Origin of the sequence: Micromonospora sp. NPDC005298 (genome assembly GCF_040607375.1) — a bacterium.
Taxonomy (GTDB): Bacteria; Actinomycetota; Actinomycetes; order Mycobacteriales; family Micromonosporaceae; genus Micromonospora.
The window spans coordinates 794,920-849,154 of sequence record NZ_JBEXGP010000002.1 but is presented as its reverse complement, the minus strand read 5'-3'; the positions used below and the strand labels follow the sequence as shown (position 1 = coordinate 849,154).

The window sequence follows — 54,235 nt, the reverse complement described above, 5'->3', positions numbered from 1 at the left end:
CGACCGTTGACCGGGTCGGTCACTCGGTGATCTTGCCCAGGAACGCCGTGACGTGGCTCCTGGTGCGCTCGACCTTCTCCGCCAGGGTGAGGGTCTCGTGGATGCGCGGCCCGGCGTGCTTCCTGCCCCGCAGGTAGAGCGAGCAGGCCAGGTCGGAGCAGATGTACGCGCCCACGGAGTTGCCCTGCCGCCCCTCGGGTCCGGCCTTGCGGGCGGTCATCAGCGAGACACCGTCGCCGGTGTGCGTGGTCAGGCAGAGCGAGCACATGCTGCGCCGGACCCGCCCGGTCTGCTGCGGTGCGACGCGCAGCGCCACCCCGACCAGTCCGTGGTCGGTCTCGGTCACCAGGTAGGCCCGCTGCGGTGCGGCGGCGTCCCGCCAGCCGAGGAAGTCGAGGTCGTCCCAGGGGCGGAGGTCGAGGTCGTTGGGTACGGCCAGTCGCTTCGCCTCGCCCTGGGTGGTGTTGACGAAGGACGCGCGGATGGCAGACTCGGTAGGGGCCAACATAGGTAGTAGCCTAGTATCCCTAGGCAGAAAACTAGAAGGGTGTGGCGGATGGCACGTGCGGGGGTGACCGCCGAGCGGCTGACCCTGGCCGCGGCGGAACTGGCCGACGAGATCGGCATGGAGAACGTCACGGTCGCCGCGCTCGCCCGCCACTTCGGTGTCAAGGACGCGAGCCTGTACTTCCACATCCGTAACGGCCACGACCTGCGGGTGCGGGTGGCCCTGCTGGCGCTGGCCGAGCTCGCCGACCGGGTCGCCTCGGCGCTGGCCGGTCGCGCCGGCAAGGACGCCCTGGTGGCCTTCGCCACCGCGTACCGCGCCTACGCCAAGGAGCACCCCGGCCGGTACGCGGCCATGCAGATCGACCTCGACCCGGAGACGGCGGCCGCCAGCGCCGGCATCCGCCACGCCGAGATGACCCGGGCCATCCTGCGCGGCTACCGGCTGGCCGAGCCGGACCAGACCGACGCGGTACGGATGATGCACAGCACGTTCCACGGGTTCGTGAGCCTGGAGAGGACCGGCGGGTTCCGGCACACCCCGCGCAGCGCCGACGACTCGTGGACCCGCACCCTGGACGCCCTCGACGCCGTCCTGAGCAACTGGCCGGCATAGGCTCCGGGCGTGGACGATCTGGAACTGGCCGACTGGCGGGAGCGGGTGGCCCGGCTCTACCTCTCCGACGTCGACCTGGCCGGCTTCCGCGCCGGCCGCGACGACCTCTTCGCCACCCACCCGCAGAGCCCCATCCCCGCCGCGGAGCGTGCCGCCTTCTCCGGCGTGCGCTACTACCCGCCCAACCCCGACGCCGTGGTGCAGGCGCCACTGCGACCGGCCAGCGGGGAACTGCGGATCGACACCGGCGGCCCGGACGGCGTCGTCGCGTACCGGCGGATCGCGGTGGCCGAGACGCCCTGGGGGCCGCTGACCCTCTGGTGGATCGAGGCGTACGGGGGCGGGTTGTTCGTGCCGCTGCGCGACGCCACCTGCGGTTCCGAGTCCTACGGCGGTGGGCGCTACCTCACCGACACCGTGAAGGGCACCTTCGGCCGGGGCGTCGAGCTGCTGCCCGGCGACCGGGTACGCCTCGACGCCAACTACCTGTACAACCCGAGCTGCGCGTACGACGACCGCTGGGCCTGCCCGCTCGCGCCGCCCGAGAACCGCGTGGACGTGCCCCTGCGGGCCGGCGAACTGGCGTACCACGGCTGACGGCCGCCCCGGCGTGCAGCCGGGACGGCCGGTCGGACCGTGCGTGGTCAGGCGTTGGCGGGGCGGTTGCCCATCCCCAGCCGACCCAGCAGTTGACGGGCCTGGTCGGCGAGCTGCGCGTCGACGGTCACCGCGTACTGGCCGGCACGCAGGGAACTGGCGGAGGTGAAGTCCCGCCGCCCACCCGTCATCGCGTGCGCGACCGCGCCGAACACGGCACCCCAGATCGCGCCGATGACCAGCCCGACCAGGATCACCGCCAGCCAGTTGCCGACCGTGAAGATGCCGAACAACAGGCCGATGAACAGCCCGAACCAGGCACCGGTGCCGGCGCCGAGCAGAGCCGCCCGCCCGGTGGTCATCCGCCCCAGCACCGTCTCCACCAGGGTGAGGTTGGTGCCGATGATGGCGCTGTGCTCCACCGGGAAGCGGTTGTCGGCGAGATGGTCCACCACCCGCTGCGCGGACGGATAGTCCGGATACGAGCCGATCGTGACGGTCGGTGGGCCGGTCTGCGGCCCGTCCCCGTCACCGGCCGGCGACGACAGGCGACCGGCCGGTCCGGATGGAAACAGGTCGCCACCCTGTGTGCCGGGCCGCCAGGCGGCGGCCGGCCCCGAAGCTGACGTCATGAGCATCCTCCCTCGGTCAGCTCCCCGGGTTCCCACCCACGCCGAGCGGTAACGCGGACCGCACCGTCGAGTGCCGTTCCGGCCGGGGGAATGCGCGCGGGCCGCCCGGGTAGCCAGTCGGGTGGAGAGCGGACAGATCAGTGACTACGGGTTCCTCGCCGACGGGCGCAGCGCGGCGCTCGTGGACTCCTCGGGCTCGATCAACTGGTGGTGCCCGGGCCGGTTCGACGCCCCGTCGGTGTTCGGCCGCCTGCTCGACGACGGCGCCGGGCACTGGGCGATCCACCCGGAGGTCGACTTCACCGTCGAACGCGACTACCTCGACGACACCCTGGTGCTGCGGACCGTGTTCCACACCGCGCAGGGCGACGTCGCGCTGACCGACGCGCTCGCCTTCGAACCCGGAGCGCGGGGTCACGAGATCGGAGTGCACTCGCCGCAGGTCCTCGTCCGCAGCGTGCGGGGGCTGTCCGGTGCCGTGCCGATGCGGGTGCTCTACCGGCCCCGCTTCGAGTACGGGCGCACCAACGCGTACCTGGTCGAGCGCGACGACATGCTGGAGGCCATCGCCGGCGCCGCCCGGCTCACGCTGCGCGGCGACCTGCGGCTGGGGTGCGGCGACGGCGAGGCCGCCGCGTCGTTCACCGCCCGCGCCGACACGACGCACAACTTCTCCCTCGGGTACGCCCCGACCTACGACTCGCCCCTGCCCGAGGTGCCGGACGCCGACCAGGCCATCGCCGACACCGTCGCCGGCTGGCGGTCCTGGGCGGACCAGCACGACTACCAGGGCCTCTACGCCGAAGAGGTACGGCGCAGCCGGCTCGTGGTGCAGGGCATGACGTACGGGCCGAGCGGAGCGGTCGTGGCCTCGGTGACCACATCGCTGCCCGAGGAACTCGGCGGGGACCGCAACTACGACTACCGCTACGTCTGGGTACGCGACTTCAGTCTCACGCTGCGGGCGCTGTGGCGATCCGCGTGCATGGACGAGGTGCAGCGGCAGTTCGCCTGGTTGGGTCGGGCGATGGGCCGGGTCGACGACGAACCGGTGCCCATCATGTACGGGGTGCTCGGGGAGCGGGACCTCACCGAGCATCGCCTGGACCAGCTCGGCGGCTACCGCGACAGTCCGCCGGTGATGATCGGCAACGACGCCTGGCAGCAGCGGCAGACCGACATCTTCGGCGAGGCGATGGACGCCGCCTGGTTGATGCGCGACAAACTGGACCCGCTGGGCCCGGAGGTGCGGCACGTCCTGCGGGTGCTCGCCGACCAGGCCGTACGTGACTGGAAGCTGCCCGACGCGGGGATGTGGGAGGAGCGTGGCGTCGAACACCACCACGTGTCCTCGAAGGTGCAGTGCTGGGTGGCCCTGGACCGGGCGGTCCGCTTCGGTGACCGGCTCGGCGAGCCGCCGGACGTGGCCCGTTGGGCGGCAGCCCGCGACGAGGTGCGCGCGGAGGTGCTCGAGCGGGGGTGGAGCGACCGGCTCCAGTCGTACACCGGGATGTTCGGGTCCGACGAGCTGGACGCCTCGGTGCTGGTGATGCCGCTCGTGGGTTTCCTGCGGGCCGACGACCCGCGGATGCGCGCGACGATCCGCGCCGTGGAGCGGGGGTTGTCGCACGACGGCCTGCTGCGGCGCTGGGACGGCGACCCGGCCGGGTTCCTCATCTGCTCGTTCTGGCTGGTGTGCTGCCTGGCGCTGGCCGGTGAACGGGAGCGGGCGCACGAGCTGTTCGTAGTGGTGGCGGGGCGGGTCAACGACCTCGGCCTGTTCGCCGAGCAGATCGATCCGCTGACCGGGGAGCAGCTCGGCAACTTTCCTCAGGCGTTCTCGCACATCGGCCTGATCAACGCGGCGGGTGTGCTGACCGACGTCGAGCGGGACCCGGTGGCGCGCGGGCTCGGCATGCCCCCGGCGCACTTCAGCCCGGTACGGCCCTGACCCGCGCCCGTCCCCGCCGACCAGGTGGGGCGGGGGCGGGGATGGTGGGCGGGGTGGGGAGAATGGTGTGATGCGGTTGGTGCTCACGGCGGACACGCACGTACCGAAGCGGGCGCGGGACCTGCCCGCGCCGCTCTGGACGGCCATCGAGGCCGCGGACGTGGTGGTGCACGCCGGCGACTGGGTCGACGAGGCGCTGCTCGACGCGATGCTCGCGCGCTCGCGGCGGCTGGTCGGGGTGTACGGCAACAACGACGGTCCGGCGCTGCGCGCCCGGCTGCCCGAGGTTGCCCGGGTGGACCTCGACGGCCTGCGGGTGGCCGTGGTGCACGAGACCGGGCCGCGTACCGGCCGCGAGAAGCGGTGCGCCGCGCGTTTCCCCGACGTCGATTTGCTCGTTTTCGGGCACTCGCACATCCCGTGGGACACCGAGGCGCCGGGCGGTCTGCGCCTGCTCAACCCCGGCTCACCCACCGACCGCCGCTCCCAGCCGCACGCCACGTACCTGGAAGCCGAGATCACCGGAGCCCGCCTCACCAGCGTGCGCCTGCACCGCCTCCCGCGCCCCTGACCGCCCCCGCGGTCGTGCGCCCGCTACAGACCGGCCGGTACGGCGCGGACCGACAGGGAGCGCAGGATCGCGGGGGCGGGGGAGGTCTACCGGCCCCGGCCGGTCTCGGCCTGGAGCTCGTCGATCCGCTTGGACGCCTCGGCCTTGGTGAGGTCGTCCGGGAGGTCCTCGTCGGCCTCCCGCGCGAGGGTCTTCAGGTAGGACTCCTGCGCCGCCGTGGGCGGCTCGTCGCCGGTGACCCACTCGTCGGGGTCCTTGATCGCGCCGCGCGGGTCGACCTGCTCGTTGCTGCGGTCCGTCATCGTCATCACCCTTTCTTCGAACAGGTGTGCCAGTACCCCGATCGTCCGTGGTTCATGCCCGCCCGCCGCCGCCTACGATCACCGGATGAGTGTTGACCCCTCGACGGTGGTGGTCGTCGGCGCCGGAATCGCAGGCGTCGCCTGCGCCACGGAGTTGAGCAGCGCCGGCGTGCCGGTGCTGCTGCGGGAGCGTGGGCACGTCTGCGGCGGCCGGATGGCGAGCAAACGCTTCGCGGGGCGGCCCGCCGACATCGGCGCCGCCTACTTCACCGTCAGCGACCCGGACTTCGCCGTCGTGGTCGAGCGGTGGCGCGCCGCAGGCCTGGTCCGCGAATGGACCGACACCTTCCAGGCGTACGACCGGCAGGGGCGCCACGAGGTGCCAGGTCCGATGCGGTTCGCCGCGCCGCGCGGACTCCGCTCGCTTGTCGAACACCTGGCCGCTCCGCTGCCGCTGACCGTCGACCGGCTGGTGCTCGGCGTCGAGCCCGGACCGGTCGTGGACGGCGAGGCGTGCGCGGCCGTCGTCCTGGCCATGCCCGGCCCGCAGGCCGCCCTGCTGCTCGACCCGGCCCTCGCCGACGCCACCCGGGCCGTGCAGGCGCAGCGCTGGTCGCCGGCCCTCGCCGCCGTGCTGCGCTTCCCGAACCGGCGCTGGCCCGACTTCGCCGGCGCCTTCGTCAACGACCACCCGCTGCTCAGCCTCGTCTGCGACGACGGCGACCGGCGCGGCGACGGCGCCCCGGTGCTCGTCGCGCACACCGTCGCGGCGTTCGCCAGCGGTCACCTGGCCCAGCCCACCGGTGCCGGCACGGCGATCCACCAGGCCGTACGGGACCTGCTGGGGCTGCCCGAGCAGGCCAGCGACGTGCACGTGCACCGGTGGACGTACGCGGCGCCGACCGGCGACACCAGCGGGGACACCTTCCACCTGGACGCCGACGGCATCGGCCTGGCCGGTGACGCCTTCGGCAAGCCGCGGGTGCAGAGCGCGTGGCGTTCCGGACGGGACCTCGGCCGCGCGTTGGCCGCCCGCCTGGCCTGAGGGCCGGACGCCGGCTCAGCCGTGCCCGGCGGCGGCGACGGGCTGGGCGGAGGTGTCACGTTCGGCGGGGTCGGACGTCCGTTCGCCCTCGCGGTCGAGCAGCTGCATGACCGGGGTCGCCGTGATGCCGTGCACCACCACCGACACGAGCACCACCAGCCCGACCGTGGCCCAGAGCAGTTCCGCCTGCGGGAAGTCGGCCTTCGTGGTGGCGTACGCGAGGTAGTAGAACGAGCCCACCCCCCGGATGCCGAACAACGAGATCACCCAGTGCTCGGCGGGACGGCCCGGCGCGCCGCGCAGCGACAGCCAGCCCGTCAACGGCCGGATCAGGAACACCAGCGCCAGCCCGACCGCCGCCGCCGGCCAGGTCAACGGGGCGAGCAGGCCGCCGACGATCGCGCCGCCGAGCAGGAGCAGCAGGACCAGGGTGAGCAGTCGTTCGATCTGTTCGGCGAAGTCGTGCAGCACGGCGTGGAACTCGTGGGTCCGCTCCGCGGCCCGGATCGCCCGGGCGGCCACGAACACCGCCAGGAAGCCGTACCCGCCGGCCACCTCCACCAGGCCGTACGCCAGGAAGGTGGCGGCCAACGCGAGGAAGCCCTCGGCGTGCCGGGCCAGCCGCAGCTTGCTGGGCGCCCGGAAGAAGAGCTTGCCGAGCAGCCAGCCGATGAGCAGGCCGCCGCCGACACCGACGCCGACCTTCCACAGCACGTCCACGGTGAACCATTCCGCGAGCCAGTCGCCCGGGGCGAGACTCGTCGAGGCGATGGCGATGGCCGCGTAGACGAACGGGAACGCCAGGCCGTCGTTGAGGCCGGCCTCGGAGGTCAGGGCGAAGCGGACCTCGTCCTCGGAGTCCTCCACATCGGTCGGCTCGCCGACCTGCACGTCGGCGGCGAGCACCGGGTCGGTCGGTGCCAGCGCCGCGCCCAGCAGCAGCGCCGCCGCCGGCACCAGGCCCGCCCACCACCAGCCGAGCAACGCGACGGCCGCGATGCACAGTGGCATCGCGATGGCCAGCAGCCGCCAGGTCGACGACCAGCGGGCCCGGCTCAACGGGCGGTCGATCTTGAGTCCGGCGCCCATCAGGGCGACGATCACCCCGATCTCCGTGAGGTGGGTGGCCAGCGCCGGATGAGCCAGCGGGTCCGGTGTGGGCAGACCCACCGGCAGCAGGAAGACAAGCATGCCGAGGGCCAGGAAGGCGATGGGCATGGACAGTGGGCGGTGCTCCAGCACCCGGGGCAGGATCCCTGCGAGCAGAGCACCCACGCCCACCAGAGCGAACGCCACGTCTACCGGCTCCACCATGCCACCTTCCGCCCGCGCCCACTGGTTGCGGGCAGGTGGTGACCATGCCCCGGCGGAACTCCCGCTATGCGTACGCGGCCCGACCAACCCGAGTGGACTTCACCTCGCGCGGGTCAGGGGAGAGGTGGACAGCTCGGCGAGCAGGGCGGCCGGGTCGTCGTACACCGCCACCGCCCCGGCGCCGGCGAGCTCACCACGGCTGGTGCCGCCGCAGGTCAGGCCCACACACGGGATGTCGAGCTTGCCGGCCGCCGCCACGTCCCACACCGAGTCGCCGACGAAGACCACCCGCTCGGCGTCCAGTCCGGACTGCTCCAGCGCGGCCACCAGGATGTCCGGGGCCGGCTTGCTCTGCTCCGCGTCCGCCGAGGAGGTGACAGTGTCCACGACGTCGTCGACGCCCAGCGCCCGGCGCAACGCGCCGACCTCCGGCTCCGACGCGCTGGTGGCCAGCACCACCCGCAGACCCCGCTCGGCGCAGGCGCGCAGCAGGTCCGCCGCCCGGGGCAGTGGCGTGAGGCGTTCCCAGTACTCGGCGTACAGGGTGTCGTGGGCGTCGCGCAGCTTCGCGTCGGCGTCCCGGTCCCGTTCCGGGCCCAGCAGGTGGTCGAGGAGCTTGTCCGCGCCCATCCCGATCGACCGGTGCACGGTCGCCATCGTCACCGGCTGGTCGGTCTGGCGTAGCGCCTCCCACCAGGACACCGTGTGCAGGTAGGTGGTGTCGACGAGGGTGCCGCCCACGTCGAAGAGGACGCCGGTGAGCTGCTCGGTGGCCATGCGCGTCCTCCTACCCGCTACGCGGTCGGCTGATGCCCCGCTGTCCTCAGTGGCGCTCGGCGGCCGGAACGAGGATCTCGAACCAGACCGTGGAGCCGCGGACCGTCGGGTCGGTGCCCCAGGCGTCGCTGAGCTCCTCGATCAGCCCGAGACCGCGCCCCCGACTGCTCAACGTGTCGGTACGGGTACGGGTCACGGTGCCCCGGGTGCCGGTGTCGGCGACCGACACCAGCAGCCGCTCCGGGCTGAGGTCGATCTCCACCCGGGCGGCGGTGCCGGCGTGCAGGAGGGCGTTGGTGGTCAACTCGCTCGTGCAGAGCACCGCGGCGCCGATCACCGACTCGGGCACCTGCCACTCGGTGAGCTGGCCGGTCATCCAGTGCCGTACCCGGCTGGGGGCCGTCGGCTCCGCCGGGACCTCCATGCTCGCCGAACGGCTCGGCTTGAGCGCGTGCTCGACGGCCAGCACCGCCACGTCGTCCTCGGTGCCGCCGGGCACGGCGGCGATGGCCACCGCGCACAACGCGCGCGGATCACTGCTGGCGGCCTTCGCGACCGCGTCGACGAGGGCGTCCAGCCCGGCGGTGAGGCTCTGCCGACGGCGCTCCACCACACCGTCGCTGAACAGCAGCAGGGTGTCGCCGGGGCGGAACGCCACGGTGGCGGTGACCGGTCGTCCGCCGAGCCCGAGCGGAGGGCCGGCCGGCAGGTCCACGTACTCCGCGCGGCAACGGCCGTCCGGGTCGGTCCGGCGGATCAGCGGGGCCGGATGACCAGCGCTGGCGAGGGTCACCTCCCGACGGCCCGCGTCGACGACCCCGAACACCACGGTGACGAACAGTTCGTCGGTGCCCGCCTCCGCGCCCAGGCTGGTGACCAGCCGGTCCAGTCCGGCCAGCACCGCGTCCGGGGCCGGATCGGCCAGGGCCAGCGCCCGCAGGGCCGCGCGGACCTGCCCCATCCGTGCCGCGGCCTGCACGTCGTGCCCGGCCACGTCGCCCAGCACCACGCCGAGATCCCCGGTGGGCAGCAGGAACGCGTCGTAGAAGTCCCCGCCGGCGGCGTTGCCGTCCACCCCCGGGTCGTAGCGGGCCGCGATCCGCAGTCGGGGCAGGTCCGGCAGGTGCGCCGGCAACATGCTGCGCTGCAGCAGCTGGGCGGTGCCGTGCTGGGTCTCGAAGCGGCGGGCCCGCTCGGCCGCCTGGCCGATCAGCTCTCCCGAGGCGGCCAGCAACGCCCGCTCGGCGGCCGACCACGCGTGCGGCGCCTGGAAGCCGACCGCCAGCCCGCCGCGCACCACCGAGGTGCCCAGCGGCAGCGCCGCCATCGACCGGATCTTCTGGTCGTGGCGGTCGACCGCGGTCTCCCGCAGCGGCTGGCCGTCCCGCAGGAACGACGCGTCGCCGGCCCGGGCCACCCGCACCACCGGAGCCGACCAGTCCGCCGGCACGCGCCGCCACAGCGGTGGGAGACGCTCGTCGGCCTCGTCCATCAGCTCGCCGCGTACCCGGCGCACCGTCCGCCAACCGCCGCCGCCCTCGTCGACCGCGAACGAGACCTGGTCGGCGTCGAAGGTGTTGATCGTGTGTCGCAACGCCACCCGGGCCACGTCGTCGAGGGTGAGTGTGCCGGCGAGCGCGGCGGCGACCTCGCTGAGGCTCTGCAACTGCTCGGTGACGTGGGTGGTCTCGGCGGCCACGGTCAACATGCCGACGATCCGCCCGGCGCTGTCGCGCACCGGCGAGTAGCCCCGGGTGAAGACCGCCTGCTCCGCAACGGCGGAGTGCTCCCGTACCAGGGAGACGGTCGACTCCTTCTCCAGGAACGGCACGCCCTGCCGGTAGGTCCGCTCGATCACCTCACCGACGCCGGGCAGCGCCCAGACCTCCGCGTACACCTCGGCGGCCGGGCGGCCGAGGGCGCCGGGATGCTTGTTGCCCAGCAGCTCGGCGTACCCGGCGTTGTAGAGCAGCACGAGATCGTCCCCGTACGCCAGGGCCATCGGCATCGGCGAGGAGAGGATCAGCTCGACCACCGCCCTGACCGACGGGTCCCACGCCTCGGGTGGGCCGAGCGGGGTACCGGCCCAGTCGTGGGTGAGCACGCCGGCGTCCGCCCCCGACCCGGTGGGTGCGCCGGGGACCGGAGTTGCTGGCGTGGGGACTCGCCCGACCGTTCCTGGCATGTCCGCAGCCTATCGGGCCGTCCGACAACGACATCCGATCATGGCGGCGGGTCGCTGTCGGGGTCGTCGCGGTGACTGTTCGGGCAGTTCAGGGCCTGTCTCCGGCGGCTTGTCGGAAAAAACTCCGCGAGCCGCGCGGACTGCCGCACCCCCGGCCGGGTATGCGCCCGGCGCAGTCCATGCGACAGGAGGGACGTCATGCTGAAAACCCTCGCGGTCCGGCAGGCCGACATCGGCGATGCCATCGCCGACACCTGGAGGTCGGTGCTGCTCTTCATCCCGAAGGCAGTGGCCTTCATCGTCATCCTCGTGGTCGGCTGGCTCATCGCCAGAGCCGTCCTCAAAATCGTGGATACGGTGCTAGAACGGGTGCGCTTCGACGAAGCGGTCGAACGCGGAGGCATCAAACGGGCCCTGGAGAGAACGAAGTACGACGCCAGCGACATTCTGGCCAGACTGGCGTACTACGCGGTACTGCTGTTCACGCTGCAGTTCGCCTTCGGAGTCTGGGGTCCCAACGCGATCAGTGACCTGATCAGGGGCGTGGTGGCCTGGCTGCCGCGGGCGTTCGTCGCGATCGTCATCGTGGTGGTGGCGGCCGCTATCGCCAACGCCGTCCGGGATCTGGTCACCGGGGCGCTGGGCGGGCTCTCGTACGGCAAGGTCCTGGCCGACCTGACGGCGATCTTCATCATCGCCCTCGGCGTGATCGCCGCGCTGAACCAGGTCGGTATCGCTACCACGGTGACCACTCCGGTGCTGATCGCGGTGCTCGCCACGGTGGCCGGCATCCTGATCGTCGGCGTCGGCGGTGGTCTGGTGAAGCCGATGCAGAACCGCTGGGACGGCTGGCTGGACCGGGCGGCCCGGGAAGCCCGGGCGGTGCAGCAGCAGCGTCAGGCCACGGCGGCCGGGCGCAGCGACATGGAGCGGCAGATGGCCGACCGCGGCGGCGACCGCACCCAGGCCATGCCCCGGGTCGACGAGGCCCAGCAGTACCGCTCGTAGCGGCCGGGTCGTACCGGGAAGAGGGTGTCCGCGTCCGCGTGGGCACCCTCTTGCGCGCGCCGGGTCAGGCTCCGTCGAGTGAGCGGGCCAGCGCGCAGACGGCGAGCAGCCGGGCCAGCGGCCACTCCGGTTCGCTCCAGTCGATCGGGCCGTGCGGCGGGGTCCACCCGTGCTCCAGGGCCGCCTCGCGCAGGCCCTCGGCGTAGCCCGCGAGGGACGCGGCCGTGAGGGGCTGGCGGTCGCCGTCGAGGCTGTCCCGTACGGCCGCGGCGTGCTGGTCGACGAGGGCGAGCAGGCCGGGGCGTGTGGCGGCCGCGGCGAGCCCGACGGTACCCACGGAGACGGTGAGGGCGGCCAGGCTGGACCGCGCCGAGTCGACGGCGGTACGGGGGGCGACCCGGGTGAACGGCACACGCATGGTGACCGAGGCTAACCGACAGGTCACCGCGGCGGCCTCGGCCGCTCGGCGAATGTCGGCCACGCCACCGGACGGTCCCGGCTGGCCGCGAGGGTTGATCCGGCACAGACGGGGCAGCAGGAGAACCACGGCACACACCAGAGCACGGAGGCACCGATGGGACAGCGAGCGGACGCGCCGGACGAGCGGCACCGCAGGCCGGACGGGGTGAGCGACGAGACCGTCGCCGCGCTGGGCAAGCTCAGCGAGGCACTGGAGTGCGTGGAGCGGGCCCGCGGGCACCTGTACTCGTTGCACCAGCTGATCGGGCACGCCGACCTGATGCTCGACGACGCCGTGCAGCAGTTCCGCGCGGCCGGGCACCAGCAGCTCGCCGAGCGGATCGCCACCGAGCTGGTGGGCCGCAACGTCATCGCCGGGCGGTGGACGTTCCAGATCGTCGAGGACTTCGACGACGGCTACCACGCGCTGTTCCGCGAGCTGGACCGGCAGGCCCGGGACGAGCTGGTGGGTGGGCGGCGGCACCTCTACGAGGCGGAGATGAAGGAGCGCCGTCGCAGTCAGGGCAGGCCGGGGCACGAGGCCCGGCCTGCCGCCGACGGTTAGTCGGTCGCGCTGGCGGGACGCCGCCGGGCCGCGTCGTCGGCCATGATCACGGTGGCCACCATCAGCGCGACGCAGAGGCTGAACAGCCAGGACTCGTCGGAGACGAGCCGAGCCGCGACCGGTGCCTGGAGCGCGGCGAGCAGGAAGCCGAGCCAGGCGAGCCGGCGCTGACGCGTGGAGAGGATTCCGGAGCCTTGATGCATTCCGAAATTCTTACGCGAACAAGCCGGCTTGCCGTCCTCCGATCGGTCGATTCTGGATGAGCTGTCCGTTTTCTCGACCGTCCGGACACCACTTCTTGTCGCAGCGTGCCGGCGGTCGGCGTCGAGGGTAAGGTGCGCCTACGGCAGGATGCTGTCCCGTGTCCACTCCGCCCGTGCCACCCCGCGCGTCACTGCTGCTGCTGGCCTACCTCGCGTTCGTCAGTCTCGGTCTGCCCGACGGCCTGCTCGGCGTCGGCTGGCCCTCGATCCGGGCGGACCTCGACGTGCCGACCAAGGCGGTCGGGCTGCTGCTCACCGCCGGCACCGTCGGCTACCTGACCTCCAGCGTGCTGGCCGGGTTCACGCTCGCCCGCGTCGGGGTGGGCGCGCTGCTGGCCGGCAGCACCCTGCTGGCGAGCCTGGCGCTGACCGGCTACACGCTGAGCCCGGCACTCGCCGTCATCGTGGGCTGCGCGCTGCTGCTCGGGCTCGGCTCCGGCGCGATCGACTCCGGGCTCAACGCGTACGCCGCCGGAGCGTTCGGCGCGCGACACATGAACTGGATGCACGCGTTCTTCGGCCTGGGGGTGGCGATCGGCCCGCTGATCATGACCGGGGCGTTGAGCGCGGGGCTGGCCTGGCGGTGGGGGTACGGCATCGTGGCCGCCGCCCAACTCGCCCTCGCCACCGCGTTCGCGCTCACCGTGCGTGCCTGGCGTCGCGCTCCCGCCGAGCCGGGCGTCGCGTCCGCACCGGCCACGCCTGTGGTGCGGGTGCCGGTACGCGCGACGCTGCGACTGCCGGCGGTCTGGTCGGGGACGGTCGGCTTCGCGCTGTACGTGGCGATCGAGGTGTCCGCGGGGCTGTGGGCGTTCCTGCTGCTCACCGAGGGGCGCGGGCTCAGCGCGGCGGTCGCCGGCGGCTGCGTGTCCGCGTACTGGGGGAGCCTCTTCGTGGGCCGGGTGGTCCAGGGTGTGGTGGCCGAGCGGCTGGGCACCCGGCTCGTGCTGCGCGTCAGCCTCGCCGGCATGGTCGTCGGCGCGGCGCTGATCGCCGTACCCGGACCGGCGGCCCTGGCCGTCGTCGGCCTGGTCGTGGTCGGCTTCGCCGCCGCGCCGGTGTTCCCGCTGCTCACCCTCACCACCGCCGACAGGGTCGGTACGGCCCACGCCGACCGGGCCATCGGCCTGCAGATCGGCGCCGCCGGCCTGGGCGCCGCGCTCGTCCCCGGTGGCCTCGGCGTCCTGATCGACGCCCTGTCGGTGCAGGTCCTCGGGCCGGCCCTGGTGGTGCTGGCGGTGGCGCTGTTCGTGCTGTACGAGCTGGGCGCCCGCCGGCCCACCCGGCCGGTCGGACGCCCCGAGCCCGAGTCGGCTCAGCCGTTGTCCGGGCCGGTACGGCCGGTGGTGGAGGGACGGTAGGCGCGCTCCGGGTCGGTCGGCTCCCGACCGGCGCCCCGGGCCTGCCCGGACCGGTCCGCCGCCGCCGGCCCGTGCCCGAAGGCGGCCTCCTCACCGGCGTCGTTGCCGGTCACGTCGTCGGCCTGCCCGTCGAGGCTGGAACCCGACACGGCGCGTTCCAACTCCTCCAGTGGGAGCCGTTCCTCGTCCCGCCACACCCTGATGTTGTCGTCGGTCATGTCCTCAGCCGTACCCGGGCGCGATGATCGCAAACGGCGCCGCGCGGCCGGGCTCGGACACGGCGACGGCCGCCGGAAACTCCGGCGGCCGTCGCGTGGGTCGTACCCGGGATCACGGCTGCGGGCGGTCCACCGACCCGCGCCAGGCGCCGGTCTCCTGACCGCGCCGCTCGATGAAGGTCTTGAACCGCTCCAGGTCGCCCTTGGCCCGCCGGTCGACGATGCCGAGCTTGTCGCCGGCCTGCTCGACCACGCCGTGCGGCTCGAACTCGAGCTGGAGGGTGACCCGGGTCTTGTCCGTGTCCAGGCGGTGGAACGTCACCACACCGGCCTGCTGCGTACCGCCGGTGGAACGCCAGGCCACCCGCTCGTCGGGCAGCTGCTCGGTGATCTCGGCGTCGAACTCCCGCTTCACCCCGGCGATGTCCACGGTCCAGTGGGTCATCGTCTCGGAGAGCTGCCGGACCTCCGACACACCCTCCATGAACTGGGGGAACTCCTCGAACTGCGTCCACTGGTCGTAGGCGGTGCGGACGGGTACGGCAACGTCAACGTGTTCGGTTACGCCACTCATCAGGGAACCTCCTTCGGCCGGTGAGCGATCGGATCGGGGGCGATCCTTCTCACCAGCGGGTTGTCTCGTTCTTGTGGCCGAGCGCGGCCCACACCTCGGAGACCGTCTGGTACTCGGTGCCCTCGGGCAACCGCTCCAGGGCGGCCAGGATGTCGTCCGGTGCCTCGTTCTCACGGGCGCTGGCGATGAGGACGAGGCGGTCGCCCGGCAGGGCGCTCATCGAGATGAACCGGCCGAGCCGGCTGCGTTGCTCGACATCCGCGGAACTCATCCCCTGTGGGGTGCCGGTGCGCAGGTCGCCGGCCGGGGCGGTCGTCGTCTCCGGCTGGTCCTCGCCCGCCGGTTCCGGCACCCGCGACTCGTCGACCCGAGAGCCGCCGGTCCCCGGCCCCTGTACGAGGCCGCTGACCTCCTGGCTCATCTGCTCGTCGATCCTCGGTCCGTGCTTGCTGTTGCCACGCTCCATGTCTTCTGCGCTACCCGACACCGGGGCCGGTAAACCGGCACCCCACCACGAACCGGCCCCCGGAACGGACATCCGGGGCGACGGGGGTTCAGTCGTCGGCGGGTTTGCGGGGCGGCAGCACCGGCTCCTCCGGGTCGGGGTCACCGGCCTGCAACTGCCGTCCCCGCTGCACCTCGGCGTTGATCTGCACGCCCAGCATGAGCGCCGAGTTCGACAGGTAGAGCCAGACGAGGAACGCGATGGCCGCGCCCAGACTGCCGTAGGTGGCGTCGTACGAGGCGAAGTTGGCCACGTACAGGCCGAAGCCGAAGGAGGCGAGCGCCCAGGCGAACAGGGCCACCCCGCCGCCCGGGGTGAGCCAGCGGAACCGGGGCTGGCGCACGTTCGGGGCGATCCAGAACAGCAGCGACAGCAGCACCATCATGATCATGGCGAGGACCGGCCACTTCGCCAAACTCCACACCCTGCGGGCCAGGCCGCCGGCGTTGACCAGGTCGCCGACCGCGTCGGTGACCGGGCCGCTGACGATCAACCCCAGAGCGACCACCGCGAGGAGCACCAGCGTGATCGCGGCCAGGCCGATCTGCAACGGTCGCAGCTTCCACACCGCCCGACCCTCGGTGACCCCGTAGATGGCGTTCGAGGCCCGGGTGAACGCGCCGATGAAACCCGACGCCGACCACAGCGCGCCGAGCAGACCGAAGCTCAGCAGCAGCTTGGGGTTGCTCTGCTCGACCACCACCGAGCGGATCACCCCGACCACGCCACCCTCGTCGTCGGTCAGCACCGACCCGGCGCCCACCTGGTTGGCCAGGTCGACAACCGTGTCCAGGGTCCGCTCACCGGAGGACACCAGGCCGACCAGGGCCACCACCACGATCGCGGACGGGAAGAGCGCCAGGACCCCGTAGTACGTCAACGCGGCGGCCCAGTCCGAGCAGTTGTCGGTGACGAAGTTCCGCACACTGCGCACCAGCACACCACGCCAGGTCCGCCAGTTCAGTTGGCGCACCCGCCGGGGCAGCCGTGCGCCGGCGGTGCCGCCGCCGAGCGTCGTACCCGACTCCGTGGTCGTCATGCCCGCTCCCTGTGCGCCCGGCGGCCGGATGACCGGTCGTCCGGTCGGGCCTGGCCCGGCCGGTACCCCCGCCGGGAAATCGACAAACCCACCCAGCGGTTTACCCGCACGCACCAGGGGAACGACAGGGGGAATCTGACCGACACGGAGGAGGAACGAGATGCCCGGGCGCGAGGACATGCCCAGCACGCTGCGACGCTCCCCGGACAAGGCGCAGCGCACCTGGGAGAAGACGCACGACTCGGCGGTGGAGACCTACGGCGAGGGCGAGCGGTCGCACCGCACCGCCTTCGCCGCCGTGAAGCACGAGTTCGAGAAGGTGGGCGACCACTGGGAGCCCAAGGGCCGAAAGGGCCCCAGCGACGCGCAGGCGGCCGGCGGCGGCCCGGAACGGCGTGCCGCCACCGCCGGCGGCGTGGACGCCAACGCCACCAAGGACCACCTCATGTCGGTGGCCCGCAGACTGGACGTGCCCGGCCGGTCCAGCATGACCAAGCCGGAGCTGGTCAAGGCCATCGAGAAGGCCAACGACCGCGCCACCCGCAAGGCCCGCGGCGACTGACCTCCCACGACGGTACGCACGGGCGGACGCGGCTCACCCGCGCCCGCCCGTGCCCCGTCACCAGTGCCCGCCGGCCGGCGCCTCGATGTGCACCGCCTTCGTGGCGGTGAACTCGTCGAGCAGCTCCGGGCCGTACCCGAAGCCCTGCCCGCTGGCGCCGCGCGGATGGGCGGCACCGCCCGGCGCCCCGCCGAACACCGAGTTGACCTTCACCGTCCCGACCGGCAGCTCCCGCCACGCCCGCTGCGCGTGGCTCATCGAGGCGGTGAGCACCGTGGCGGCCAGCCCGTACGGGGAGTCCGCCGCGCAGCGCAGCGCCTCCTCGTACGAGTCGACGACCACCACCGGGGCCACCGGCCCGAACGTCTCCTCCCGCACCAGCGGCATGTCGTGCCGGCAGTCGGTGACCACGGTGGCCGGGTAGAACGCCCCCGGACCGTCCGGGATCTCCCCGCCGACGCGTACCCGCGCGCCGGCGGCCACGGCGGCGGCGACCTGCCCGTGCACGTGGTCCCGGTGCCGCCTGTCGACGAGCGGACCCAGCTCGGTGTCCGGGTCCCGCCCCGGACCCGTACGCAGCGCGCCCGCCCGACGGGCCAGCGCCGCCACGAAGTCCTCGGCCACCTCCCGGTGCACGTAGATCCGCTCCACCGCGACGCAGATCTGCCCGGCGTTCGCGAACGCGCCGAGCGCCGCCTGCTGCGCCGCCCACTCCGGATCCACACCCGCGTCGACGACCAGCGGGTCGCTGCCACCGTTCTCCAGCAGCACCTTCGCCCCGGTGCGGGCCGCCGCCGCGGCGATGGCCCGCCCGGTCGCCGTGGAGCCCACGTGCGCCACCACGTCGACCTCCTGGGCGGCCAACGCCGCACCGACCTGCGGCCCACCGGTGAGCAGCGACAGCACCCCGGCCGGCAGCGCCTCGTCCAGCGCCCTCGCCAGCAGCCACCCCGTCGCCGGGGTCCGTTCGCTGGGCTTGTAGAGCACCACGTTGCCGGTGACCAGGGCCGCGCCGAGCAACCCGCAGGAGACCGCCACCGGGTCGTTCCACGGGGTGATCGCGGCCACCACGCCACGCGGTTGGGGAGTCATGAAGTCCAGCGCGTCGTCGGCACCGTGCAACGTCCGACCGCCGCGCAGCGGGGCCAGTTCCGCGTACTGTCGCAGCGTGCCGATGCCCGCCTCGACGCCGCCGCGGGCGTCCGCCAGGGGTTTGCCCATCTCCGCCGTGACCGCCGCCGCCAGCTCGTCGGTGGCCGCCGCCACCGCGTCCGCGGCCCGGTGCAGCGCCGCCGCCCGCTCGGCCGGCGCGGTCGCCGCCCACTGTGCCGCCGCGCCGCGCGCCGCCTGCGCCGCCTTGCCCACCTCGTCGGCCGTGGCCACCGGCACCGTGCTGACCGGCGAACCGTCCGCCGGGTCGTGCACGACCAGCTCACCGTCGTCGCCGCCCGCACCCCACACCCCGCCCACCAGCTGCGCAACCGTGTACATGCGGCGCTGGATGCCCCGGCCCGGGCGAGGCAAACGCGTTTCGCCCGGTTGCGCGCCGGGTAGCCGGATCGGATGACTACCACCGGCGCGCAGAGCGCGGACGCCGTCGTCGTCGGGGCGGGTCACAACGGCCTCGTCGCGGCCAACCTGCTGGCCGACGCCGGATGGGACGTGGTCGTGCTGGAGGCCACCGCCGTGCCCGGCGGCGCCGTCCGCTCCGGCGAGGTGACCGCGCCCGGCTACCTCAGCGACCTCTACAGCTCCTTCTACCCCCTGGGGTACGCCTCGCCGGTGCTGCGCGGGCTCGACCTGGACCGGCACGGCCTGTCCTGGCGGCACGCCCCGGACGTGCTGGCGCACCTGCTGCCCGACGGGCGGGCCGCGGTGGTCAACCGGGATCCGGACGTCACCGCCGCCTCGCTGGAGCAGTTCGCCCCCGGTGACGGCAAGCGCTGGCTCAACGCGTACGCCGACTGGCTGGACGTGTCCGAGCCGATGCTGGACACCATCACCAGCCCGTTCCCGCCGGTACGCGGCGGCCTGGGTCTGCTGCGCCGGCTGCGGATCGCCGGCGCGCTGCGGCTGGCCCGGCGGCTCGTGGTGCCGGTGCGCAAACTCGGCGACGAACTCTTCGACGGCCCCGGCGGGCCGGCGCTGCTGGCCGGCTGCGCCCTGCACACCGACCTGTCCCCGGAGGAGGCCGGCTCCGGGGTGTACGGGTGGCTGCTGGCCATGCTCGGCCAGCAGGTCGGCTGGCCGGTGCCGGACGGCGGCGCGCAGCGGATCACCGACGCGCTCGTCGCCCGCCTCCAGGAGCGCGGCGGGACGATCCTCTACGGCGCACACGTCGACCGGGTGCTCACCGCCCGTGGTCGGGCGATGGGTGTCCGCACCGTCGGCGGGACGCTGTGGCGGGCGCGCCGGGCCGTGCTGGCCGACGTACCGGCCCCCGCGCTCTACCTCGACCTGGTGGGCGCGGCGGCGCTGCCGTCCCGGCTGGTCGAGGACCTGGCCCACTTCCGGTGGGACGGCTCGACACTCAAGGTGGACTGGGCGCTCTCCGCGCCGGTGCCGTGGACCAACCGGCAGGTCGCCGGTGCGGGCACCGTGCACCTCGGCGCGGACCTGAACGGGCTCACCCACTACGCCGGCGAGCTGGCCCGGGGCGAGCTGCCGCGCGACCCGTTCCTGCTGGTGGGGCAGATGTCGGTGGCCGACCCGAGCCACTCACCGCCGGGCACCGAGTCGCTGTGGGCGTACACCCACCTGCCGTTCCGGCGGGACTGGCGGGCCGACGACATCGCCGGGCACGTGCAGCGGATGGAGGACGTGCTGGAGGCGGCGGCCCCGGGCTTCCGGCGACTCGTCGTGGGCCGGCACGTCGCCGGTCCGGCCGAGCTGGAGAAGGAGAACCCGAGCCTGGTCGGTGGCGCGCTCGGCGGTGGCACCGCCGCCGCGTACCAGCAGCTGTTCCTGCGTCCGATCCCCGGCCTGGGCCGGGCGGACACCCCGGTGGACCGGCTCTTCCTGGCCAGTTCGTCGGCGCACCCCGGGGGCGGGGTGCACGGTGCGCCGGGCGCGAACGCGGCCCGCGCGGCACTGGCCCGCGACCGAGCACTCACCGGCCGCGCCTACGCCGCCGCCGTCACAAAGGCCCACCAGGCGCTCTACCCCACCTGACCCCCGGGGTCCCACCCCCTGATCACCCGCGAACACCGGGGGAGGGGAGGGGCTGGTGGGTGTCAGGGGGTGATGTTGCGGTGTTTGTTGCGGAGGCGGAACGGCATCAGCGCACTCTCGATCTTGGTGGCGGTCGTCATCTTGGACTCACCGTCGCGCCGCTCCTCGAAGCGGATCGGCACCTCCAGGATGGTGTGCCCCAGCTTGGTCGCCAGGTAGTGCATCTCCACCTGGAAGCTGTAGCCGTTGGACTGCACCCGGTCCAGGCCGATGTTCCGCAGGGCGTCCGCCCGCCAGATCTTGAAGCCGGCCGTCAGGTCCCGAATCCGTACCCGCAGCAGGGTGTGCACGTAGAGGTTCGCCCAGCCGCTGAGCGCCCGGCGGTACAGCGGCCAGTTCTCGTCCAGCTCGCCACCGGGCACGTACCGGGAACCGATCACCACGCCCGCCTGGGTGGAGAGCAGGGCGCCCAGCATCCCCGGCAGCGCCTCCGGCGGGTGCGACAGGTCGGCGTCCATCTGGGCCACGTACTCGGCACCACCGTCGAGGGCACGCCCGATCCCATCCACGTAGGCCCGGCCCAGGCCCTCCTTGCCGGCCCGGTGCACCACCTCGATCCGGTCCGGGTGCTCGATGGCCAGCTTGTCGGCCACCTCGCCGGTGCCGTCGGGGGAGTTGTCGTCAGCGACGAGGATGCGCAGCCCCGGCAGCGGCAGCGCGAGCAGCCGCTCGACAAGCGCCGGGAGGTTGCCCGCCTCGTTGTAGGTGGGCACCACGACGGTCAGGCGCGCGTCCCGCCACGGCGACGGCAGCTGCACGGGCTCGATCATGTCGGACATCCTCGGTTTGCGGACAGGGCTACCTGAGAGGGTATCCAGTTGTCCCGCCCGAGTGGAAAACGCTCCCCTTCCGGGCGTTGCGGGCGAGGTCATCCCAATGACGGCGAGTGCCCCGGGTGCGCGTCAGCGCAGGCGTCGGGCCACGGCGGTGAGGGCCAGCGCCACGCCGGCGAGCGCGACACCCGACAGCGCCGGCTTGTGGGTGCCGACCCACAGCGCCGCGGAACGGTCGCGCGCCAGGTCGGGCCGCCGACGTTCAGTTCCCGGGGGCCGTGGTCGGCGGCCCACACGATCGCGCGGGCGGCCACCTCCGGCGCGAAGATCGGCGGCACCGGCTGCGGATGCCGGGGCAGCCGGGTACGGACCCAGGAGAACTGTGGCGTGTTCACGGCGGGCAGCTGCACCATCGACAGCTTCACCCCGGGGCAGTCGTGCAGCAGCTCGGCCCGCAGGGAGTCGTTGAACCCCTGGACGGCGTGCTTGCTCGCGCAGTACGCCGACTGCAACGGGATCCCCCGGTACGCCAGCGCGGAGCCCACCTGCACGATGGCGCCCCGGCCGTGCGCGCGCATGTGTCGCAGCGCGGCCAGGGTGCCGTGCACCGTGCCCAGGTAGGTGACCTCGGTGACCCGCCGGAACTCGCTCGCCGGGATCTCCCACGCCGGTGCGAACACCGACACCATGGCGTTGTTGATCCACACGTCGATGGCGCCCCAGTGGTGCACCACGTCGTCGGCGGCCTGCTGCACCGCGCCCGCGTCCGCCACGTCGACCCGGTAGACGCGCACGTCCGCGGCGCCGCGCAGCCGGCAGTCCCGTTCGGCGGCGCTCAGGCCGGCCTCGCCGCGGGCCAGCAGCGCCAACCGTGCGCCCCGGCCGCGTACGCCTGGGCCACCGCCCGGCCCACGCCGGCGCTCGCGCCGGTCACCACCACGGTCCGCGTCACGGTCACCCCTTCTGGCGGGTGGCGATGTCGGAGAGCCGGTTCAGCGTCTCCCGGTTACGCAGGTGCAGCACCAGGTCGTTCGCCTTGTTGCGGACCCAGCGCAGCGGGCCGGCCGCGAAGTCCTCCCCGAGCCTGACCCGGGTGGCGCCGTCGCCCACCGGTTCCAGGGTGAACGCCACGATCGCCTCACCGGCCGGCCACAGACCGGCCCGCAGCACCAGCCGGTGCGGTGGTTCGCAGACCAGCACCGTCGAGGCGTCCTGCAAGGAGAACGGCCACGGACCGGCCCGGTGGTGCAGCTGGCTGCCCACCCGCGGCCACGCGTCGTCGACGTCGCGCATGTGTGCCGTGCCGACCACCCAGTCGCTGTACGTCCACCCGTCGGCGAGCACGTCGAACACCTGCTGCGGGGGGGCTTCGATCACTTTCTCCACAATCGCCACTGGACTCCCATACCCGCGCGGCGGGGGTGCTAACGACCTGCGGGTTAGCTTCTCCGGGGCGGCGGGTAAGGCCGACGCGGGCACCGCCAGCGGTGGTGGCCCACCGCGTCCACGGCGACGTTTACTCCTCGGGGCGCAGGGAACCCGCCGGCTGTGCGACAGGACCAGGAGGATCCGTATCAGCGCAGGTCAGCCCGGGTGTTCGCCGGTGCTGACCAGGGCTGGTCCGGGCCCGTGGCGAGCCCTCGCGGGGTCCTGTACGACGCCGTGCTGCTGGACCGGGACGGCACCCTGATCGAGGACGTGCCGTACAACGGTGATCCGGAGAAGGTGCGGCCGGTGCCGGGCGCTCGGGCGGCGCTGGACCGGTTGCGTGCCGCCGGCCTGCGACTGGCGGTGGTGACCAACCAGTCGGGTCTGGCCCGCGGCTACTTCACCGAGGCGCAGATGCGGGCGGTGCACGTGCGCGTCGAGGAGCTGCTGGGGCGCTTCGACGCGTGGTTGGTCTGCCCGCACGACGACGCCGACGGGTGTGACTGCCGCAAACCGGCGCCCGGGTTGGTGCACGCCGCCGCCCGCGAGTTGGACACCAGCCCGTCGCGGTGTGTCCTGGTCGGCGACATCGGCCGGGACGTGGTCGCCGCGCTCGCGGCCGGCGCGGCGGGGGTGCTGGTGCCCACACCGGTGACCCGGCCCGAGGAGGTCGCCGCCGCCGGCTGGGTGGCCACCGACCTGCCCTCGGCGGTCCACGAGATCCTGCGCCGACAGGAGGCGGTACGGCCCGCGTCGGCCCGCGAGCGGGTGGGGACGGCGGTGGTGGTGCGCTCGGACTCGGCCGGGGACGTGCTGGTCACCGGGCCGGCGATCCGTGCGGTGGCGGCCGGCGCGCAGCGGGTCGTGCTGCTGTGCGGGCCGCGGGGACGAGCCGCCGCCGAGCTGCTGCCCGGCGTCGACGAGATCATCGAGCACCCGCTGCCGTGGATCGACCCCACTCCGGCGCCGGTCGACCCGGCCGCCGTGCGCGACCTGACCGCGCGCCTCGCCGCCGTCGGCGCGGACCAGGCCGTGGTGTTCACCTCGTTCCACCAGTCGGCCCTGCCCCTGGCGTTGCTGCTGCGGATGGCCGGTATCGGCCGGATCGCGGCGATCAGCGACGACTACCCGGGGTCCCTGCTGGACGTACGACACCGGGTGCCGGTGGGCGTCCCCGAGCCCGAACGCGCGCTGTCGCTCGCCGCCGCCGCCGGGCACCGGCTGCCCGACGACGACGAACCCGTGCTCCGGCTCCGGCCGGACGCCCTGCCTCCGCGCCCGGCCGGTCTCGGCGACCCCGGGTACGTGGTGCTGCATCCCGGCTCGGCCGCGTCGAGCCGGGCCTGCCCGCCCGAGCTGGCGACCCGGATCGCCGGCGCGTTGACCGCCGCCGGGCACCGGGTGCTGGTCACCGGCGGACCCGACGAGCGCGCGGTCACCGCCCGCGTGGCGGCGGCCGGCGGCGTCGACCTGGGTGGCCGCACCGACCTGGCCGGACTGGCCGCGATCGTGGCGGACGCCGGCGCGGTGGTGGTCGGCAACACCGGCCCCGCGCACCTCGCCGCCGCCGCCGGGGTGCCGGTGGTGAGCCTGTTCGCGCCGACCGTCCCGTTCGGACAGTGGGGGCCGTACCGGGTGCCGGCCGTCCGGCTCGGGGACGCCGCCGCGCCCTGCCGGGACACCCGGGCCGCCAGCTGCCCGGTCCCCGGACATCCGTGCCTGAGCGACGTCGAGCCCGCCGAGGTCCTCGATGCGCTGCGGGTGCTCGCCGTTCCCGGTGGTGGCGGCCGATGAACGTCCTGCTCTGGCACGTGCACGGCTCGTGGACCACGTCGTTCGTGCACGGCCGTCACCGCTACCTGATCCCCACCACACCCGACCGTGGTCCGTACGGCCTCGGCCGGGCACGCACCTACCCGTGGCCGGACACCGCCGTGGAGGTCACCCCCGACGAGCTGCCCGGCACCGACGTCGACCTGGTCATCCTGCAACGGCCCGAGGAGATCGACCTCGCCGAGAAGTGGCTGGGCCGCCGCCCGGGCCGGGACGTCCCGGCCATCTACGTCGAGCACAACACCCCCAAGGGTGACGTGCCGAACACGCGCCATCCGATGGCCGACCGCGACGACCTGCTCGTCGCCCACGTCACCGGGTTCAACCAGATCTTCTGGGACACCGGCGCCACCCGCACCACGGTCGTCGACCACGGCATCGTCGCCCCCACCGTCTCGTACACCGGCGAACTGGACCGGCTCGCCGTGGTGATCAACGAACCGGTGCGCCGGGGTCGGGTCACCGGCACCGACCTGCTGCCCCGCTTCGCCGAGATCGCCCCGCTTGACGTGTTCGGGATGGGCGTCGCCGGCCTCGCCGACCACCTGGGTCTGCCCGCCGACCGGCTCACCAGCCACGACGACGTACCCCAGGACCGGATGCACGCCGAGCTGGCCCGGCGGCGCGCGTACCTGCACCTGTGCCGCTGGACCTCGCTGGGGCTCAGCCTCATCGAGGCCATGGCGATCGGCATGCCGGTCGTCGCGCTCGCCACCACCGAGGCGGTGATGGCCGTCCCCCCGCAGGCGGGGGCCCTCGCCACCCGGACGGACACCCTGCTCGACGCCGCCCGCCGGTTCATCGCCGAACCGGAGGCCGCGCGCCAGGCCGGCGCGGTGGCACGGACCGCCGCGCGGGACAGATACGGCCTCGACCGTTTCCTCGCTGACTGGGACCGGCTGCTGGAGGAGGAAGTATGCGGATCGCGATGATCTCGGAGCACGCCAGCCCGCTCGCCATCCTCGGAGGCGAGGACGCCGGCGGCCAGAACACGCACGTCGCGGAGCTGTCCGCCGCGCTCTCCGCAGCCGGCCACGAGGTACGGGTCTACACCCGCCGCGACGCGCTCGACCTGCCGGTGACGGTCCGCAGCCCGGACGGGTACGACGTGGTGCACGTACCCGCCGGCCCGGCCGAGCCGGTGGCCAAGGACGCGTTGCTGCCGCACATGCGGGAGTTCAGCCGCTGGCTGGTCGAGCGGTGGCGCGGCGGCGACTGGACGCCCGAGGTGATCCACGCGCACTTCTGGATGAGTGGCCTGGCCGCGTTGACCGCTGGACGGCAGACCGGGGTGCCGGTGGTGCAGACGTACCACGCGCTGGGCACCGTGAAGCGCCGCCACCAGGGCGTGCAGGACACCAGCCCGGCACGGCGGATCGCCTACGAGCGGGAGCTGGGCCGCTCGGTGGACCGGGTGGTCGCGCAGTGCCGCGACGAGGTGGGCGAGCTGGTCCGGATGGGGGTGCCCCGGTCCCGGATGACGGTGGTGCCCTCCGGCGTCAACCTCGGCACGTTCGCACCACTCGGGCCGGCCGCCGACCGTGAGCCCGGCCGGCCCCGGATCCTGACCGTGGGCCGGTTGGTCGAACGCAAGGGATTCCAGACCGTCGTCCGCGCGATGGCGCTGGTGCCCGACGCCGAGTGCGTGGTGGTCGGTGGCCCGCCCGAGGGGCTGCTGGAGACCGACCCGTACGCCCGCCGGCTGCGGGCCCTGGCCGAGACGTGCGGGGTGGCCGACCGGGTGCACCTGGTCGGAGCGGTGCCCCGCGAGGAGATGGGTCGCTGGTACCGCTCGGCGGACCTGCTCGTCGCCGCGCCCTGGTACGAGCCGTTCGGCCTGACCCCGCTGGAGGCGATGGCCTGCGGGGTGCCGGTCGTCGGCACCGCCGTGGGCGGCATCCGGGACACCGTGGTCGACGGGTCGACGGGGGACCTGGTGCCGGCGCGGGACCCGCGGGCGCTCGCCACCGCGATCCAGGGGCTGCTCGACGACCGGATCCGGCGCTTCGCGTACGCCACGGCGGCGCGGGAGCGGGCCCGCTCGCGGTACTCCTGGGCGGCGACGGCGGAGCGGCTCGCGGAGGTCTACGGCGAGGTGGCCGCGGTGCGCCGCCCGACCCGGGTGGTGGCCTGATGCCGACGGGCAGCCTGCTGGACACCCACCTGACGAACCTGGCGGCGGCACTGGTGCCGTACCGGCTCTGCGAGCCGCAGTTGGCGCGCTGGGGCGCCGAACTGGCCCACCGGCTGGTGGCCGGCGGCCGGTTGCTGGTGGCCGGCAACGGTGGCAGCGCCGCCGAGGCCCAGCACCTGACCGCCGAGCTGGTGGGCAAGCTGCACCACGACCGGCAGCCGTTGTCGGCCATTGCCCTGCACGCCGAGACGAGCGCGGTCACCGCCATCGCCAACGACTACGGCTACACCGACGTGTACGCCAGGCAGGTCCGCGCGCACGGCCGGCCGGGCGACGTCCTGCTGCTGCTGAGCACCAGCGGCGCCAGCGAGAACCTGCTCGCCGCCGCGCGGGCGGGCCGCGACGCCGGCCTCACCACCTGGGCGCTCACCGGGCCGACGCCGAACGCGCTCGCCCAGGCGTGCGACGAGGTGCTCGCCGTGTCGTCGGCCGACACCCAGGTCGTCCAGGAGCTGCACCTCGTCACGAGCCATCTGATCTGCGAGTACCTCGAACAGGAACTGCCCCCGTCGGCGTCCACCGGGTCGTCGTCCCCGGTGCGGGCCGGGGTCGAGGTGATGCTCGACGGCGGGGCCGGACAGCAGGTCGACGCGTGAGGATGAGGAGGAAAGCGTGAGGGGACCCGTGGTGGTGGTCGGGGACACCCTGCTCGACCGGGACGTGGAAGGGGTGGTGAACCGGCTCTGCCCGGACTCACCGGTGCCGGTGCTCGACGAGACGGTGGCCACCGACCGGCCCGGTGGCGCCGGTCTGGCGGCGGTGTTCGCCGCCGCGCAGGGCGCCGAGGTGGTGTTGGTGACGGCGCTCGCCGACGACGCCGGCGGCGCGCGCCTGAGTGCCCTGCTCGCCGCCGCCGGTGTGCGGGTGTACCCGCTGCCCCTGTCCGGGGCGACGCCGGAGAAGATCCGGCTGCGGGCCCGCGGCCGGGTGCTGCTGCGTCACGACCGTGGCGGGGTGCCCGGTGAGCCGGGCCCGCCCTCCGAGGAGGTGTTGCGGGTGATCGCGGCGGCGTCGGCGGTGCTGGTCAGCGACTACGGCCGGGGGGTGGCCCGGCAGCCCGCGCTGCGTGACGCTCTGGCCGCCACCCGCGCGCCCGTGGTGTGGGACCCGCATCCGCGTGGCCCGGCCGCGGTGCCCGGCGTACACCTGGCCACCCCGAACGAGTCCGAGGTGCGGGAGTTGGTGCCGGCGCTGCCCGGGACGTCCCGGCTGGCCGCCGCGTCCCGGGGCGCGCAGGGGTTGCGCCGGCGTTGGCGGGCCGGGGCGGTGGCGGTGACGCTGGGCGGGGACGGCGCGCTGCTCTGCCACGCCGGGTCGACGCCGCTGGTGGTGCCCACCCCGGGCAGCGCCGAGGGGGACACCTGCGGCGCCGGCGACCGGTTCGCGGCGGCCGCCAGCCTCGCGCTGGCCCGGGGCGCACTGGTCTCCGAGGCGGTGCAGGCGGCGGTCGCGGAGGCGTCCGCGTACGTGGCCGGCGGGGGAGTGGCCACCGCCCTGCCGTCACCGGCGGGCACCCGCAGCCAACGGGTACGGGCCGGTGTGCCGGGCCCCGGCGGTGAGCGGGTGGGCGTCGCACCGGTCGCCGCGCTGCTGGCCGAGGTACGTGCCGCGGGCGGCACGGTGGTGGCCACCGGCGGCTGCTTCGACCTGCTGCACGCCGGGCACGTGGCGACCCTGCAGGCCGCCCGGCAGCTCGGCGACTGCCTCATCGTGTGCGTGAACTCCGACGCCAGCGTGACCGGGCTCAAGGGGCCGGACCGACCGGTCATGTCCGAGGGGGACCGCGCGCGGCTCCTCGCGGCGCTGAGCTGCGTCGACGCGGTCATGGTCTTCGACGAGCCGACCCCGGAGGCGGCGTTGTCCTGGCTGCGGCCGGACATCTGGGTCAAGGGCGGGGACTACGCCACCGGGGGCGGGGACGCCGCGAGTATGCCCGAGGCGGAGGTCCTGCGCCGGTGGGGCGGCAACACCGTGGTGGTGCCCTACCTGGACGGTCGGTCCACGACCGACATGATCGCCCGTTCGGCCGCGCCGGTGTCGACGCCGGAGCGGGTCCGATGACCGCCACGGGCCCGAGCGTCCTGGTCACCGGCGGCTCCAGCGGGCTCGGCGCGGCGGTGGTCGCCGCGGTGGCCGCAGCCGGTGGTCGACCGCTCGTGCTGGACCGGCAACCACCCGTCGACGGCGTGTCCTGGACTGAGTGCGACCTGGCCGACACCCGGGCCGCCGAGGCCGCCACCCGGCACCTCGCCGAGCAGGCCGGTGGCCTGGACGCGGTGGTCACCGCCGCCGGCATGGACGTGCCGGGTCGGCTCGCCGACGTGCCGGGGGAGACCTGGGACCGGATCGTGGCCGTCGACCTGCTCGCGACCGCGGCGGTGATCCGGGCCGCGCTGCCGTTCCTGTTGACGTCCCGGGGCCGGGTCGTCACGGTCGCCTCCACCCTGGGCGTGAAGGCGGTCAGCGACGCCACCGCGTACTGCGCGGCGAAGTTCGGCGTGGTGGGCTTCACCCGCGCCCTGGCCGCCGAACTCGCCGGCCAGGTCGGCGTGACCCTACTCATTCCGGGCGGGATGCGGACGGCGTTCTTCGACGAGCGGGACCCGCAGTACAAGCCGGGGCCGGACGCTATCCTCAACGACCCCGCCGACACCGCCGCCGCCGTCATGTTCGCGCTCAACCAGCCGGCCGGGTGCGCGGTACGGGAACTGGTGGTCTGCGCCGAGCAGGAGACGTCGTACCCGTGATCCTGGTCCTGCGGGCCCTGGGCGTCGGCGACCTCGTGACCGCCGTGCCCGCGCTGCGGGCGTTGCGGGCCGCGTACCCCGCTCGGGAGCTGGCGCTCGCCGCGCCGGCCTGGTTGGCGCCGCTGGTCGACCTGGTCGGCGGTGTCGACCGGCTGGTGGACACCGACGGTCTGGACCGGCCGGTGCGGAGCGGGTCGGCACCCCGGGTCGCCGTCAACCTGCACGGGCGCGGCCCCGGATCACACCGGTTGCTGGCCGCGACCCGGCCCGGGCGGCTGCTCGCCTTCGCCAACCGGGAGGCCGGCTTCTCCGCCGGCCCGCTGTGGGTCGAGCGGGAACACGAGGTGGAGCGGTGGTGCCGGTTGCTGTCCTGGTACGACATCCCGGCCGACCGTACCGATCTCGGCCTGCGTCGGCCCGAGCCGAACGGCCTGCCCACGGGAGCCACCCTGGTGCACCCGGGCAGCAAGATCCCCGCGAAGCGCTGGCCCCCGGAGCGGTTCGCCGCGCTGGCCCGCGCCCTCACCGACCAGGGGCACCGGGTGCTGCTCACCGGTTCGGCCGACGAGCGGGCACTGGCGCTGCGGGTGGCCGACGCCGCCGCGCTGCCGTCCGACGCCGTGCTGGCCGGCCGGACCGACGTCGGCGCGCTCGCCGCGCTGGTGGCCCACGCCCGGCTGGTGGTCAGCGGGGACACCGGCGTGGCCCACCTCGCCACCGGGTACGGCACCGCGTCGGTGGTGCTGTTCGGGCCGGTGCCGCCGGCGCTCTGGGGGCCGCCACCGGACCGTCCCCGGCACCGGGTGCTCTGGGTCGGCGAGGCGGATTGGCCCAGCTGGGACGGGGTGGGAAGCCACCCGACGTTGGCGGCCCTGCGCCTCGACGAGGTGCTGGCCGCCGTGGCCGAGGTGGAACGGGTGGTGCGGGTCTCCGGTGCGATTGCGGCGTAGCGATCCGGGCCGGCCGGGTTACCGGCGTCGCCGGCGCGGCAAGGGTTGGCTCTTTCTCGACCCGGCCGGTGACCCGGTCCGAGACCCGGACGTCCTGGCCCGGCTGCGGGAGCTGGTCATCCCGCCGGCCTGGCAGGACGTGTGGATAGCGCCGCACCCCAACGGGCACATCCAGGCGACCGGCATCGACGCGGCGGGCCGCAAGCAGTACCTCTACCACCCCCGGTGGCGGGAGAAGCAGGACGAGGCGAAGTTCGACCGCATGCTGGAGGTGGCGCGGCGGCTGCCGGCGCTGCGCGAGCGGGTGGGTCGGGACCTGGACGGTCGCGGTTTGAGCCGGGACCGGGTGCTGGCCACGGTGGCCCGGCTGCTGGACATGGGGATGTTCCGGGTCGGCAGCGACCAGTACGCGGCCGGCGACGACCCGACGTTCGGGGTGTCCACCCTGCGCCCCGAGCACGCCCGGTCCCGGGGCGGCTGCGTGGTCTTCGAGTTTCCCGCCAAGGGTGGCATCGAGCAGGTGCGCCGGATCGAGGACCCGGAGCTGTGCCAGGTGCTGGTCGACCTGCGACGTCGCCGCCGGCGGGCGGACCGGCTGTTCGGCTACTGGGACGGCCGGGAGTGGCGCGACGTGCGCAGCGACGAGGTCAACGGCTACCTGCGCGACGCCAGTGGTGGGGAGATGACGGCGAAGGACTTCCGCACCTGGCACGCCACAGTGCTCGCCGCGACCGAGTTGGCGACGGTCGGCCCGGGTCGTTCGGTGACCGCGCGCCGCAGGGCGGTGGCGGCCGTCATGCGCGAGGTGGCGGAGCTGCTCGGCAACACCCCCACGGTGGCCCGGACGTCCTACGTGGACCCTCGGGTGGTCGACCTCTACCACGACGGTGTGGTGGTGCCGGTCGACCCGGGCGCGCCGCGCGAGGAGGCCGAACGGGTCGTGTTGGCGGTGCTGGAGGAGGCCTGAGCGGTCCGCCGGGCCACCGGGCGGGCCGCCCGCCGCGAACGGCGGCGGGCGCCACGCCACGGCCCCCCGTTAGCGGCCCATCGTGTGACGGTCGGCCGCTGCGCTGTCAGTCTGCCGGAGACGAGTTGACGGTGGATGCCGGGCGGTTGACGATCCGTGCCGGATCCGAGGTGGACTCCCGGTACGCCTGCGGGCTGGCGCCGTACGCCGCCCGGAACACCCGGCTGAAGTGGGCCTTGTCGGGAAAGCCCCACCGCGCGGCGATGGCCTGCACGGGCTGGGTGCGCAGGGCCGGGTCGGCCAGGTCGCGCCGGCACCGGGCCAACCGCGCGTCGCGGATGTACGACGCCACCGTCGTCTCCTGGGCCTCGAACAGCCGGTGCAGTGAGCGCAACGAGACGTGGTGGGCGTCGGCGACGACCCGTGGGCTGAGCGTCGGGTCCCCGACGTGGCGGTGGATGTACCCCTGTACCTGGGTGACCAGCGCCCGGCGGCGTACCTCGGTCGGCACCGCGTCCTCGGCGACCAGGTGGCGGCCGAGCATGGTGGTGGCCAGGTCCAGTCCGACCGCGCCGAGTCGGCCGGCGTCGGCGGCATGGTACTGCTCGGGGTGCCCGGTGACCTGGAGCAGGAACTGTGCCAGCAGTGCCCCGATGCCCTCCCGGCCGGACATCCTTCCGCCGAAGAGCGCGGCCATCCGGTGCGGCGGCAGTGGCAGGGCGGCGTGCGGGATCTTCGTGGTGATCGAGGCAGCGCGAGCCCGCTCGGGCTCGGTCGCGTGGTGGCCGACGTCGTGCGGCCGGGAGGCGTTGTAGAAGGTGAACTCACCGGCCCGGATCTCGCTGTGACGGCCGTCCTGGCTCGACGTTCCGACGCCGTCGGTGGTGAGGGCGAGCATGTACACCTCCGGGTCCGACTGACGGATCAGCTTGGCGGTCCGGGTGGCCTGCAGTGACGGGTAGTGGTATTTGACCAGATGGATCGGGCCGAGCTCGACGAAGGTGGCGTGGGCGGCGAAGTCGTCGTCGTGCGCGGACGAGATCCGCATCGGCGCCGAGGTACGCGCGACCAGGTCCAGCCACAGTCCGAATCGGTCGGCGGGCGGCAGGACTGTGGTGTCCACGATCTCCCGGTGCAGCATCGGCGCCCCTCAGGATCGTCGTCGGTAAACGAGTGCCTCGATGCCGTCGAGGATCCGGTCGAGGCCGAAGGTGAACTCGTCGTCGGGGTCGTCGTCCTGGTTGAGGACGCCGGAGGCCAGCACCCGGTGCAGTGCCGGGAAGCGCGTCGGATCGATGAGCCGGGCCACGGTACGACCGTACGCGGGCATCATCTCGCCGGGTTCGACGCCGGCTGCGCGGCTGCCCTCGGCGATCTGGGCGGTCAGCGTGGCCTCGTTGCGGACGTAGCCGGTGACCAGCAGGATCACCGACATCTTCTCGCCGTCGGCGAGCCGGGTGTCGTCGAGGCAGCGCAGTCCGTCCTCCAGCCAGCCGAGCTGCTGGGGGGTGATCGGCGGACCGGTGATCGGCACGTGTAGCAGCCAGGTGCGTGCGCGCAGCACGTCGCGTTCGGCCCGGGCCCAGCGGGTCAGGCCGGCCCGCCAGTCGTCGCCGGGGGCGGCCGGGCCGGGCGGTGGACCGTAGCCCGTGTCGACCATGAGCAGGAGCAGTTCGTCCTTCGAGCCGACGTGGCGGTAGAGGGCCATGGTGGCGGCGCCCAGCTCCTTGGCGACCCGGCTCATCGAGACGGCTGCCAGCCCGTCGGTGTCGGCGACCCGGACGGCGGCGTCCACGATGGCGGGCACGGTCAGCCCGGGGCGGGGCCCCTTGGGTGGCCGCTCGCGTAGCCCCCAGGCGCTCTCGATGGCCGCCGGGAGCGCCGGCCCACTGTCGTCCTTCTTCGCCGTCACATGTCCTCCTTGCCTCGCCATCCTAGTTCTGCGTATGGTCTACGCATAACAGCGTACGCCATACGCAGAAGGGATCTGATCATGACGACGACGATCACACCGGCACCGAGGGCCGGCCGGCGGGAGTGGATCGGGTTCACGGTGCTGATGCTTCCGCTGCTCCTGGTCTCGATGGACGTGTCGGTGCTCTACTTCGCCGTCCCGTTCATCAGCGAGGAGCTGCGTCCCACCGGCACCCAGCAGCTCTGGATCTTCGACATCTACGGGTTCGTGCTGGCCGGTCTGCTGATCACGATGGGTGCTCTGGGCGACCGGATCGGCCGGCGTCGACTGCTGCTGCTCGGCGCCACCGCGTTCGGCGCGGCGTCCCTGCTGGCCGCGTACGCCCACAGCGCCGAGACCCTGATCGCCGCGCGGGCCGTACTCGGCATCGGCGGGGCCACCCTGATGCCCTCCACCCTCGCCCTGGTGCGCAACATGTTCCACGACAGCCGGCAGCGCGGCACCGCGATCGGCATCTGGACCGCCACGCTCACCGGTGGCATCGCGATCGGGCCGGTGCTCAGCGGCGTCCTGCTGGAGCACTTCTGGTGGGGCTCGATCTTCCTCATCAACATCCCTGCGATGCTGATGCTGCTCCTGCTCGCGCCGGTCCTGGTTCCCGAGTTCCGCAACCCGGACGCCGGGCCGTTCGACCTGGTGAGCGCGGTGCTGTCGCTCGGAGCGCTGCTGCCGGTGATCTACGGCGTCAAGGAGATGGCCCGCGACGGCGTCGACGTGCCTCGGGTGCTGGCCGTCGTCGCCGGCCTGCTGGTCGCGGCGCTGTTCCTGCACCGGCAACGGACCCGGGCGTACCCGATGATCGACCTGGCCCTGTTCCGCCGTCACGGCTTCGGCGGGTCCCTCGCGGTCAACCTGCTGGCGATGTTCGCGCTCGTCGGCTTCGCCATCTTCACCACCCAGCACCTCCAACTGGTGCTCGGCCTGAGCCCGCTCCGGGCGGCACTGTGGAGCCTCGTGCCGTCACTCGCGGTCGGCGGCGTCGCACCCGCCGCCGCCGCGCTCGCCCAGCGCGTCGAGCGGGCGTACCTGATCGGAGCGGGTTTCGGGATCGCGGCGCTCGGCTTCGTGGTGCTGACCCGGGTCACCCCCGACTCGGCCCTGTGGTTGCTGCTGGCGGGCGCCAGTGTCTACGCGGGCGGCCTGGTGATGGTGATGTTACTCGTCACCGAACTGGTCGTCGGCGCGGCGCCGCCGGAGCAGGCCGGCGTCGCCTCCGCGCTGACCGAGTCCAGCAGCGAGCTGGGTGGCGCGCTGGGAATGGCGATCCTGGGCAGCGTGGGAGCGGCGGTCTACCGGCGCGAGGTCCTCGACGGCCTGCCCGCCGACCTGCCCGAGGGCGCCCGGGACACGGCACGGGAGACGTTGGGCGGCGCACTCGCCGTGGCCAAGGGGCTGCCGGGGGAGCTGGGTGACACGGTGCTGCACGCCGCCCGGCACGCGTTCACCGACGGGCTGCACCTGGCCGCGTACGCGGCCATGGCGGCGATGCTGCTCGGCGCGGCCACCGCGCTGGTGGCGCTGCGCGGCGTGCGGCCGGCCGACCCCGCGACGGTGACCGCCACCGAGCCGGCCGGTACGCCGATGTCGTCCGTCAGTCGATGAGCACGTGCGCCAGGCGGTCCCGGAAGCGCCGCTCGGAGTCGCTGACCGTCTCGCCGCCCAGCCCCAGCAACCCACCACTGGACGCGGCGCCCACCACCTGCTCGGCGATCTTGACCAGCCAGTGCTTGTACGCGCCGGCCTCACCCTCGTCGACCCGGGCGGCCAGCAGCGCGGCGGCCTCACCGGCCCGCAGCAGCACGTCGTCGATCATGGCGCGCGGGTCGGCGGGAGCGATGACCGGCAGCTCCTCGCCGGTCTCCGGGTCGCCGACCCGGGTCACGATCTCGCCGGCCACGGCCGCGACCAGCCGACTGGCCGACTCCCGTCCGGCGGCGATGGTCTCCAGCCCGGCCGCGGTCTCCGCCATGGTCCGGCGGGTGCCGTCGGACTCGGCGGCGCTCGCGGCGGTCAACACCGACTGCGGCAGACCGACGAGCAGCCCCCACTCCCCGTCGGAGAAACCAAAACCGGTGTACGCCGGCTGCTCGATCACGGCAACGCCCCTTCCGCCCTGCTCTGTGTGGTCAATCGGTGCCCGGGTCAGGCTAGTCCAGCGTCAGCAGGCCCTGTTCGGATACCACGCGCACGGACAACGTCTTGTACCCGACCTCGTCGAACAGAACCGTCATCTTGTCGTCCTCGTAGCCGAGCACCATGCCGTGCCCCCACTCCGGGTGGCGGACCTGGCTGTGCACCGGGAACGGCCCGACCGCGCCCTGGTCGGCGACGCTCGTGCCGTTGTGGCAGTTGTCGCAGTGCGCGCAGACCTTGGTCATCTGCTCGCCGAAGTAGGCAAGCAGGGTCTGCCCCCGGCAGGCGGTGGTCTCGGCGAACGCCCGCATCATGTCGGTCCGCGAACGGGTGACCGTCTGCTGCCGTTCCGCCTCGGCCAGTGCCGCTGCCGCGGCGTCGGCCGGTTTGGGGGAGTAGCGGGGGGCGCCGATGCGCTGCGAGGCGCGCGGCTCGGCGGCGCCGACCTGCTCCAACAACGACAGGTACTGGCCCAGCTTGCGCGGCCCGAGCCCGGTGGCCTCGCGCAGCTCGGTCTTCGTGGCCGGCTTGCGGCGCAGCAGCGCGGCGAGGTCACGCAGCTCGGTCTCGTCGGGCAGGCCACCGCTGAAGAACCGTTGCAGACCCACGTCCTCGGCCTGCCAGAGCAGCAGCACCCGGGCCGGCTCACCGTCGCGGCCGGCCCGGCCGATCTCCTGGAAGTAGCTGTCCGGCGAGTCGGGCAGCGCCATGTGCACCACCCAGGCGATGTTCGGCTTGTCGATACCCATGCCGAACGCCGAGGTCGCCACCATGATCGGCACCTGGTCGGCGAGGAACGCCTCGTGCAGCTCGGCGCGCGGGCCGGCCGCCATCCCACCGTGGTAGAACTGCGCCGGGTAACCGGCGTCGGTCAACCGGCTGGCCAACTCCTCGGCCGCACGGCGGGTCGGCACGTAGATGATCCCCGGCCGGCCCTCGTCGCGCAGCAGGGTCATCAGGCGTCGCCACCGGTAGTCCTCGGTGGGGCAGTGCGCGACCTCCAGGAACAGGTTCGGTCGGTCCAGACCGGACACCACCAGCTCCGGGTCGCGCAGGCGCAGCCGGGCGACGATGTCGTCGCGGACCGGCGGGGAGGCGGTGGCGGTCAGCGCGACCACCGGCGGCCGGCCGATGCCCTCGATGAGGTGCCCCAGCGCCAGGTAGTCGGGGCGGAAGTCGTGCCCCCAGGCCGAGATGCAGTGCGCCTCGTCGATCGCCACCAGCGCCGGCTTCAGCGACTTCACCTCGGCCATCCGGTCGGGGTTGCTCAACTGCTCCGGAGTGATGAACAGGAACTCGGCCCGACCGTCGCGGATCTCGGCGATCGCCTCGGCCTGCTGGGCGGCCGACTCGTTCGAGCTGATCCGCACCGCCCGCAGCTCGGGGCGCTGCCGCTCGTTGAGGGCCGCGATCTGGTCCTGTTGCAGGGCCAGCAGCGGGGAGATCACCACTGTGGGGCCGGGGATCAGGCTCGCCGGGATCTGGTAGATCGCCGACTTGCCGGCGCCGGTGGGCAGCACCACCAGGGCGTCGCGTCGCTTCATGACCGCGCGCATGGCGGCGAGCTGGTTGGGCCGCAGCGCGTTCCAGCCGAACAGGCTGCGCGCGGCGCGGCGCAACGACATCGAATGCGTGGACAGTTTCATCGAGGGCCGGAGGTACCCGGGCCCATGACCGCCGAAACACCTTCGGACGGTCATGGGCTCGCGGATCGTCGGCTCAGCGCAGGCGGGGCAGGACCTCCCGCTGGTACAGGTCGAACAGGCCCTGGTAGTGGGGGCCGGTGTTGGCCACGTACACCTCGTCGAAGCCGGCCTTGGCGTACTTGTCGATCATCTCCAGGTGCGCCTCGGCACTGTTGCCGCAGACGAACGCCTCCTTCATCATCTCCGGCCTGACCAGCTCGCCGGCCTGCTCGAAGTGCCGCGGCGAGGGGAGTACCTGGGACAGTTCACCCGGCACCCCGGCGTTCGGCCACCGCTCGTACGCGATCCGCACGCCCTCCTCCTCGCTGGCCGCGTACGCCGCCTTGAAGCCGGCCTGGCACGGCTTGTCGCCGCCACCGTTCTCCCGGAAACGCTTGACCATCTCGCCGTCCGGCATGGTGCTCACGTAGCCGTCACCGATGCGCGCCGCCAGGTCGATGGCCTTGGGACCGAAGCCGGACACGTAGATCTGCGGGGGCGTGTCGGGAAGCGTGTAGATCCGGGCGTGCTCGACCGTGTAGTGCGTGCCGTGGTGGTTGACGAAACCGCCCTTCCACAGCTCGCGCATCACCTCGACGGCCTCCTGGAGCATCTCCAACCGGACGTCGGCCTGCGGCCACGCGTCGCCGAAGATGTGTTCGTTGAGCGCCTCGCCGGTGCCGACGCCGAGCACGAACCGGCCGCCGTGCAGCACCGCGCTCGTCGCCGCCGCCTGTGCGATCACCGCCGGATGGATCCGCACCGTGGGGCAGGTCACCGCGGTGGTCACCGGCAGCGAGCTGACCTGGCTGAGCGCGCCGATCATCGACCAGACGAAGGGGCTCTGCCCCTGGGCGTCCACCCACGGGTGGTAGTGGTCGGAGATCCACAGCGCCTCGAAGCCGGCCCGTTCGGCGCCGCGCGCCTGCTCCAGCAGCTCGTCCGGCGTGTACTCCTCACTGGACAGAATTAACCGATCTTCATGGTGTCCCCTCCGGCGCGCGTACCTGCTGACGGGGAAGCGGTACCCCGGCGGCACCGGGTCACACCGGTCGGCCGCGCCGGCGCCGGGTGGTCAGCGTCGGCCGAACATCGCCCGGATCGCGGCGAGCAGCAGCAGGGCGCCGACGACCAGCCCGAGCAGGCGTACGCCGGGGATGTCGGCCGGGCTCGTGGCGTCGGCCAGCAGGGCGGGATCCATCCCCGAACTCTCCCCGGGACCGCGCCGTCGGGCAACTGTAAGGTTTATTGACTATTCAATCGCTCGGTGTGACCATGGCAGCACCGCCTGCCCGGGCGGTGCGCCGAGGGCGCGGGAGATGGGGTACGGGGGCCGCATGAGCGAGCGCAACCAGCGGGTCGGCGCGAACGCGTCGACGCCGGGAACGGACGCCCAGCACCGCGAGGGGATCGCGTGACCGCGCCAGCGGAAGACCTGTCGGCGCTCGCCGCCGCCGTCCTGCAACCCGGGTTCGTCGGCACCACCCCACCGCCGTGGGTGTGCCGCTGGCTCGGCGAGGGGCTCGGCTCGGTGGTCCTGTTCGCCCGCAACATCGTCGACCCCGCCCAGGTGGCGGCCCTCACGGCCACGCTGCGCGCCGAACGCCCGGACGTCATCGTGGCGATCGACGAGGAGGCCGGCGACGTCACCCGGATCGAGTCCGGCCGGGGCAGCTCCCGGCCCGGCAACTTCGCGCTCGGCGCGGTCGACGACCCGGCGCTGACCGAGGCGGTCGCCCGCGACCTCGGCACCGAGCTGGCCGTCGCCGGGATCACCCTCGACTACGCCCCCGACGCGGACGTCAACTCCAACCCCGGCAACCCGGTGATCGGGGTGCGCTCCTTCGGCGCCGACCCGGCACTCGTCGCCCGGCACACCGCAGCCTGGGTCCACGGGCTCCAGGCCGGCGGCGTCGCCGCCTGCGCCAAACACTTCCCCGGGCACGGCGACACCCGGGTCGACTCCCACCACGACCTGCCCCGCATCACCGCCGACGGGGACCGGCTCGACGCCTGCGAGCTGGCCCCGTTCCGGGCCGCCGTGGCCGCCGGGGTGCAGGCGGTGATGACCGGGCACCTGCTCGTCCCCGCCCTGGACCCGGAGCTGCCGGCCACGCTGAGCCAGCGCATCCTGGGCGGGCTGCTCCGCGACGAGATGGGCTTCTCCGGTGTGATCGTGACCGACGCGGTGGAGATGCGCGCCGTCGCCGACCGGTACGGCTTCGCCGGAGCGGCCGTGCGCGCTCTCGCCGCCGGCGCCGACGCCATCTGCGTCGGGGGCGAACGCGCCGGCGAGCGGGACGCCCGCGAACTGCGCGACGCCATCGTGGCCGCCGTGGTCTCCGGGGAACTGCCCGAGGAACGCCTCGCCGAGGCCGCCAAGCGGGTCGGCCAGCTCGCCGCCTGGACGGTCGCCGCGCGCAGCGCCCGGTCGACCGCGGCCCGCGACGCCACCGACGTCGGGCTCGTCGCCGCCCGACGCGCCGTGCGGGTCAGCACCCCGAGCCCGGGGCCCGCCGTGCTGCCGCTGACCCGCCCGGCGTACCTGGTCGAGTTCGAGCCGCCGCGCAACATCGCCATCGGCGCCGAGACACCGTGGGGCATCGGGGAGCCGCTGGCCGAGCTGCTGCCCGGCACCGAGGCCGTCCGCTACGCCGAACCGGATGTGCCGGCCGACCCGGGCGCGGCGGCGGGTGAGCGTCCCCTGGTGCTCGTGGTCCGCGACCTGCACCGGCACGAGTGGATGCGCGACGCCGTACGACGGGCGCTCGCGTCCCGCCCGGACGCGGTCGTCGTCGAGCTGGGCGTGCCCGAGCTGGTCACCGGCGCCGTGCACCTCGCCACCCACGGTGCCACCCGGGCCAGTGGGCGGGCCGCCGCCGAGGCGCTGACCGGCCGGTTCTAGGCCTGCTCGACGACCAGGTCCGCGTACTCGGGGTGCCTGTCGACGAACGCCGCCACGAACCGGCACTGCGGCACCAGCCGACCACCCCGGGCGCGGATCTCGTCAAGAGTGCCCCGGACCAGCGCGCTTGCCACGCCCCGGCCCTGGAAGCCCGGGTCCACCTCGGTGTGGGTGAGGACCAGCGCCTCCCCCCGGGGCACGTACGCGACGAAACCGGCAAGCGCGTCGTCGACCAGGATCTCGAAGCGGTTCTTGGCGGGGTTGTCCTCGACCAGGGTGCTCACCTGGCCATTCTCCCCTGCCGGTCGAGCACCGCGTCGAGTTCGGCGAGCAACCGGTCCACCTCGTCGGCGGTGTTGTAGTGGTAGATGCTGGCCCGCACCGCGCCGCCGCTGTCGCGCAGGCCCATCAGCCGGAAGTACTCGTAGGCGTAGTAGTCGCCGGCCGAGAGGCAGAACCCGGCCGCGCCCAACGCCTCCTGGGTCGACGCCGGTGACATCCCGGCGACCCGGAACGACACGGTCGGGCAGCGGCGGGCCGGCGAGCCGTAGACGGTGACGGCGGGCCGCTGGGCCAGCCCGGCGAGCAGCCGCTCCAGCAGCGCCTCCTCGTGCGCCTGGGCGGCGGCCAGCCCGGCACGCAGTCGCGTCCGCCGGTCGCCGACCGCGTCCGGGTCCAGCCCGGCCAGGTGATCCACGGCCGCCCTCACGCCGGCCAGCAGCGGGAAGCTCGGCGTGCCGTACTCGAACCGGTCCGGCACCGCGTCGGAGGACGGCAGCAGCTTCGCCGGGCGCAGCGCGGCCCAGTGGGCCGGGTCGGCCACCATCGCCGCCAGGTGCGGCCCGGACCACTTGTAGGCGCTGGTCACCAGCACGTCGGCGCCGAGCGAGGCCAGGTCGGTAGGCCCGTGCGGCACCGAGTGGACCCCGTCGACGCAGACCAGCGCCCCGACCGCGTGCGCGATCTTGGCGATCGCCGGCACGTCCGGCACGGTGCCGATGGCGTTGCTGCCGGCGGTCACCGCGACCAGCCGGGTCCGCTCACCGACCAGGTCCGCGTACTGGGCAGCGGGCAGCTCGCCGGTGTCCGGGTCGACCTCGGCCCAGCGCACCGTCGCGCCGGCCGCCTCGGCCGCCTGCACCCACGGCCGCACGTTGGCGTCGTGGTCGAGCCGCGACACCACCACCTCGTCGCCCGGGCGCCAGGTCGCGCCGAGGGTACGGGCCAGGGTGTACGTCAGCGCGGTGGCACTCGGACCGAGGACCACCCCGGCGGGGTCGGCGTCGAGCAGGTCGGCCACCGCCGAGCGGGCCTCGGCGACCAGCTCCAACGACCGGCGACCCGGCAGGAAGGCGGCACTGCGGTTGCCGACCGCGCTGCGCATGGCGTCGGCGACCGCGTCGATCACACCGGCCGCGGTCTGGGTGCCCCCGGCACCGTCGAAATGGACGAAGCCCTCGGTCAGGGCGGGGTAGGCGGCCCGGGTGCGGGCGATGTCGAAGGGCATGTCCCGGACCCTAGCCGGGGTGCGCCGAGTCGTCGCCGCCGGCTGGCGTCGCCGACGTCTCGTACTCTTGGCGAGGTGACGAACCGACCCGCCACCACGCCCCGTCCCCCCGTCCGCCGCGCCGCCGGTCTGTTCGCCGGTCTGGCGCTCGGCCTCGCCGTGCTCGCCGGTTGCAGCTCCCAGGGCGCCTCCACCGACTGCGGGCTGGACGCCTGCACGGTCACCTTCGAGCGGGGTGTCGACGCGAGCGCCACCATCCTCGGCGTCGAGGCCAAGCTGGTCGGCGCCGAGGGCGACCAGGTGACCATCGAGGTCGCCGGCGAGCAGTTGACCCTCACCACCGGGCAGCAGGCCACCGAGGCCGGCGGCTTCGCGGTGACCCTGGACAGCGTCACCGACCAGCAGGTCAAGATCCGCGTATCGCGCAATCCGGGCAACTGACCGCCCCGGGCGGCGGTGGCCGACGTTTGGGAATCTTCCGAATCGGAGATTGTGGCGCCATGTCACTCACCCGTAACGCCGAAGCCACCGCCTCCCGAACGGCGGACAGCCGGTGGCTGGAACTACTCGCCCGGGCCGGCTTCATCGGCTACGGCATCGTGCACCTGCTCTTCGCCTGGTTGGCGTTGCAGATCGCGTTCGGCACGTCGTCCGACGACGGCGACCAGTCCGGCGCGCTGCGTACCCTCTCCGCACAGCCCCTCGGTAAGTTCCTGGTGATCGCCGTCGCGGTCGGCCTGCTCGCCATGGCGATCTGGCAGGGCCTCGAGGCGGCGGTCGGGCACCGCGCCGAGCGCGGCAAGGAACGGGTCATGGAACGGGTCGCCTCGGCCGGCCGGACCATCGTCTACCTCTACTTCGCCTGGACCGCGTTCAAGGTCTTCTCCGACGCCTCGTCGAACAGCGCCGACCAGCAGGAGGCGCTGACCGGCAAGCTGATGACCTCCACCGGCGGTCGCTGGCTGGTCGGCCTGGCCGGGCTGGTGCTCGCCGCGATCGGCATCGGCCTGGTGATCTACGGCATCCGCAAGAAGTTCGAGAAGCACCTGAAGACCGGTGAGATGAGCCCGAAGACCCGCCAGCTGGCCCGCCGCCTCGGCATCGCCGGGTACGCCGCCAAGGGCGTCGCGTACGGCATCGCCGGTCTGCTGGTCATCGTGGCGGCGGTGAACTACGACCCGGAGAAGGCCCGTGGTCTGGACGCCGCGCTGCACACGCTCCAGGAGCAGTCGTACGGCACGTTCCTGCTGACCCTTGTCGCCCTGGGCATCGCCGCCTTCGGCGTCTACTGCTTCCTCCAGTCCCGGTACCGCAAGGTCTGAACTGGTCGATCCCGGGGACGTCGGGCACTCTTGGGCCTTTGCCCGAAGCGCCGACACCCTGGTCGAAGGGAAGCACCGAACCCGTGCAGAGTTACCTCACGACGGCCGTCGCCGCGCTCGCCGCGGCGGCGGTCGCTCTCTTTCTGGTCGAGGTCGTCCACCGGCTCACCCGGCGGTTCGGCCGCCGGTCGCAGCTGCTGACCGAGCTGACCGACCACGCGCACCGCCCGTTCCAGGTCGCCGGGACGGTCCTGGCCGTGCAGATCGCCGCCCGGTTCAGCACCGGCTACGCCGTCGGCGAGCACTGGCGGCAGCTGCTGCTGCACCTGCTCGTCCTCGGCGTGATCGCCACCACCGCCTGGCTGGTCGCCTCGCTGCTGGTGGTCGTGGAGGACATGGCGCTGGCCCGGTTCCGCGTGGACGTGCCGGACAACCGGCACGCCCGGCGCGTACGCACCCAGGTGGTGATGCTGCGCCGGCTCACCATCGCGGTGATCGTCATCCTGACCGTCGGCGTGATGCTGATGACCTTCCCGAGCGTGCGGGGCATCGGCGCCGGCGTGCTCACCTCCGCCGGTGTGGTCGGTGTGGTGGCCGCCCTCGCCGCGCAGAGCCTGCTCGGCAACGTCTTCGCCGGCCTCCAGCTCGCCTTCAGCGACGCCGTCCGCCTCGACGACGTCGTGGTCGTCGAGGGGGAGTGGGGCCGCATCGAGGAGCTGACCCTCAGCTACGTGGTGGTGCAGATCTGGGACGACCGGCGGCTGATCCTGCCCACGTCGTACTTCACCAGCAAGCCGTTCCAGAACTGGACGCGCACCGAGGCGGCGGTGCTCGGTACCGCCGAGTTTGACGTCGACTGGGCGGTGCCGGTGCAGGCCATGCGGGAGGAGCTGCGCCGCCTCGTGGAGGGCACCGAGCTGTGGGACGGGCGGGTCTGCGTCCTACAGGTCACCGACGCCACCGGCGGGACGGTCGGGGTGCGCGCGCTGGTCAGCGCCGCCGACGCGGGAAGCCTGTGGGACCTGCGCTGCCTCGTGCGCGAGCACCTGGTGGCCTGGATCCGCGACAACCGGCCCACCGCGATGCCCCGGATGCGGACCGAACTGGGCGACGCCAGCAGCAACCTGCCCTGGCAGTGGGTGCAGCCCCGCCGCCCGGTCCGGCGCCCGGCCGGCACCGAGGCACCCGACGACGCGCGCGTCTTCGGCGGCAGCGACGACGGCGACGCCCGCAGCGAGGCCTTCGTGGGCCCCGAGGAGACCGCCCCCGCCTCCGCCCGCCCCTGACCGCGTCCCGTCCCTCCCGATCGGCGCCACCTCGAAGCTGGGGTGGGGTCTGCGAGGTTTGGTCGGGCGTGGGTGGGGGATGTGCTGCCGGACGTCTCTGCCGCATCCCCGGGGATTCGGGCGGCGCGGCGAGCGGACGACCGGGACGGACACCTGCTCGCGGCGCTTTAGGATTGACGGGCGGCGACTCCGGGCATACAGCGCGGTGATGAGGAAAGGAGGACAGCATGGCTGACGTGGCGAACGCCCGCACACCCCGCAACGGGAGCGAGCCCTCCACCGCCGAGCTGGTGCAGCGAGCCACCGAGCAGGTCTCCCGCCTCGTACGGGACGAACTGGCGCTGGCCCGGGCGGAGTTGACCGAGAAGGGCAAGCACGCCGGCATCGGGATCGGCCTGTTCGGCGGCGGCGGCGCGATGGCGTTCTACGGCCTCGGGGCGCTTGTCGTGACGGCGATCCTGCTGCTCGACCTGGTGCTGCCCGCCTGGGCCGCCGCGCTGATCGTGGCGGTGGCGCTCTTCCTGGTCGCCGGCATCCTCGCCCTGGTGGGCAAGAAGCAGGTCAGCCGTGCGGTCCCACCGGTTCCGGCGGCCACGGTGCGCAGCCTGCGGGCCGACGTGGACACTGTCGCCGCCGCGGTGAAGGACAGGGGACGGGCATGACGGGCAACGGGACCGGCGACACGGAGGCGCTCCGCGAGGAGATCCGTCGTACCCGGGTCGAGTTGGGCGAGACGATGGAGGCGTTGGCCGCCAAGGCCGACGTCAAGGCGCGTCTGAAGGAGTCCGCCGGGCAGGCACGGGAGCGGGTGCGCGAGCAGGCGGCGCAGACCGTGGCCCGGGTCCGGGGGCAGGCCGTACGCCACGCCGAGGACGTGCGGGCGCAGGCGTACGACAAGGGGGAACTGGTCCGGCGCAATCCGGTGCCGTGGGCGACGGTCGCCGCCGGCGCGGTGGCCGCCGTGGTGTTGCTGATGATCGTGCGGGGGAGGCGTAGGTGAGCAAGAGCATCGGCAGGGTCGCGTACCGGCCGGCCGGCATCCTGTTGGGTATCGCCGCGGGTACGGTGGCGGGCGCGATCTTCCGGCAGGTCTGGAAGGTCACCGCGGGCGACGGTGAGGCGCCGAACGCCACCGACGAGGATCGCGGGTGGGGCGAGATCCTGGCCGCCGCGGCGCTTCAGGGGGCCATCTTCGCGGTGGTCCGGGCCGCCGTGGACCGGGGTGGAGCGGTGGGCGTACGTCGGATGACCGGCCACTGGCCGGACTGACCCCACGCATCGACATCGGCCCCCTTCCCGTATCGACGGGAAGGGGGCCTTTCGCATGGCGGAGCACGACGCCCAGCGATCTCGGACATCCGTCAGGTCACATGTCGGAGAAATTCGTCGGAGAGGTCGTGCAGAGTTTTTGCGTACGTGATTTGCTGTTCCACGCTGTTGCGAGATGGCGTGGGTCGAGAGAAGCCCCGGTCGTGGGGCCGCCTCAGACGCCGCTGCTCGAAAACGGCCAATCGGCCGCACGGCGTGCACGGCCGCCAGTTTTAGAAGGAGATACACATGGCGCAGGGAACCGTGAAGTGGTTCAACGCTGACAAGGGCTTCGGCTTCATCACCGTCGACGGCGGGGGTGCTGACGTGTTCGTCCACTTCTCGGCCATCCAGACCAGCGGCTACCGCACGCTGGAGGAGAACCAGCGGGTGGAGTTCGAGATCGCTCAGGGTCAGAAGGGCCCGCAGGCTGAGCAGGTCCGTCCCATCTGAGTGGTGCGGCCGGCCCCCGCCGGCCAGTGGGACGATCCGGCCAGGGGTCGTTGTACAGCCCCGTATCCCTCCCGGGATACGGGGCTGTTCCACGTCTCGGGCCGGACGGTCAGCGTCGGCGGCGCGACCGCAGGCCGAACCAGATCGCCACGAGACCGACAAGTGCCACGATCGGGCCGAGTATCGTCCAGATCCGTTCGTCGGTCATCACACTGCCACTGACGTAGCCGAGGCCCTGCACCGTCCACACCGCACCGACCACGACCGCCAGCAGGCCGAGGCTGAGCGTGAGCCAACCCCTCATCGCGTCACCACCGGTCGTGCACCTGCGGGCGGATCAGCTCGTCGTAGACCTCGCGGACCCCGTCCAGCTGCTCGGCGGTGAGCGGCGCCTGGGTCGCGGTGGCCGCGTTGCGCCGCGCCTGGTCGGCGTCGCGGGCGCCGGGGATGACGACTGTCACTCCGGGCTGGTCCAGCACCCAGCGCAGGGCGAACTGCGCCATCGTGCGGTCCGCGTCGACCAGCGGCGCGAGTCGGCGTACGGCGGCCAGGCCGCGCTCGAAGTCGACGCCGGAGAACGTCTCGCCGACGTCGAAGGCCGCGCCGTTGCGGTTGAAGTTGCGGTGGTCGTCGGCGGGGAACTCGGTGTGCTCGTCGTACCGGCCGGAGAGCAGGCCGCTGGCCAGTGGCACCCGGGCGATGATGCCGACCCCGGCCGCCGAGGCCGCCGGCAGGACCTGCTCCAGCGGCTTGTGGCGTACCGCGTTCAGGATGATCTGGACGCTCGCCACTCCCGGCCGGGCGATGGCGGTGAGGGCCTGGTCGCAGGTCTCGACGCTGACGCCGTACCCGGCGATGGCCTTCTCGGCGACGAGGGTGTCCAGGGCGTCGAAGACCTCGTCGGACGCGAAGACGGCTGTCGGCGGGCAGTGCAGCTGGACCAGGTCCAGTGTGTCCACTCCCAGGTTGCTCCGGGACCGGTCGGTCCACTGCCGGAAGTTCGCCAGGGTGTACGCCTCGGCCCGCTGTTCGACGCGGCGGCCCATCTTGGTGGCGACGGTCAGGCCGGCGTCGGGGCGGGAGCGCAGGAAGCGGCCGATGAGCTGCTCGCTGCGGCCGTCGCCGTACACGTCGGCGGTGTCCAGGAAGGTGACTCCGGCGTCCACGGCGGCGCTGAGCACGGCCATCGCGTCGGTCTCGCTGACGGTGCCCCAGTCGGCGCCGAGCTGCCAGGCGCCCAGGCCGACCACTCCGACGGTCCGGCCGAGCCGGTTGAAGCTGCGCTGTTCCATGCCCCCGAGCCTAGTGAGCGGGTTGCCGGGCTGCCACGCGAGTCGTATCTTAAACAAGACGAACGTACGGTTTGGGAGGCGACGATGTGGGATCCGACGACGTACCTGCGCTACGCGGACGAGCGTTCCCGTCCGTTCCACGACCTGGTGGCCCGGATCCCGGCCGAACGACCCCGCGCCGTGGTCGACCTCGGCTGCGGCCCCGGGCAGCTCACCGCCACCCTCGCCGCGCGCTGGCCGTCGAGCCGGGTGGTCGGCCTCGACTCCTCGCCCGAGATGATCGACCGCGCCGCCGCCCTGGCCGCCCCGGTCGACTTCGCCGTCGCCGACGTGCACGACTGGCGACCGACCGGCGACGAGGACGTCGTGGTCGCCAACGCCGTCCTGCAGTGGGTCCCCGACCACCGGGAGCTGCTGCGCCGCTGGGCCGCCGAACTGCCCGCCGGCGCCTGGCTGGCCATGCAGGTCCCCGGCAACTTCGACGCCCCCTCACACCTGGCGCTGCGCGAGGTCGCCGGCCGTCCCGCCTGGCGGGCCGACCTGGCCGCCCTGCTGCGCGCCGACCCGGTCGACGACCCCGCCGACTACGCCGCGCTGCTGACCGCCGCCGGCTGCGCCGTGGACGCCTGGGAGACTACCTACGTGCACCTGCTGCCGGCCCAGCCCGCCGCCGACCACCCGGTGCTGGCCTGGATGGAGGGCACCGCCCTGCGTCCGGTCCGCGCCGCGCTGGACGCCGCCGCCTGGTCCGCCTTCCGCGCCGAGCTGGGGGTACGCCTCACCGCCGCGTACCCGGTCCGGCAGGGTCGGGTGTACTTCCCGTTCCGCCGTGTCTTCGTCGTCGCGCAGACCGGCGACCGTGCCGAGGAGAATTCGTGACCGACCTGTCCACCTTCATCGCCGGCCTGCCCAAGGTCGAGTTGCACGTACACCACGTCGGCTCCGCCTCGCCCCGGATCGTCTCCGAGCTGGCGGCCCGGCACGAGGGCCACACACCGGTGCCGGCGGACCCGGCGGCGCTCGCCGACTACTTCGAGTTCCGCGACTTCGCGCACTTCGTCGAGGTCTACCTGAGCGTCGTCGACCTCATCCGTGACCCCGAGGACGTCTGGCTGCTCACCCACGAGGTCGCCCGGGAGCTGGCCCGCCAGCAGGTCCGGTACGCGGAGCTGACCATCACCCCGTACTCGCACGTACGACGGGGCATCCCCGCACCGGCGTTCTGCGAGGCGATCGAGGACGCCCGCAAGCGCGCCCTGGCCGACTTCGGCCTGGACCTGCGGTGGTGCTTCGACATCCCCGGCGAGGCCGGCCTGCCCGCCGCCGAGGAGACCCTGCGGATCGCGCTCGACCAGCGCCCCGACGGGCTGATCAGCTTCGGACTGGGTGGCCCGGAGATCGGCGTACCCCGACCGCAGTTCCGGCCCTACTTCGACCAGGCCCGCGCGGCCGGGCTCCGCTCGGTGCCGCACGCGGGGGAGACCACCGGCCCGCAGACCGTCTGGGACGCGCTGCACGAGCTGGGGGCCGAGCGGATCGGCCACGGCATCTCCGCCGCGCAGGACCCGGAACTGCTCGCGTACCTGGCGGAGCGGCAGATCGGGATGGAGGTCTGCCCGACGTCCAACGTGCGGACCCGGGCCGTGGCCAACCTCGACGAGCACCCGCTGCCCCGGCTCGTGGAGGCCGGCCTGCTGGTCACCATCAACTCCGACGACCCGCCGATGTTCGGCACCACCCTCAACGACGAGTACGCGGTGGCGGCCCGGCTGCTCGGGTTGGGGCCGCAGGGGCTTGCCGGGCTGGCCCGCAACGCGGTGACCGCGTCGTTCCTCGACCCGGCCGGCAAGCAGCGGATCGCCGCCGAGATCGACGCGTACCTCGCCTCCGCCGGCTGAACGGGGAGCAGGGCGCGCGGCGGGAGCGTGGGTGTGGGGGGACCTGTGGCTCCCGCCGCGCGCGCGGCTCCACCGACCGGTGGGTACACGGTGCGGTGGTCGGTGGAACTGGTGGGTTCGTGCGTCGATCCTGTCAGCCCCCGGCGGATCCACCGTGCCCGTTAACCGCGATCTAAGGAAGACTTGCGCCGGGGCACAGCCCCGGGCTCAGTCGTCGGTGGGACGCTGCCGGGGCCACCGACGCCCGCTGGCCTTCTGCTCCCGGGCGTCGCGCGCCATCCGGCCCACCAGACCGAAACGGCTGACCTGCCGGGGCGTCGCCTCCGGGTCGGCGAGCAGCATCACCACGCTCGCCCCGCCCAGCCGCGCCCGGTCGATGCTCACCGACCCGTTGGCCTGCAACGCCACCCGCTTGGCGATGTCCAGCCCGAGGCCGGTCGAGCCCTGGTCGCTGGCACCCCGGCGCAGCGCCCGGTCCGGGTTGGTGATGCCAGGGCCGGCGTCGTCGATCCGGATCGCCACGTAGCCGTCGCGCCGGGACACCGCCACCTCGAACGCGGTGCCCTGCGGGGTGTAACGGAAGACGTTGCCGATCACCGCGTCCAGCGCGGCGGCCAACTCGGCGCGGGGCACCGGCGCCGGGATGCGCAGCTGCGCGCCGGTCACCCGCTGCGGCCGGTTCTGGTCGCCGGCGAGCGCCGCCCAGAACACCATCCGGTCCCGGACCACCTCGCTGACGTCGCACATCGCCGGCCCGGCCTCGTGCGCCACCGCCTTGCGCGTCGTCTTGATCAGCACGTCGATCTCACCCTCCAGGGTGACGATTGCCTGCCGGATCCGCCGGATCCCGCGCCGGCGGTCCAGCTCGGCCTCGGAGAACGACCCCACGCTCGTGTCGTCGGACTCCAACGCCTCAGCATCCAGCCGCAGCACGGTCAACGGGGTACGCAGCCGGTGCGACAGGTCGGCCACCAACTCCCGCTCGTCGGTGCGCGCCGCGTCCAGCCGGTCCGCCATCCGGTTGAACGCGTACCCGGCCTCGGCCAGCTCCCGCGGGCCGGTCGGCTCCACGCGTACCCCGAGGTCGCCGTCGCCGATCGAGAGGGCGGCCTTCACCAGGCCCCGGGTCGCGTCCACCGCGCGGGCGGCGACCCGGTCGACCACCAGCACCGCCGCGCCGGCCATCGCCGCGCCCACCGCGAACAGCAGCAGCCACCGGCCGCCACCGCCCTCGTCCAGCGTCGAGTCGGGCACGAACACCTCGACCACCGCCGTCCGGTCGCCCAGCACCACCGGGTCGAGCCGGACGATCCCGCCGTCGACGTCGGCGACCATCGAACGACGGTCGGCGCGGGCCCGGTCCAGGTCACTGTCACCGGCCCGTCCGGCGGACTCGTCCAACCCCAACCCGTGCACCACCGGCCGGGTCGGCGCGCCCTCGGCGCTGGCCACCACCGCCCGCTCGACCACCGCCGGGTCGGTGCTCACCGCCAGCGCGCCGGTCACCAGCGCACTACGACGGGCCGCCTCCGCGATGGCCTCCTCGCGGCTCTGCTCCCGCAGACTCAGCCCGAGGGGGATCAGGAACGCGAGCGCGACGAGACTGCACATGCCGGCCGTGAGCAGGGCCAGCGCGGACCTCAGTCCGGCGCCACCAGCCGGAACCCGACCCCCCGCACGGTGCGCAGGTAGCGCGGCTTCGCCGCGGACTCGCCCATCTTTCGGCGGAGCCAGTACAGGTGAACGTCGATGGTCTGATCCTCGCCGACCGATGGCTGACGCCATACCTCCTCCAAGAGTTCCCGGCGGGACACTACCCGCCCGGGTCGTGCGGCGAGATACGCCAACAGGTCGAATTCCTTGCGGGTCAGCGCCAGCTCCTCCCCGTCGAGCTGCGCGCTGCGCTCACCCACGTCCACCCGCAACCCGCCCACGGTGTGCACCGCGGGCTGCACCGTCCGGCTGGCCCTCCCGGCCCGCCGCAGCACTGTGGTGATCCGGGCGTCCAGGTGCGCGCCGGTGAACGGCTTGACCATGTAGTCGTCGGCGCCGGCGCGCAGCAGCTTCACCACCGACTGCTCGTCGTCACGGGCGGTGGCGATGATGATCGGGACGTCGGTGATGCCGCGCAGCATCCGGAGCGCGTCCGAGCCGTCCAGGTCGGGCAGACCGAGATCCAACACCACCAGGTCGGGTGTCTCCGCGGCGACACGACGCAGGGCGTCCAACGCCGTACCCACGGCGTGCACGGCGTGCCCCCGGTCGGTGAGGGACCGCAGCATCGCGCCGCGTACGACGTGATCGTCTTCGACCAGGAGCACGGAGGCCACGACAAGACCGTACTTGGCCTGGCAAGTCGACCGCGTTGCGACGTACCTGGCAAGCGGGCAAGCTGGTACGACGATGTCGTTCACCCTGTTCGTCGATGCCCGTCTGGCGCTCGCCCGGGACAGCCTCGCCGGTCTCTCCACCGGCGACGCGCTCGGCGCGCGGTTCCTCCTGCCGGGCTCGGCGTCCCCCGATCTCGGCGCGGACGCGCTGCCCCCGGCGCCCTGGGAGTGGACCGACGACACCGAGATGGCCTGCTCGGTCCTCGCCGAACTGGCCGCCGGCGGCGGCATCGACCGGGACCGGCTGGCGCTGGCGTTCGCCCGGCGGTGTTCTCCGCACCGGGGCTACGGCGCGGGCGCCATGACGATCCTGCGGCTGATCCGCGCCGGCACGCCATGGCCGCTGGCGGCCGCGTCCGCGTTCGACGGCGAGGGCTCCTGCGGCAACGGGGCGGCGATGCGGGTGGGCCCGCTCGGCGCGTACTTCGCCGACTCGACCACCCGCGCGGCGGCGCAGGCCCGCTCCTCGGCGGAGGTGACCCACGCGCACCCGGAGGGCATCGCCGGGGCGGTCGCGGTGGCGGTCGCCGCCGCCCTGGCCGCCCGTGCCCGACTCGACGGGCACCGACCGGCCCCCGAGCGGCTGCTCGCCGGGATCGCCGCCGCCGTCGATCCCGGTACCGAGGTGCAGCGCGGCGTCACCCGGGCGGCCGGACTGCTCGGTCGGCCACTGCCCCGGGTGGTGGCGGCGCTGGGCAACGGCTCGCGAGTGACCGCCCAGGACACCGTCGGCTTCACCCTCTGGGTGGCCGCCACGCACCTCGACGACTACCCGGCCGCGATCCGGACGTGCGTACGCGCCGGCGGGGATGTGGACACCACGGCCGCCATCGCGGGGGCGGTGGTCGCGGCGTACACCGGAGTCGGGACGCCGGGTGGGGTGCCCGAGTCGTGGCTGGCCGCCCGCGAGCCGCTGCCTTCGTGGGTGCCCGGACCGCACGCCTGACCGCCGACCCGCCTCGGCCCCGACGCCGGCCGGTCCGCGCGCCGCGCCCCCTTTGCTCTGCACCCCTACGCGCGCCAGCCACGGTCCGTAACCGGTGCGTGGGCGGGTGCAGAGCAAAGGCGGTGCGGGAGGTGGGGTCCGCTCCGGTCCCTGGCGGAGTCCGTCAGCCGGTGCGGACCGGAGTACCGACCGCGGCCGACTCCGCCGCGGACGCCGTCGGCGCCGCGGCGACCTGCGCCCGGTCCACCTCAGCGGGCGCGGTCGCGTCGTCCTGCGCGCCGGTCACCTCGGCCAGCGCCGCCTCCTCGGCCGGGTCGCGCCGCCGCCACCGGCTCACCAGCCAGCCGATCGCCGCGCCGCCCCCCAGACCCGCGAGCAGTCCGGCGCCCAGCATCGCGTCGGCGTTGCCCGGCTCCTCGCCGGAGCCGCCCGCCGCGTCCCCCGCCGTCCCGGCACCGGCGTCCGGGTCGGCGTTCGTGCCGGCTCCGTCCGCCGCACCCACCGCCGGAGCACCGTGACCGCCGTGGCCTGCCGGTCCGGCCGCGCCCGCCGCCGCCGGCAGCAGGGTCAGCGTCGGGGCCGGGTGCGCCTTGTCGGCGTCCGCCCACCTGACGACCGTGCCGTCGGCGTACGTCTGGACCACCTCGAAGGTGAGCGTGTCGGCCTGCGGCAGCGGTCCCATGGACAGCGCCAGCCGGGCCGGGCCGGGTGCGCCCTGGCCCACCCGGACCCAGGTCACCGCCGTGGTGACCGTGCTCACCCCGGAGGAGTGGATGCCGGCCACCGGCTTGTCCAGGGTGCGGGAGCTGATCCGGGGCGCCCAGCCGTCGACCGACATCGGGTAGACCTCGGCGACCGGCGCGTCGGCCGGCAACCGGACCTCGACCTGCCGGGTCGTCGTACCGGCCCGCTCCTCCGGCACGGCGAACTCCAACCGCACCGCGTCGCCCTGCCGGGCCTCGGTCGGGGTGGTCGTCACGTCCGCCGCGTACGCCGCCGCCGGCCAGAGCAGCAGCCCGACGGCCGCCAGCGCGGTCACCGCCACGATCCGCCGCCGCCGGCCACCGCCGTCCGTGCTCGCCATCTCGTGCCCCCATCCGTGTCCGCGCGACCGGCACCGGTTCCGGCCACACCCTGTAGTTCGGCTGCGAGGCGTGAAAGGTTCAACGAGGAGTGTTAATAGGGGGCCCTTGCTCTACCGGAGGCGTTAATAAGGTGCCCCTCCTTACCCGATAGCATCGGCAGGAGCCGAGGATCGGCACCGTTTCGTACCGCTTGGAGGAGTCACCGTGTCCGCACCCCGTACCCCCGCCGTGGCCGACCCCGTCGTCGTCGCCGCCGGGACCACGGCGGCCGACGCGGTGGCCGCGGCCGGACTGCCCGCGAACGGCCCCAAGGCGATCGTCGTGGTCCGCGACCCGCAGGGTCAGCTGCGCGACCTGGACTGGTCGCCGACCGAGGAGACCGTCGTCGAGCCGGTCAGCCTGGACTCGCCGGACGGTCTCAACGTGCTTCGGCACTCCACCGCGCACGTGCTCGCCCAAGCCGTGCAGGACGTCTTCCCCGAGGCCAAGCTGGGCATCGGCCCGCCCATCGAGAACGGCTTCTACTACGACTTCGACGTCGACAAGCCGTTCCAGCCCGACGATCTCAGCAAGCTCGAGAAGCGCATGCAGGAGATCATCAAGTCCGGGCAGCGGTTCCGCCGGCGCCGCTTCGGCAACCTCGACGAGGCGCGCGCCGAGCTGGCCGACGAGCCGTTCAAGCTGGAGCTGATCGAGGTCAAGGGCGAGGGCCTGGACACCGACGAGGTGATGGAGGTCGGCGGCGGCGAGCTGACCATCTACGACAACCTCGACGCCAAGGAGGACAAGGTCTGCTGGTCGGACCTGTGCCGGGGCCCGCACCTGCCGACCACCCGACTGATCGGCGCGTTCAAGCTGATGCGCTCGGCCGCCGCG

The 54,235-nt window shown here is 73.6% G+C and carries 61 protein-coding genes (2 of these 61 running past the window's edge); 32 read left to right on the top strand and 29 right to left on the bottom strand.

Going from position 1 to position 54,235, the window contains the following annotated elements; translation table 11 throughout:
* On the top strand, positions 1–10 hold the 3' end of the coding sequence (locus ABZS77_RS08720) for a GNAT family N-acetyltransferase (RefSeq protein ID WP_354819372.1). Its footprint begins 524 nt before the window's first position; 10 of the gene's 534 nt are visible here — the last part of the coding sequence; the start codon falls outside the window, past its left edge; its stop codon occupies positions 8–10.
* A gap of 9 nt (positions 11–19) precedes the next feature.
* Here the strand turns inward: ABZS77_RS08720 and ABZS77_RS08715 are convergent, their stop codons facing one another.
* A complete protein-coding gene (locus tag ABZS77_RS08715) occupies positions 20–508 on the bottom strand; it encodes an FBP domain-containing protein (RefSeq protein WP_354819369.1) in 489 nt (162 codons plus the stop codon).
* A 48-nt stretch (positions 509–556) separates the two neighbouring features.
* On the opposite strand from ABZS77_RS08715, the gene ABZS77_RS08710 reads away from it, so the two are divergent.
* Both ABZS77_RS08710 and ABZS77_RS08705 read left to right on the top strand, forming a co-directional pair.
* Positions 557–1,123, top strand: coding sequence for a WHG domain-containing protein (locus ABZS77_RS08710; protein ID WP_354819366.1), 567 nt, complete (start codon positions 557–559; stop codon positions 1,121–1,123).
* A gap of 9 nt (positions 1,124–1,132) precedes the next feature.
* Complete coding sequence (locus ABZS77_RS08705; protein WP_354819363.1) at positions 1,133–1,720, top strand: DUF1684 domain-containing protein; 588 nt, start codon at positions 1,133–1,135, stop codon at positions 1,718–1,720.
* 47 nt (positions 1,721–1,767) lie between these two features.
* Here the strand turns inward: ABZS77_RS08705 and ABZS77_RS08700 are convergent, their stop codons facing one another.
* Positions 1,768–2,352, bottom strand: coding sequence for a general stress protein (locus tag ABZS77_RS08700; RefSeq protein WP_354819360.1), 585 nt, complete (start codon positions 2,350–2,352; stop codon positions 1,768–1,770).
* 121 nt (positions 2,353–2,473) lie between these two features.
* Between ABZS77_RS08700 and ABZS77_RS08695 the strand changes: the two genes are divergently transcribed.
* Positions 2,474–4,303: a glycoside hydrolase family 15 protein gene (locus tag ABZS77_RS08695; RefSeq protein WP_354819357.1), complete on the top strand. Its 1,830-nt coding sequence runs from the start codon at positions 2,474–2,476 to the stop codon at positions 4,301–4,303.
* A 70-nt stretch (positions 4,304–4,373) separates the two neighbouring features.
* Positions 4,374–4,874 (top strand): metallophosphoesterase, encoded by a 501-nt coding sequence (locus ABZS77_RS08690; RefSeq protein ID WP_354819354.1) that lies wholly within the window; start codon positions 4,374–4,376, stop codon positions 4,872–4,874.
* Between the two features lie 86 nt (positions 4,875–4,960).
* Here the strand turns inward: ABZS77_RS08690 and ABZS77_RS08685 are convergent, their stop codons facing one another.
* Entirely contained in the window at positions 4,961–5,176 is a 216-nt protein-coding gene (locus ABZS77_RS08685) for a DUF3072 domain-containing protein (RefSeq protein ID WP_354819351.1), read from the bottom strand.
* Between the two features lie 106 nt (positions 5,177–5,282).
* Here ABZS77_RS08685 and ABZS77_RS08680 point away from each other — a divergent pair, with 106 nt between their 5' ends.
* Positions 5,283–6,221, top strand: coding sequence for an FAD-dependent oxidoreductase (locus tag ABZS77_RS08680; protein WP_354819601.1), 939 nt, complete (start codon positions 5,283–5,285; stop codon positions 6,219–6,221).
* A gap of 15 nt (positions 6,222–6,236) precedes the next feature.
* On the opposite strand, the gene ABZS77_RS08675 is transcribed toward ABZS77_RS08680, so the two are convergent.
* The 3 genes from ABZS77_RS08675 to ABZS77_RS08665 form a co-directional block, all read right to left on the bottom strand.
* The gene (locus tag ABZS77_RS08675) at positions 6,237–7,532 is read right to left on the bottom strand and encodes a cation:proton antiporter (protein WP_354819598.1); all 1,296 of its coding nucleotides are present in this window, start codon (positions 7,530–7,532) and stop codon (positions 6,237–6,239) included.
* Between the two features lie 102 nt (positions 7,533–7,634).
* Complete coding sequence (locus ABZS77_RS08670) at positions 7,635–8,312, bottom strand: HAD family hydrolase (protein ID WP_354819348.1); 678 nt, start codon at positions 8,310–8,312, stop codon at positions 7,635–7,637.
* A 46-nt stretch (positions 8,313–8,358) separates the two neighbouring features.
* Positions 8,359–10,497: a SpoIIE family protein phosphatase gene (locus ABZS77_RS08665; RefSeq protein WP_354819345.1), complete on the bottom strand. Its 2,139-nt coding sequence runs from the start codon at positions 10,495–10,497 to the stop codon at positions 8,359–8,361.
* A 198-nt stretch (positions 10,498–10,695) separates the two neighbouring features.
* Here ABZS77_RS08665 and ABZS77_RS08660 point away from each other — a divergent pair, with 198 nt between their 5' ends.
* Entirely contained in the window at positions 10,696–11,505 is an 810-nt protein-coding gene (locus ABZS77_RS08660; protein WP_354819342.1) for a hypothetical protein, read from the top strand.
* Between the two features lie 64 nt (positions 11,506–11,569).
* Here ABZS77_RS08660 and ABZS77_RS08655 read toward each other — a convergent pair whose 3' ends face one another.
* On the bottom strand, positions 11,570–11,923 hold the full coding sequence (locus tag ABZS77_RS08655; RefSeq protein ID WP_354819339.1) for a DUF6401 family natural product biosynthesis protein: 354 nt from the start codon (positions 11,921–11,923) through the stop codon (positions 11,570–11,572).
* A gap of 156 nt (positions 11,924–12,079) precedes the next feature.
* Between ABZS77_RS08655 and ABZS77_RS08650 the strand changes: the two genes are divergently transcribed.
* A complete protein-coding gene (locus ABZS77_RS08650; protein ID WP_354819336.1) occupies positions 12,080–12,529 on the top strand; it encodes a hypothetical protein in 450 nt (149 codons plus the stop codon).
* Here ABZS77_RS08650 and ABZS77_RS08645 read toward each other — a convergent pair.
* The gene (locus ABZS77_RS08645; RefSeq protein WP_354819333.1) at positions 12,526–12,732 is read right to left on the bottom strand and encodes a hypothetical protein; all 207 of its coding nucleotides are present in this window, start codon (positions 12,730–12,732) and stop codon (positions 12,526–12,528) included. The two genes, ABZS77_RS08650 and ABZS77_RS08645, sit on opposite strands and share 4 nt — an antisense overlap.
* 158 nt (positions 12,733–12,890) lie before the next feature.
* Between ABZS77_RS08645 and ABZS77_RS08640 the strand changes: the two genes are divergently transcribed.
* The gene (locus ABZS77_RS08640) at positions 12,891–14,153 is read left to right on the top strand and encodes an MFS transporter (protein ID WP_354819330.1); all 1,263 of its coding nucleotides are present in this window, start codon (positions 12,891–12,893) and stop codon (positions 14,151–14,153) included.
* Here ABZS77_RS08640 and ABZS77_RS08635 read toward each other — a convergent pair.
* The 4 genes from ABZS77_RS08635 to ABZS77_RS08620 form a co-directional block, all read right to left on the bottom strand.
* Positions 14,108–14,371 (bottom strand): hypothetical protein, encoded by a 264-nt coding sequence (locus ABZS77_RS08635; RefSeq protein WP_354819327.1) that lies wholly within the window; start codon positions 14,369–14,371, stop codon positions 14,108–14,110. The genes ABZS77_RS08640 and ABZS77_RS08635 overlap by 46 nt on opposite strands.
* 112 nt (positions 14,372–14,483) lie before the next feature.
* Positions 14,484–14,945, bottom strand: a complete 462-nt coding sequence (locus ABZS77_RS08630) for an SRPBCC family protein (protein WP_354819324.1) — start codon at positions 14,943–14,945, stop codon at positions 14,484–14,486.
* 49 nt (positions 14,946–14,994) lie between these two features.
* Entirely contained in the window at positions 14,995–15,411 is a 417-nt protein-coding gene (locus tag ABZS77_RS08625) for a DUF2795 domain-containing protein (RefSeq protein WP_354819322.1), read from the bottom strand.
* Positions 15,412–15,499: 88 nt separating this feature from the next.
* Entirely contained in the window at positions 15,500–16,489 is a 990-nt protein-coding gene (locus tag ABZS77_RS08620; RefSeq protein WP_354819319.1) for a YihY/virulence factor BrkB family protein, read from the bottom strand.
* A 160-nt stretch (positions 16,490–16,649) separates the two neighbouring features.
* On the opposite strand from ABZS77_RS08620, the gene ABZS77_RS08615 reads away from it, so the two are divergent.
* Positions 16,650–17,051, top strand: coding sequence for a ChaB family protein (locus ABZS77_RS08615; protein WP_354819317.1), 402 nt, complete (start codon positions 16,650–16,652; stop codon positions 17,049–17,051).
* A gap of 57 nt (positions 17,052–17,108) precedes the next feature.
* Here ABZS77_RS08615 and ABZS77_RS08610 read toward each other — a convergent pair whose 3' ends face one another.
* A complete protein-coding gene (locus ABZS77_RS08610) occupies positions 17,109–18,542 on the bottom strand; it encodes an aldehyde dehydrogenase family protein (RefSeq protein ID WP_354819314.1) in 1,434 nt (477 codons plus the stop codon).
* A gap of 72 nt (positions 18,543–18,614) precedes the next feature.
* Between ABZS77_RS08610 and ABZS77_RS08605 the strand changes: the two genes are divergently transcribed.
* A complete protein-coding gene (locus ABZS77_RS08605) occupies positions 18,615–20,222 on the top strand; it encodes an NAD(P)/FAD-dependent oxidoreductase (protein ID WP_354819311.1) in 1,608 nt (535 codons plus the stop codon).
* Positions 20,223–20,284: 62 nt separating this feature from the next.
* On the opposite strand, the gene ABZS77_RS08600 is transcribed toward ABZS77_RS08605, so the two are convergent.
* The 3 genes from ABZS77_RS08600 to ABZS77_RS08590 form a co-directional block, all read right to left on the bottom strand.
* A complete protein-coding gene (locus tag ABZS77_RS08600; RefSeq protein ID WP_354819308.1) occupies positions 20,285–21,052 on the bottom strand; it encodes a polyprenol monophosphomannose synthase in 768 nt (255 codons plus the stop codon).
* Between the two features lie 98 nt (positions 21,053–21,150).
* A complete protein-coding gene (locus ABZS77_RS08595) occupies positions 21,151–21,924 on the bottom strand; it encodes an SDR family oxidoreductase (RefSeq protein ID WP_354819306.1) in 774 nt (257 codons plus the stop codon).
* An 85-nt stretch (positions 21,925–22,009) separates the two neighbouring features.
* A complete protein-coding gene (locus tag ABZS77_RS08590; protein WP_354819303.1) occupies positions 22,010–22,450 on the bottom strand; it encodes an SRPBCC family protein in 441 nt (146 codons plus the stop codon).
* Positions 22,451–22,603: 153 nt separating this feature from the next.
* Here ABZS77_RS08590 and ABZS77_RS08585 point away from each other — a divergent pair, with 153 nt between their 5' ends.
* From ABZS77_RS08585 to ABZS77_RS08550, 8 genes are read left to right on the top strand one after another with little or no spacing between them, the layout of a single operon-like run.
* Complete coding sequence (locus tag ABZS77_RS08585) at positions 22,604–24,277, top strand: HAD-IIIA family hydrolase (protein ID WP_354819300.1); 1,674 nt, start codon at positions 22,604–22,606, stop codon at positions 24,275–24,277.
* Complete coding sequence (locus ABZS77_RS08580) at positions 24,274–25,248, top strand: glycosyltransferase (protein WP_354819297.1); 975 nt, start codon at positions 24,274–24,276, stop codon at positions 25,246–25,248. The genes ABZS77_RS08585 and ABZS77_RS08580 overlap by 4 nt, the downstream gene beginning before the upstream one ends.
* On the top strand, positions 25,233–26,450 hold the full coding sequence (locus ABZS77_RS08575) for a glycosyltransferase (protein WP_354819294.1): 1,218 nt from the start codon (positions 25,233–25,235) through the stop codon (positions 26,448–26,450). The genes ABZS77_RS08580 and ABZS77_RS08575 overlap by 16 nt, the downstream gene beginning before the upstream one ends.
* Positions 26,447–27,106 (top strand): SIS domain-containing protein, encoded by a 660-nt coding sequence (locus ABZS77_RS08570; RefSeq protein ID WP_354819595.1) that lies wholly within the window; start codon positions 26,447–26,449, stop codon positions 27,104–27,106. The genes ABZS77_RS08575 and ABZS77_RS08570 overlap by 4 nt, the downstream gene beginning before the upstream one ends.
* A 16-nt stretch (positions 27,107–27,122) precedes the next feature.
* The gene (locus tag ABZS77_RS08565; protein ID WP_354819291.1) at positions 27,123–28,571 is read left to right on the top strand and encodes a PfkB family carbohydrate kinase; all 1,449 of its coding nucleotides are present in this window, start codon (positions 27,123–27,125) and stop codon (positions 28,569–28,571) included.
* Positions 28,568–29,257, top strand: a complete 690-nt coding sequence (locus ABZS77_RS08560; protein WP_354819288.1) for an SDR family oxidoreductase — start codon at positions 28,568–28,570, stop codon at positions 29,255–29,257. The genes ABZS77_RS08565 and ABZS77_RS08560 overlap by 4 nt, the downstream gene beginning before the upstream one ends.
* Positions 29,254–30,207 (top strand): glycosyltransferase family 9 protein, encoded by a 954-nt coding sequence (locus ABZS77_RS08555; protein WP_354819285.1) that lies wholly within the window; start codon positions 29,254–29,256, stop codon positions 30,205–30,207. Before ABZS77_RS08560 ends, ABZS77_RS08555 begins: the two co-directional genes overlap by 4 nt.
* Complete coding sequence (locus tag ABZS77_RS08550; protein WP_354819282.1) at positions 30,191–31,174, top strand: DNA topoisomerase IB; 984 nt, start codon at positions 30,191–30,193, stop codon at positions 31,172–31,174. The genes ABZS77_RS08555 and ABZS77_RS08550 overlap by 17 nt, the downstream gene beginning before the upstream one ends.
* A gap of 106 nt (positions 31,175–31,280) precedes the next feature.
* Here ABZS77_RS08550 and ABZS77_RS08545 read toward each other — a convergent pair whose 3' ends face one another.
* Together ABZS77_RS08545 and ABZS77_RS08540 are read right to left on the bottom strand one after the other, a co-directional pair.
* Positions 31,281–32,315: a helix-turn-helix domain-containing protein gene (locus tag ABZS77_RS08545; RefSeq protein ID WP_354819279.1), complete on the bottom strand. Its 1,035-nt coding sequence runs from the start codon at positions 32,313–32,315 to the stop codon at positions 31,281–31,283.
* 9 nt (positions 32,316–32,324) lie between these two features.
* Entirely contained in the window at positions 32,325–33,086 is a 762-nt protein-coding gene (locus ABZS77_RS08540) for a TetR/AcrR family transcriptional regulator (RefSeq protein ID WP_354819276.1), read from the bottom strand.
* Between the two features lie 81 nt (positions 33,087–33,167).
* On the opposite strand from ABZS77_RS08540, the gene ABZS77_RS08535 reads away from it, so the two are divergent.
* Positions 33,168–34,751, top strand: a complete 1,584-nt coding sequence (locus tag ABZS77_RS08535) for an MFS transporter (protein WP_354819273.1) — start codon at positions 33,168–33,170, stop codon at positions 34,749–34,751.
* Here ABZS77_RS08535 and ABZS77_RS08530 read toward each other — a convergent pair.
* From ABZS77_RS08530 to ABZS77_RS08515, 4 genes are all read right to left on the bottom strand, one after another.
* On the bottom strand, positions 34,741–35,244 hold the full coding sequence (locus tag ABZS77_RS08530; RefSeq protein WP_354819270.1) for a hypothetical protein: 504 nt from the start codon (positions 35,242–35,244) through the stop codon (positions 34,741–34,743). The two genes, ABZS77_RS08535 and ABZS77_RS08530, sit on opposite strands and share 11 nt — an antisense overlap.
* A gap of 52 nt (positions 35,245–35,296) precedes the next feature.
* Positions 35,297–36,928: an ATP-dependent DNA helicase RecQ gene (locus ABZS77_RS08525; RefSeq protein WP_354819268.1), complete on the bottom strand. Its 1,632-nt coding sequence runs from the start codon at positions 36,926–36,928 to the stop codon at positions 35,297–35,299.
* A gap of 73 nt (positions 36,929–37,001) precedes the next feature.
* Complete coding sequence (locus ABZS77_RS08520) at positions 37,002–37,937, bottom strand: TIGR03557 family F420-dependent LLM class oxidoreductase (protein WP_354819593.1); 936 nt, start codon at positions 37,935–37,937, stop codon at positions 37,002–37,004.
* A 105-nt stretch (positions 37,938–38,042) separates the two neighbouring features.
* Positions 38,043–38,168, bottom strand: a complete 126-nt coding sequence (locus tag ABZS77_RS08515) for a hypothetical protein (RefSeq protein ID WP_255421242.1) — start codon at positions 38,166–38,168, stop codon at positions 38,043–38,045.
* 213 nt (positions 38,169–38,381) lie between these two features.
* Between ABZS77_RS08515 and ABZS77_RS08510 the strand changes: the two genes are divergently transcribed.
* Positions 38,382–39,872 carry a glycoside hydrolase family 3 N-terminal domain-containing protein gene (locus tag ABZS77_RS08510; protein WP_354819265.1) on the top strand — a complete coding sequence of 497 codons (1,491 nt, stop codon included), beginning with the start codon at positions 38,382–38,384 and terminating at the stop codon, positions 39,870–39,872.
* Here the strand turns inward: ABZS77_RS08510 and ABZS77_RS08505 are convergent.
* Entirely contained in the window at positions 39,869–40,156 is a 288-nt protein-coding gene (locus ABZS77_RS08505) for a GNAT family N-acetyltransferase (protein ID WP_354819263.1), read from the bottom strand. The genes ABZS77_RS08510 and ABZS77_RS08505 overlap by 4 nt on opposite strands.
* On the bottom strand, positions 40,153–41,379 hold the full coding sequence (locus ABZS77_RS08500; RefSeq protein WP_354819260.1) for a cysteine desulfurase-like protein: 1,227 nt from the start codon (positions 41,377–41,379) through the stop codon (positions 40,153–40,155). The genes ABZS77_RS08505 and ABZS77_RS08500 overlap by 4 nt, the downstream gene beginning before the upstream one ends.
* A gap of 75 nt (positions 41,380–41,454) precedes the next feature.
* Here ABZS77_RS08500 and ABZS77_RS08495 point away from each other — a divergent pair, with 75 nt between their 5' ends.
* The 7 genes from ABZS77_RS08495 to ABZS77_RS08465 all read left to right on the top strand — a co-directional run bounded on the left by ABZS77_RS08495 (position 41,455) and on the right by ABZS77_RS08465 (position 45,748).
* Entirely contained in the window at positions 41,455–41,820 is a 366-nt protein-coding gene (locus ABZS77_RS08495) for a hypothetical protein (protein ID WP_354819257.1), read from the top strand.
* Between the two features lie 59 nt (positions 41,821–41,879).
* On the top strand, positions 41,880–42,701 hold the full coding sequence (locus ABZS77_RS08490) for a DUF1206 domain-containing protein (RefSeq protein ID WP_354819254.1): 822 nt from the start codon (positions 41,880–41,882) through the stop codon (positions 42,699–42,701).
* 83 nt (positions 42,702–42,784) lie between these two features.
* A complete protein-coding gene (locus ABZS77_RS08485) occupies positions 42,785–43,987 on the top strand; it encodes a mechanosensitive ion channel domain-containing protein (RefSeq protein WP_354819251.1) in 1,203 nt (400 codons plus the stop codon).
* 227 nt (positions 43,988–44,214) lie between these two features.
* The gene (locus ABZS77_RS08480) at positions 44,215–44,649 is read left to right on the top strand and encodes a phage holin family protein (protein ID WP_354819248.1); all 435 of its coding nucleotides are present in this window, start codon (positions 44,215–44,217) and stop codon (positions 44,647–44,649) included.
* Positions 44,646–44,987 carry a DUF3618 domain-containing protein gene (locus ABZS77_RS08475; RefSeq protein ID WP_354819245.1) on the top strand — a complete coding sequence of 114 codons (342 nt, stop codon included), beginning with the start codon at positions 44,646–44,648 and terminating at the stop codon, positions 44,985–44,987. Before ABZS77_RS08480 ends, ABZS77_RS08475 begins: the two co-directional genes overlap by 4 nt.
* A complete protein-coding gene (locus ABZS77_RS08470; protein ID WP_354819242.1) occupies positions 44,984–45,256 on the top strand; it encodes a DUF4235 domain-containing protein in 273 nt (90 codons plus the stop codon). Before ABZS77_RS08475 ends, ABZS77_RS08470 begins: the two co-directional genes overlap by 4 nt.
* A gap of 288 nt (positions 45,257–45,544) precedes the next feature.
* Positions 45,545–45,748 (top strand): cold-shock protein, encoded by a 204-nt coding sequence (locus ABZS77_RS08465; RefSeq protein ID WP_007075740.1) that lies wholly within the window; start codon positions 45,545–45,547, stop codon positions 45,746–45,748.
* Positions 45,749–45,857: 109 nt separating this feature from the next.
* Here the strand turns inward: ABZS77_RS08465 and ABZS77_RS08460 are convergent, their stop codons facing one another.
* Both ABZS77_RS08460 and ABZS77_RS08455 read right to left on the bottom strand, forming a co-directional pair.
* The gene (locus tag ABZS77_RS08460) at positions 45,858–46,052 is read right to left on the bottom strand and encodes a hypothetical protein (protein WP_354819239.1); all 195 of its coding nucleotides are present in this window, start codon (positions 46,050–46,052) and stop codon (positions 45,858–45,860) included.
* 4 nt (positions 46,053–46,056) lie between these two features.
* Positions 46,057–47,040: an aldo/keto reductase gene (locus ABZS77_RS08455; protein ID WP_354819236.1), complete on the bottom strand. Its 984-nt coding sequence runs from the start codon at positions 47,038–47,040 to the stop codon at positions 46,057–46,059.
* Positions 47,041–47,124: 84 nt separating this feature from the next.
* Here ABZS77_RS08455 and ABZS77_RS08450 point away from each other — a divergent pair, with 84 nt between their 5' ends.
* Entirely contained in the window at positions 47,125–47,919 is a 795-nt protein-coding gene (locus tag ABZS77_RS08450; protein ID WP_354819233.1) for a trans-aconitate 2-methyltransferase, read from the top strand.
* Complete coding sequence (locus ABZS77_RS08445) at positions 47,916–48,938, top strand: adenosine deaminase (protein ID WP_354819230.1); 1,023 nt, start codon at positions 47,916–47,918, stop codon at positions 48,936–48,938. Before ABZS77_RS08450 ends, ABZS77_RS08445 begins: the two co-directional genes overlap by 4 nt.
* 207 nt (positions 48,939–49,145) lie before the next feature.
* Here ABZS77_RS08445 and ABZS77_RS08440 read toward each other — a convergent pair whose 3' ends face one another.
* Positions 49,146–50,549 carry a HAMP domain-containing sensor histidine kinase gene (locus ABZS77_RS08440; protein WP_354819228.1) on the bottom strand — a complete coding sequence of 468 codons (1,404 nt, stop codon included), beginning with the start codon at positions 50,547–50,549 and terminating at the stop codon, positions 49,146–49,148.
* 29 nt (positions 50,550–50,578) lie between these two features.
* On the bottom strand, positions 50,579–51,268 hold the full coding sequence (locus ABZS77_RS08435) for a response regulator transcription factor (protein WP_354819225.1): 690 nt from the start codon (positions 51,266–51,268) through the stop codon (positions 50,579–50,581).
* Between the two features lie 73 nt (positions 51,269–51,341).
* Between ABZS77_RS08435 and ABZS77_RS08430 the strand changes: the two genes are divergently transcribed.
* Entirely contained in the window at positions 51,342–52,274 is a 933-nt protein-coding gene (locus tag ABZS77_RS08430; protein WP_354819222.1) for an ADP-ribosylglycohydrolase family protein, read from the top strand.
* Positions 52,275–52,437: 163 nt separating this feature from the next.
* Here ABZS77_RS08430 and ABZS77_RS08425 read toward each other — a convergent pair whose 3' ends face one another.
* Positions 52,438–53,358 carry a DUF1775 domain-containing protein gene (locus ABZS77_RS08425; RefSeq protein ID WP_354819219.1) on the bottom strand — a complete coding sequence of 307 codons (921 nt, stop codon included), beginning with the start codon at positions 53,356–53,358 and terminating at the stop codon, positions 52,438–52,440.
* A 205-nt stretch (positions 53,359–53,563) separates the two neighbouring features.
* On the opposite strand from ABZS77_RS08425, the gene thrS reads away from it, so the two are divergent.
* A protein-coding gene (thrS, locus tag ABZS77_RS08420) for a threonine--tRNA ligase (RefSeq protein ID WP_354819216.1) crosses the window boundary here: on the top strand, positions 53,564–54,235 show its beginning. It continues 1,338 nt past the right edge of the window; only the first 672 of its 2,010 coding nucleotides appear in the window; the start codon lies at positions 53,564–53,566; the stop codon falls past the right edge of the window.

Excerpts from the sequence above, each read along its gene's own strand:
- ABZS77_RS08545 (WP_354819279.1), bottom strand. The coding sequence starts at position 32,315 with ATGCTGCACCGGGAGATCGTGGACACCACAGTCCTGCCGCCCGCCGAC.
- ABZS77_RS08715 (WP_354819369.1), bottom strand. The coding sequence starts at position 508 with ATGTTGGCCCCTACCGAGTCTGCCATCCGCGCGTCCTTCGTCAACACC.
- ABZS77_RS08710 (WP_354819366.1), top strand. The coding sequence starts at position 557 with ATGGCACGTGCGGGGGTGACCGCCGAGCGGCTGACCCTGGCCGCGGCG.
- ABZS77_RS08665 (WP_354819345.1), bottom strand. The coding sequence starts at position 10,497 with ATGCCAGGAACGGTCGGGCGAGTCCCCACGCCAGCAACTCCGGTCCCC.
- ABZS77_RS08460 (WP_354819239.1), bottom strand. The coding sequence starts at position 46,052 with ATGAGGGGTTGGCTCACGCTCAGCCTCGGCCTGCTGGCGGTCGTGGTC.
- ABZS77_RS08650 (WP_354819336.1), top strand. The coding sequence starts at position 12,080 with ATGGGACAGCGAGCGGACGCGCCGGACGAGCGGCACCGCAGGCCGGAC.
- ABZS77_RS08660 (WP_354819342.1), top strand. The coding sequence starts at position 10,696 with ATGCTGAAAACCCTCGCGGTCCGGCAGGCCGACATCGGCGATGCCATC.
- ABZS77_RS08480 (WP_354819248.1), top strand. The coding sequence starts at position 44,215 with ATGGCTGACGTGGCGAACGCCCGCACACCCCGCAACGGGAGCGAGCCC.
- ABZS77_RS08605 (WP_354819311.1), top strand. The coding sequence starts at position 18,615 with ATGACTACCACCGGCGCGCAGAGCGCGGACGCCGTCGTCGTCGGGGCG.
- ABZS77_RS08430 (WP_354819222.1), top strand. The coding sequence starts at position 51,342 with ATGTCGTTCACCCTGTTCGTCGATGCCCGTCTGGCGCTCGCCCGGGAC.
- ABZS77_RS08440 (WP_354819228.1), bottom strand. The coding sequence starts at position 50,549 with ATGTGCAGTCTCGTCGCGCTCGCGTTCCTGATCCCCCTCGGGCTGAGT.
- ABZS77_RS08425 (WP_354819219.1), bottom strand. The coding sequence starts at position 53,358 with ATGGCGAGCACGGACGGCGGTGGCCGGCGGCGGCGGATCGTGGCGGTG.
- ABZS77_RS08670 (WP_354819348.1), bottom strand. The coding sequence starts at position 8,312 with ATGGCCACCGAGCAGCTCACCGGCGTCCTCTTCGACGTGGGCGGCACC.
- ABZS77_RS08475 (WP_354819245.1), top strand. The coding sequence starts at position 44,646 with ATGACGGGCAACGGGACCGGCGACACGGAGGCGCTCCGCGAGGAGATC.
- ABZS77_RS08455 (WP_354819236.1), bottom strand. The coding sequence starts at position 47,040 with ATGGAACAGCGCAGCTTCAACCGGCTCGGCCGGACCGTCGGAGTGGTC.
- ABZS77_RS08630 (WP_354819324.1), bottom strand. The coding sequence starts at position 14,945 with ATGAGTGGCGTAACCGAACACGTTGACGTTGCCGTACCCGTCCGCACC.
- ABZS77_RS08560 (WP_354819288.1), top strand. The coding sequence starts at position 28,568 with ATGACCGCCACGGGCCCGAGCGTCCTGGTCACCGGCGGCTCCAGCGGG.
- ABZS77_RS08525 (WP_354819268.1), bottom strand. The coding sequence starts at position 36,928 with ATGAAACTGTCCACGCATTCGATGTCGTTGCGCCGCGCCGCGCGCAGC.
- ABZS77_RS08580 (WP_354819297.1), top strand. The coding sequence starts at position 24,274 with ATGAACGTCCTGCTCTGGCACGTGCACGGCTCGTGGACCACGTCGTTC.
- ABZS77_RS08700 (WP_354819360.1), bottom strand. The coding sequence starts at position 2,352 with ATGACGTCAGCTTCGGGGCCGGCCGCCGCCTGGCGGCCCGGCACACAG.
- ABZS77_RS08450 (WP_354819233.1), top strand. The coding sequence starts at position 47,125 with ATGTGGGATCCGACGACGTACCTGCGCTACGCGGACGAGCGTTCCCGT.
- ABZS77_RS08690 (WP_354819354.1), top strand. The coding sequence starts at position 4,374 with ATGCGGTTGGTGCTCACGGCGGACACGCACGTACCGAAGCGGGCGCGG.
- ABZS77_RS08490 (WP_354819254.1), top strand. The coding sequence starts at position 41,880 with ATGTCACTCACCCGTAACGCCGAAGCCACCGCCTCCCGAACGGCGGAC.
- ABZS77_RS08535 (WP_354819273.1), top strand. The coding sequence starts at position 33,168 with ATGACGACGACGATCACACCGGCACCGAGGGCCGGCCGGCGGGAGTGG.
- ABZS77_RS08620 (WP_354819319.1), bottom strand. The coding sequence starts at position 16,489 with ATGACGACCACGGAGTCGGGTACGACGCTCGGCGGCGGCACCGCCGGC.
- ABZS77_RS08635 (WP_354819327.1), bottom strand. The coding sequence starts at position 14,371 with ATGACCGACGACAACATCAGGGTGTGGCGGGACGAGGAACGGCTCCCA.
- ABZS77_RS08515 (WP_255421242.1), bottom strand. The coding sequence starts at position 38,168 with ATGGATCCCGCCCTGCTGGCCGACGCCACGAGCCCGGCCGACATCCCC.
- ABZS77_RS08655 (WP_354819339.1), bottom strand. The coding sequence starts at position 11,923 with ATGCGTGTGCCGTTCACCCGGGTCGCCCCCCGTACCGCCGTCGACTCG.
- ABZS77_RS08610 (WP_354819314.1), bottom strand. The coding sequence starts at position 18,542 with ATGTACACGGTTGCGCAGCTGGTGGGCGGGGTGTGGGGTGCGGGCGGC.
- ABZS77_RS08465 (WP_007075740.1), top strand. The coding sequence starts at position 45,545 with ATGGCGCAGGGAACCGTGAAGTGGTTCAACGCTGACAAGGGCTTCGGC.
- ABZS77_RS08645 (WP_354819333.1), bottom strand. The coding sequence starts at position 12,732 with ATGCATCAAGGCTCCGGAATCCTCTCCACGCGTCAGCGCCGGCTCGCC.
- ABZS77_RS08600 (WP_354819308.1), bottom strand. The coding sequence starts at position 21,052 with ATGATCGAGCCCGTGCAGCTGCCGTCGCCGTGGCGGGACGCGCGCCTG.
- ABZS77_RS08575 (WP_354819294.1), top strand. The coding sequence starts at position 25,233 with ATGCGGATCGCGATGATCTCGGAGCACGCCAGCCCGCTCGCCATCCTC.
- ABZS77_RS08625 (WP_354819322.1), bottom strand. The coding sequence starts at position 15,411 with ATGGAGCGTGGCAACAGCAAGCACGGACCGAGGATCGACGAGCAGATG.
- ABZS77_RS08685 (WP_354819351.1), bottom strand. The coding sequence starts at position 5,176 with ATGACGGACCGCAGCAACGAGCAGGTCGACCCGCGCGGCGCGATCAAG.
- ABZS77_RS08500 (WP_354819260.1), bottom strand. The coding sequence starts at position 41,379 with ATGCCCTTCGACATCGCCCGCACCCGGGCCGCCTACCCCGCCCTGACC.
- ABZS77_RS08615 (WP_354819317.1), top strand. The coding sequence starts at position 16,650 with ATGCCCGGGCGCGAGGACATGCCCAGCACGCTGCGACGCTCCCCGGAC.